This is a genomic window from Klebsiella sp. CN_Kp104, assembly GCF_040064515.1.
GTDB lineage: Bacteria > Pseudomonadota > Gammaproteobacteria > Enterobacterales > Enterobacteriaceae > Klebsiella > Klebsiella aerogenes.
This window is the reverse complement of record NZ_JBEAII010000039.1, coordinates 1-56709: the sequence shown is the minus strand read 5'-3', so window position 1 is coordinate 56709 and position 56709 is coordinate 1. Positions and strand designations below refer to the sequence as shown.

General features: G+C 56.3%; 54 protein-coding genes, 1 tRNA gene and 1 pseudogene. 21 read left to right on the top strand and 35 right to left on the bottom strand.

Annotated elements, in window-relative coordinates; translation table 11 throughout:
- Window positions 1-299: 299 nt before the first annotated feature.
- The 4 genes from ABLU80_RS20470 to ABLU80_RS20455 all read right to left on the bottom strand — a co-directional run bounded on the left by ABLU80_RS20470 (window position 300) and on the right by ABLU80_RS20455 (window position 2971).
- Window positions 300-512 (bottom strand): DUF1471 domain-containing protein, encoded by a 213-nt coding sequence (locus tag ABLU80_RS20470; RefSeq protein WP_348850417.1) that lies wholly within the window; start codon window positions 510-512, stop codon window positions 300-302.
- A 157-nt stretch (window positions 513-669) separates the two neighbouring features.
- Window positions 670-1086, bottom strand: a complete 417-nt coding sequence (locus ABLU80_RS20465; protein ID WP_213795674.1) for an SRPBCC family protein — start codon at window positions 1084-1086, stop codon at window positions 670-672.
- A gap of 32 nt (window positions 1087-1118) precedes the next feature.
- Window positions 1119-1916, bottom strand: coding sequence for an SDR family oxidoreductase (locus ABLU80_RS20460; RefSeq protein WP_015704492.1), 798 nt, complete (start codon window positions 1914-1916; stop codon window positions 1119-1121).
- A 44-nt stretch (window positions 1917-1960) separates the two neighbouring features.
- A complete protein-coding gene (locus ABLU80_RS20455; RefSeq protein WP_015704493.1) occupies window positions 1961-2971 on the bottom strand; it encodes an aldo/keto reductase in 1011 nt (336 codons plus the stop codon).
- Between the two features lie 149 nt (window positions 2972-3120).
- On the opposite strand from ABLU80_RS20455, the gene ABLU80_RS20450 reads away from it, so the two are divergent.
- A complete protein-coding gene (locus ABLU80_RS20450) occupies window positions 3121-4014 on the top strand; it encodes a LysR substrate-binding domain-containing protein (protein ID WP_015704494.1) in 894 nt (297 codons plus the stop codon).
- 108 nt (window positions 4015-4122) lie between these two features.
- Window positions 4123-4491 (top strand): hypothetical protein, encoded by a 369-nt coding sequence (locus tag ABLU80_RS20445; RefSeq protein WP_045361668.1) that lies wholly within the window; start codon window positions 4123-4125, stop codon window positions 4489-4491.
- A gap of 1 nt (window position 4492) precedes the next feature.
- Here the strand turns inward: ABLU80_RS20445 and csiR are convergent, their stop codons facing one another.
- The 12 genes from csiR to ampR form a co-directional block, all read right to left on the bottom strand.
- Window positions 4493-5185, bottom strand: coding sequence for a DNA-binding transcriptional regulator CsiR (csiR, locus tag ABLU80_RS20440; protein ID WP_348850415.1), 693 nt, complete (start codon window positions 5183-5185; stop codon window positions 4493-4495).
- Between the two features lie 45 nt (window positions 5186-5230).
- Window positions 5231-6631: a GABA permease gene (gabP, locus tag ABLU80_RS20435; protein ID WP_015704496.1), complete on the bottom strand. Its 1401-nt coding sequence runs from the start codon at window positions 6629-6631 to the stop codon at window positions 5231-5233.
- 113 nt (window positions 6632-6744) lie between these two features.
- Complete coding sequence (gabT, locus tag ABLU80_RS20430) at window positions 6745-8028, bottom strand: 4-aminobutyrate--2-oxoglutarate transaminase (RefSeq protein WP_015368062.1); 1284 nt, start codon at window positions 8026-8028, stop codon at window positions 6745-6747.
- A 14-nt stretch (window positions 8029-8042) separates the two neighbouring features.
- The gene (gene gabD, locus ABLU80_RS20425; protein WP_015368063.1) at window positions 8043-9491 is read right to left on the bottom strand and encodes an NADP-dependent succinate-semialdehyde dehydrogenase; all 1449 of its coding nucleotides are present in this window, start codon (window positions 9489-9491) and stop codon (window positions 8043-8045) included.
- 22 nt (window positions 9492-9513) lie between these two features.
- Complete coding sequence (gene lhgO, locus ABLU80_RS20420; RefSeq protein ID WP_348850413.1) at window positions 9514-10782, bottom strand: L-2-hydroxyglutarate oxidase; 1269 nt, start codon at window positions 10780-10782, stop codon at window positions 9514-9516.
- A gap of 27 nt (window positions 10783-10809) precedes the next feature.
- Window positions 10810-11787, bottom strand: coding sequence for a glutarate dioxygenase GlaH (gene glaH / locus ABLU80_RS20415; protein WP_032707504.1), 978 nt, complete (start codon window positions 11785-11787; stop codon window positions 10810-10812).
- Between the two features lie 261 nt (window positions 11788-12048).
- On the bottom strand, window positions 12049-12753 hold the full coding sequence (locus tag ABLU80_RS20410; protein WP_015704499.1) for an EAL domain-containing protein: 705 nt from the start codon (window positions 12751-12753) through the stop codon (window positions 12049-12051).
- A 9-nt stretch (window positions 12754-12762) separates the two neighbouring features.
- Complete coding sequence (locus ABLU80_RS20405; protein ID WP_015368067.1) at window positions 12763-13803, bottom strand: fimbrial protein; 1041 nt, start codon at window positions 13801-13803, stop codon at window positions 12763-12765.
- Window positions 13804-13822: 19 nt separating this feature from the next.
- Window positions 13823-16348 carry a fimbria/pilus outer membrane usher protein gene (locus ABLU80_RS20400; RefSeq protein WP_045366693.1) on the bottom strand — a complete coding sequence of 842 codons (2526 nt, stop codon included), beginning with the start codon at window positions 16346-16348 and terminating at the stop codon, window positions 13823-13825.
- A 90-nt stretch (window positions 16349-16438) separates the two neighbouring features.
- Window positions 16439-17122, bottom strand: coding sequence for a molecular chaperone (locus ABLU80_RS20395; protein WP_026612391.1), 684 nt, complete (start codon window positions 17120-17122; stop codon window positions 16439-16441).
- Between the two features lie 55 nt (window positions 17123-17177).
- Window positions 17178-17705, bottom strand: a complete 528-nt coding sequence (locus ABLU80_RS20390; protein ID WP_015368070.1) for a fimbrial protein — start codon at window positions 17703-17705, stop codon at window positions 17178-17180.
- A 445-nt stretch (window positions 17706-18150) separates the two neighbouring features.
- Window positions 18151-19041: a LysR family transcriptional regulator AmpR gene (gene ampR, locus ABLU80_RS20385; protein WP_348850412.1), complete on the bottom strand. Its 891-nt coding sequence runs from the start codon at window positions 19039-19041 to the stop codon at window positions 18151-18153.
- 142 nt (window positions 19042-19183) lie between these two features.
- On the opposite strand from ampR, the gene ampC reads away from it, so the two are divergent.
- The gene (gene ampC, locus ABLU80_RS20380; RefSeq protein WP_045366689.1) at window positions 19184-20329 is read left to right on the top strand and encodes a CMY2-MIR-ACT-EC family cephalosporin-hydrolyzing class C beta-lactamase; all 1146 of its coding nucleotides are present in this window, start codon (window positions 19184-19186) and stop codon (window positions 20327-20329) included.
- 159 nt (window positions 20330-20488) lie between these two features.
- On the opposite strand, the gene ABLU80_RS20375 is transcribed toward ampC, so the two are convergent.
- A complete protein-coding gene (locus ABLU80_RS20375; protein WP_021466343.1) occupies window positions 20489-20839 on the bottom strand; it encodes a DUF1493 family protein in 351 nt (116 codons plus the stop codon).
- Complete coding sequence (locus ABLU80_RS20370; protein WP_047080970.1) at window positions 20833-21279, bottom strand: STM2901 family protein; 447 nt, start codon at window positions 21277-21279, stop codon at window positions 20833-20835. Before ABLU80_RS20370 ends, ABLU80_RS20375 begins: the two co-directional genes overlap by 7 nt.
- A gap of 280 nt (window positions 21280-21559) precedes the next feature.
- Here ABLU80_RS20370 and ABLU80_RS20365 point away from each other — a divergent pair, with 280 nt between their 5' ends.
- A complete protein-coding gene (locus ABLU80_RS20365; protein ID WP_047042442.1) occupies window positions 21560-22198 on the top strand; it encodes a helix-turn-helix domain-containing protein in 639 nt (212 codons plus the stop codon).
- 108 nt (window positions 22199-22306) lie between these two features.
- Here the strand turns inward: ABLU80_RS20365 and ABLU80_RS20360 are convergent.
- The 4 genes and pseudogenes from ABLU80_RS20360 to proB all read right to left on the bottom strand — a co-directional run bounded on the left by ABLU80_RS20360 (window position 22307) and on the right by proB (window position 25702).
- A pseudogene (locus tag ABLU80_RS20360) lies at window positions 22307-22620 on the bottom strand (DUF1493 family protein).
- Between the two features lie 524 nt (window positions 22621-23144).
- A tRNA-Thr gene (locus tag ABLU80_RS20355) sits at window positions 23145-23220 on the bottom strand.
- A gap of 114 nt (window positions 23221-23334) precedes the next feature.
- Window positions 23335-24588 carry a glutamate-5-semialdehyde dehydrogenase gene (gene proA / locus ABLU80_RS20350; protein WP_230132985.1) on the bottom strand — a complete coding sequence of 418 codons (1254 nt, stop codon included), beginning with the start codon at window positions 24586-24588 and terminating at the stop codon, window positions 23335-23337.
- A gap of 10 nt (window positions 24589-24598) precedes the next feature.
- Window positions 24599-25702, bottom strand: coding sequence for a glutamate 5-kinase (gene proB, locus ABLU80_RS20345; RefSeq protein WP_015368077.1), 1104 nt, complete (start codon window positions 25700-25702; stop codon window positions 24599-24601).
- A gap of 289 nt (window positions 25703-25991) precedes the next feature.
- Between proB and phoE the strand changes: the two genes are divergently transcribed.
- Window positions 25992-27044: a phosphoporin PhoE gene (gene phoE, locus ABLU80_RS20340; protein WP_015368078.1), complete on the top strand. Its 1053-nt coding sequence runs from the start codon at window positions 25992-25994 to the stop codon at window positions 27042-27044.
- A gap of 64 nt (window positions 27045-27108) precedes the next feature.
- On the opposite strand, the gene ABLU80_RS20335 is transcribed toward phoE, so the two are convergent.
- Complete coding sequence (locus ABLU80_RS20335) at window positions 27109-27675, bottom strand: NlpC/P60 family protein (RefSeq protein WP_032712701.1); 567 nt, start codon at window positions 27673-27675, stop codon at window positions 27109-27111.
- Window positions 27676-27901: 226 nt separating this feature from the next.
- Window positions 27902-28699, bottom strand: a complete 798-nt coding sequence (locus tag ABLU80_RS20330) for a helix-turn-helix transcriptional regulator (protein WP_234275808.1) — start codon at window positions 28697-28699, stop codon at window positions 27902-27904.
- A gap of 101 nt (window positions 28700-28800) precedes the next feature.
- Between ABLU80_RS20330 and ABLU80_RS20325 the strand changes: the two genes are divergently transcribed.
- Together ABLU80_RS20325 and ABLU80_RS20320 are read left to right on the top strand one after the other, a co-directional pair.
- Window positions 28801-29598 (top strand): sulfite exporter TauE/SafE family protein, encoded by a 798-nt coding sequence (locus tag ABLU80_RS20325; protein WP_045361725.1) that lies wholly within the window; start codon window positions 28801-28803, stop codon window positions 29596-29598.
- Between the two features lie 81 nt (window positions 29599-29679).
- Window positions 29680-30345, top strand: a complete 666-nt coding sequence (locus ABLU80_RS20320; RefSeq protein WP_151085239.1) for an HAD family hydrolase — start codon at window positions 29680-29682, stop codon at window positions 30343-30345.
- A gap of 58 nt (window positions 30346-30403) precedes the next feature.
- Here ABLU80_RS20320 and phnE (ABLU80_RS20315) read toward each other — a convergent pair whose 3' ends face one another.
- The 4 genes from phnE (ABLU80_RS20315) to phnC all read right to left on the bottom strand — a co-directional run bounded on the left by phnE (ABLU80_RS20315) (window position 30404) and on the right by phnC (window position 34043).
- Window positions 30404-31288, bottom strand: a complete 885-nt coding sequence (gene phnE, locus ABLU80_RS20315; protein WP_015704515.1) for a phosphonate ABC transporter, permease protein PhnE — start codon at window positions 31286-31288, stop codon at window positions 30404-30406.
- Window positions 31285-32157 (bottom strand): phosphonate ABC transporter, permease protein PhnE, encoded by an 873-nt coding sequence (gene phnE / locus ABLU80_RS20310; RefSeq protein WP_032707512.1) that lies wholly within the window; start codon window positions 32155-32157, stop codon window positions 31285-31287. Before phnE (ABLU80_RS20310) ends, phnE (ABLU80_RS20315) begins: the two co-directional genes overlap by 4 nt.
- A gap of 69 nt (window positions 32158-32226) precedes the next feature.
- On the bottom strand, window positions 32227-33168 hold the full coding sequence (phnD, locus tag ABLU80_RS20305; protein WP_032712705.1) for a phosphonate ABC transporter substrate-binding protein: 942 nt from the start codon (window positions 33166-33168) through the stop codon (window positions 32227-32229).
- A 32-nt stretch (window positions 33169-33200) separates the two neighbouring features.
- On the bottom strand, window positions 33201-34043 hold the full coding sequence (gene phnC, locus ABLU80_RS20300) for a phosphonate ABC transporter ATP-binding protein (RefSeq protein WP_151085237.1): 843 nt from the start codon (window positions 34041-34043) through the stop codon (window positions 33201-33203).
- An 804-nt stretch (window positions 34044-34847) separates the two neighbouring features.
- Here phnC and ABLU80_RS20295 point away from each other — a divergent pair.
- From ABLU80_RS20295 to ABLU80_RS20270, 6 genes are read left to right on the top strand one after another with little or no spacing between them, the layout of a single operon-like run.
- On the top strand, window positions 34848-35390 hold the full coding sequence (locus ABLU80_RS20295; RefSeq protein ID WP_015704518.1) for a helix-turn-helix transcriptional regulator: 543 nt from the start codon (window positions 34848-34850) through the stop codon (window positions 35388-35390).
- Window positions 35391-35450: 60 nt separating this feature from the next.
- Complete coding sequence (locus ABLU80_RS20290; protein ID WP_151085235.1) at window positions 35451-36038, top strand: common pilus major fimbrillin subunit EcpA; 588 nt, start codon at window positions 35451-35453, stop codon at window positions 36036-36038.
- Window positions 36039-36095: 57 nt separating this feature from the next.
- The gene (locus tag ABLU80_RS20285) at window positions 36096-36764 is read left to right on the top strand and encodes a hypothetical protein (protein ID WP_015368090.1); all 669 of its coding nucleotides are present in this window, start codon (window positions 36096-36098) and stop codon (window positions 36762-36764) included.
- A gap of 25 nt (window positions 36765-36789) precedes the next feature.
- On the top strand, window positions 36790-39315 hold the full coding sequence (locus ABLU80_RS20280; protein WP_046884031.1) for a fimbrial biogenesis outer membrane usher protein: 2526 nt from the start codon (window positions 36790-36792) through the stop codon (window positions 39313-39315).
- Window positions 39316-39328: 13 nt separating this feature from the next.
- Window positions 39329-40948 carry a hypothetical protein gene (locus tag ABLU80_RS20275; protein WP_047052842.1) on the top strand — a complete coding sequence of 540 codons (1620 nt, stop codon included), beginning with the start codon at window positions 39329-39331 and terminating at the stop codon, window positions 40946-40948.
- Window positions 40917-41612 (top strand): fimbria/pilus periplasmic chaperone, encoded by a 696-nt coding sequence (locus tag ABLU80_RS20270; protein WP_015704522.1) that lies wholly within the window; start codon window positions 40917-40919, stop codon window positions 41610-41612. The genes ABLU80_RS20275 and ABLU80_RS20270 overlap by 32 nt, the downstream gene beginning before the upstream one ends.
- Before the next feature lie 17 nt (window positions 41613-41629).
- On the opposite strand, the gene ABLU80_RS20265 is transcribed toward ABLU80_RS20270, so the two are convergent.
- Together ABLU80_RS20265 and ABLU80_RS20260 are read right to left on the bottom strand one after the other, a co-directional pair.
- Window positions 41630-42811 (bottom strand): amidohydrolase, encoded by a 1182-nt coding sequence (locus tag ABLU80_RS20265; protein WP_348850410.1) that lies wholly within the window; start codon window positions 42809-42811, stop codon window positions 41630-41632.
- Window positions 42812-42822: 11 nt separating this feature from the next.
- Window positions 42823-44016, bottom strand: a complete 1194-nt coding sequence (locus tag ABLU80_RS20260) for an MFS transporter (protein ID WP_047042427.1) — start codon at window positions 44014-44016, stop codon at window positions 42823-42825.
- A 134-nt stretch (window positions 44017-44150) separates the two neighbouring features.
- Here ABLU80_RS20260 and ABLU80_RS20255 point away from each other — a divergent pair, with 134 nt between their 5' ends.
- Window positions 44151-45059, top strand: a complete 909-nt coding sequence (locus ABLU80_RS20255) for a LysR substrate-binding domain-containing protein (protein ID WP_015704524.1) — start codon at window positions 44151-44153, stop codon at window positions 45057-45059.
- On the opposite strand, the gene ABLU80_RS20250 is transcribed toward ABLU80_RS20255, so the two are convergent.
- Genes ABLU80_RS20250 through ABLU80_RS20235 form a run of 4 tightly spaced genes read right to left on the bottom strand, consistent with a single transcriptional unit; the run spans window position 45019 to window position 48098 of the window.
- On the bottom strand, window positions 45019-45723 hold the full coding sequence (locus ABLU80_RS20250) for an amino acid ABC transporter permease (RefSeq protein ID WP_348850409.1): 705 nt from the start codon (window positions 45721-45723) through the stop codon (window positions 45019-45021). The two genes, ABLU80_RS20255 and ABLU80_RS20250, sit on opposite strands and share 41 nt — an antisense overlap.
- On the bottom strand, window positions 45713-46465 hold the full coding sequence (locus ABLU80_RS20245; protein WP_335077117.1) for an amino acid ABC transporter permease: 753 nt from the start codon (window positions 46463-46465) through the stop codon (window positions 45713-45715). The genes ABLU80_RS20250 and ABLU80_RS20245 overlap by 11 nt, the downstream gene beginning before the upstream one ends.
- Window positions 46462-47280 (bottom strand): amino acid ABC transporter ATP-binding protein, encoded by an 819-nt coding sequence (locus ABLU80_RS20240; protein ID WP_157195041.1) that lies wholly within the window; start codon window positions 47278-47280, stop codon window positions 46462-46464. The genes ABLU80_RS20245 and ABLU80_RS20240 overlap by 4 nt, the downstream gene beginning before the upstream one ends.
- Before the next feature lie 5 nt (window positions 47281-47285).
- Window positions 47286-48098: an ABC transporter substrate-binding protein gene (locus tag ABLU80_RS20235; RefSeq protein ID WP_161799902.1), complete on the bottom strand. Its 813-nt coding sequence runs from the start codon at window positions 48096-48098 to the stop codon at window positions 47286-47288.
- A gap of 277 nt (window positions 48099-48375) precedes the next feature.
- Here ABLU80_RS20235 and ABLU80_RS20230 point away from each other — a divergent pair, with 277 nt between their 5' ends.
- The 7 genes from ABLU80_RS20230 to tauD all read left to right on the top strand — a co-directional run bounded on the left by ABLU80_RS20230 (window position 48376) and on the right by tauD (window position 54747).
- The gene (locus ABLU80_RS20230; RefSeq protein ID WP_015368101.1) at window positions 48376-48552 is read left to right on the top strand and encodes a hypothetical protein; all 177 of its coding nucleotides are present in this window, start codon (window positions 48376-48378) and stop codon (window positions 48550-48552) included.
- A 230-nt stretch (window positions 48553-48782) separates the two neighbouring features.
- On the top strand, window positions 48783-50192 hold the full coding sequence (gene mmuP, locus ABLU80_RS20225; protein WP_157195040.1) for an S-methylmethionine permease: 1410 nt from the start codon (window positions 48783-48785) through the stop codon (window positions 50190-50192).
- Window positions 50179-51111 (top strand): homocysteine S-methyltransferase, encoded by a 933-nt coding sequence (mmuM, locus tag ABLU80_RS20220; protein ID WP_157195039.1) that lies wholly within the window; start codon window positions 50179-50181, stop codon window positions 51109-51111. Before mmuP ends, mmuM begins: the two co-directional genes overlap by 14 nt.
- Window positions 51112-51332: 221 nt before the next feature.
- A complete protein-coding gene (tauA, locus tag ABLU80_RS20215; protein WP_348850408.1) occupies window positions 51333-52295 on the top strand; it encodes a taurine ABC transporter substrate-binding protein in 963 nt (320 codons plus the stop codon).
- Between the two features lie 12 nt (window positions 52296-52307).
- A complete protein-coding gene (gene tauB, locus ABLU80_RS20210; RefSeq protein WP_348850407.1) occupies window positions 52308-53075 on the top strand; it encodes a taurine ABC transporter ATP-binding subunit in 768 nt (255 codons plus the stop codon).
- Window positions 53072-53899, top strand: a complete 828-nt coding sequence (tauC, locus tag ABLU80_RS20205) for a taurine ABC transporter permease TauC (protein WP_020079520.1) — start codon at window positions 53072-53074, stop codon at window positions 53897-53899. The genes tauB and tauC overlap by 4 nt, the downstream gene beginning before the upstream one ends.
- Entirely contained in the window at window positions 53896-54747 is an 852-nt protein-coding gene (tauD, locus tag ABLU80_RS20200) for a taurine dioxygenase (protein ID WP_015704533.1), read from the top strand. Before tauC ends, tauD begins: the two co-directional genes overlap by 4 nt.
- A gap of 4 nt (window positions 54748-54751) precedes the next feature.
- Here tauD and ABLU80_RS20195 read toward each other — a convergent pair whose 3' ends face one another.
- The gene (locus tag ABLU80_RS20195; RefSeq protein WP_348850405.1) at window positions 54752-56452 is read right to left on the bottom strand and encodes a GNAT family N-acyltransferase; all 1701 of its coding nucleotides are present in this window, start codon (window positions 56450-56452) and stop codon (window positions 54752-54754) included.
- Between the last annotated feature and the right edge of the window lie 257 nt (window positions 56453-56709).

Below are 56709 nucleotides of genomic sequence, written 5' to 3'. Positions count from 1 at the left end.
ATCATTCACATTTGCAATAAATGGTTATCAATCATCATTGTAGACTATGAGTTGGGTAGTGTCGACCAATCTCAGTTTAAAAAGAAAACTGTTTTTTAATGTTCTTTATGCGAGTTATTTAAGCGGGAGAGAGGGGGATTAATACCGAAGTATTAATTGTTGTTGAGCGTAAACGTAGGGTGGAATTCAGGGTGAAGGACTAATTGCAGGTGAAACAACCGTAGTCTGGAGAGTGAGAATTCTTAGCCCCCGGCCAACTCAAGATGCTGAGTTGCCGGGGCTCTGAAGAGTGGCTGATTTTACTTGTACAGTTCAGCGCTCATCGTCACTTTATTCCCCATATGGGCGCTGGTGATTTTATAATCAGTCGCATTCAGCTCTTTCGCTTTTTTAGCAATCATCGCTTCAGCGGAGTCAAGCGTATTACCGGTCGCAGTCACGCTATGCGCGGAAGCGGTAAAGGCAAAAAGTGAAAGTGCAGCTGCGGAAAAAATAGTCGATACGGTTTTCATGTTCATAATCCTGTTAAGTTGTTTCGTTAACGTTGCCCGTTGCAACGTGATGGCGTAAAGGATATGTCCCGCCCGTTGTCTGAAAAAGAGGGCAACGGGCAATAGACTTTTCTTCTTTTGTTCATAAAAGGAATGGCCCGGCCATTCCTGGCAACAATCAGGCGCTAAAGTTATTTTTCAACGCCTGCAGGCCGTCGCGATAAATACCGCTGAACAGCGCTTCGGCATCCGCGTCGCTGACGTTAACCGGCGTGAAGCTGCCGGACCACTCAACGCGGGTGATATTGCTATCGGCAGTTGCCACTACCGCGATAGTGGAGAGGTAATCCACGACCGGGAACGGCGCCTGGATGATCGAGTAGCTATAGCTGCGCTGGCGGTTATCAAACGTTTCCAGACGTTCAATGACCGTGCCGCCATCGGATGTGGTCAGCGTACGCACGCGCCCCCCTTCGCTCACCACGCTTTTCGGGATGAACGGCAGCCAGTCGGGCAGCGAGTCAAAGCCGCCCATCAGTTGCCAAACCTGGTCGACAGATGCCGGGATTTCGATAGATACAGTGGTAGTAGCCATTTTATTTCTCTCTTTATTTCAGATAATTAGAATTACATTGCCAGGGTGTCGACGACGCCGCCATCGACGCGCAGCGCCGCGCCAGTGGTGGCCGACGAGAGCGGCGAGGCGAGATATACCGCCAGGTTCGCCACTTCGTCGACGTCCGCCGCCCGCTGGATAATCGAGCTTGGGCGTGCGGTCTTTACAAATTCATCAGCCTGCTCACGCGGGCTGCGGCCAGATTGCGTAGCGGCCTCCGCCAGCATCTCCTGCAAACCTTCAGTGAAGGTGGGGCCAGGTAGAATGGCGTTAACGGTGACGCCGGTACCGGCGAGCCGTTTCGCCAGTCCGTGGGAGACCGCGAGGTTGGCGCTTTTGGTCACGCCGTAATTGATCATGTCGGCAGGAATCGCGACGCCGGATTCCGAGGAGACGAAAATAATGCGTCCCCAGCCGTTATCGATCATCCCCTGCGCGTAGTGGCGCGACAGGCGCACGCCGGAAAGCACGTTGACGTTATAAAAGTGCAGCCACTCGCTATCCGGCACGCTAAAGAAATCTTTATCGTTAAAGATGCCGAGGTTGTTAACCACCACATCAGCATGCGGCTCGGCGGCGAGCAGGGCGCTGACGCCTTCTTCAGTGCTGAGGTCGGCGACCACTCCGCGCAGTTGCGCATCGGGGTATTCGGCATTAATCGCCGCTATGGCGGTATCAACACCGCGCCGTTGACGGCCGACGATGACCACGGTCGCGCCCGCCCTGGCAAGGCCTTTAGCGATGCCCAGTCCGATGCCGGAAGTGGAGCCGCTCACCACGGCGACTTTATGGGTTAGATCCAGTTTCATGTTGTCTCTCTTGTTTTAAGAGGGGCCCTGCGGCCCCGCTAAAATTAACGAATCGGCAGCGGCGCGTTATCAGCCACCAGATTCTGACTGCGCATCTCATCCCAGAAAGCGGCTGGGATGGTCGCTTTCAGCGCGGCCAGATCTTCCGCCATACGGCCCGGACGGCTGGAGCCTGGGATTACGGCGGCTACCGCCGGATGAGCCAGGGCAAACTGCAGCGCAGCGGCTTTCACATCCACCTGATGACGGGCGGCAATGGCCTTGATCTGCGCCACCTGCTGGTGGATCGCCGCAGAGGCTTTCTGGTATTCGAAGTGTTCACCGCCGGCGAGAACGCCCGAGCTGTAAGGGCCGCCGACGACAATATCGACATTCTGTTCCAGCGCTTCCGGCATCAGGCGCTGCAGGGCGCGTTTGTGGTCCAGCAGCGAGTAGCGGCCAGCCAGCAGGAACGCATCAGGCTTCGGCTCGTCGAGCGCTAAGGTCAATTCGCAAGGTTCGACGCGGTTCACGCCCAGCCCCCATGCCTTTATTACGCCTTCTTCACGCAGGCGGGTCAGCGCGCGGAAGGCGCCGGTACGGGCGATGTTGAACTGCTCCAGCCAGCTGTCGCCGTAGAAATCTTGCGCCGGATCGTGGATCCATACGATGTCGAGATGGTCGGTTTTCAGCCGTTTTAAACTGTCTTCAATAGAACGCAGGGTGGCGTCGGCCGAGTAGTCGTTGAGGATTTTGTTCTTCAGGCCGTATTCGAAAAGACCGCCTTTCTCACCAAAATCACGCGTCGCCGGGTCTTCCATTTCATCAAGCATGATGCGGCCGACTTTGCTGCTCAGAACGAACTGGTCGCGAGGGTATTGCGAGAGCGCTTCGCCCATCCGGATTTCAGAAAGACCGGATCCGTACAGCGGTGCGGTATCGAAGTAACGAACGCCCAGATCCCAGGCGGCGGCGACGGTGGCGTGCGCCTCGTCTTCCGGGATGTTACGGAACATGTTACCCAGCGGCGCGCCGCCTAAACCAATGTTGCCTGGCAGAATATGTTTGATGCTCATCTAAGATGTCCTCGATATTGGGTTCCCGTCTGGGAAGGGTTCTGTGCGGGCGATTTGTGCTGTCGCCCTGTGACGGAGATCACAATACCTTGCGGTGTTATGACTTGATAGGACATAATTCGTCTGACTTAAGTCCTTTGAGGTCTCACATGATTGATTTACGCCAGTTGAAGTACTTTGTGGTGGTAGCGGAAGAGGAGCATGTTGGCCGTGCCGCCGAACGCTTACATATTTCACAGTCGCCGCTCAGCCGCCAGATAGCCCAGCTGGAGGAGCGCCTAGGGCTGATGCTGTTTGAACGTAACCAGCAGCGTATTCGCCTGACGGCGGACGGGCAGACGTTTCTGGCCGAAACGCGCTCGTTGCTGACCCATGCCAACCGTCTCGAATCATTAGGTAAACGACTGGGGCGCGGCGAAGATGGCGGGTTGTGTATCGGTTATATCGAAAACGCCATGCACTCCGGCGTGCTTTCTACCGCGCTGCGCACCCTGCGAACGTCGCGCCCGGACGTGCATATTGCGCTGTATAGCCAGCCGCCCGCCACGCAGATTGAGGGCCTGCGCCAGCGCAGCCTGGACTTCTCGCTGGTGGACATGCCGCCTTCGGCGGGCGAACAGGATCTGGAGTATACCCAGGTGCTTGATGACCGGATGCTGCTGGCTTTGCCGCAGAATCATCCGCTGGCCGCGGCGGAAAACTTGCAGCCGGCGCAGCTGGCCGATCAGCAGTGGATCGCGGTTATCCATAACGACGATGCCCATTCGCGCGATGATTTCGTCGCCGCCTGCGTGCGCGCGGGCTTTAATCCGGATATTCGTCTGGAAGCCGGAGAGCCATTAACGGCCCTGGGGCTGGTGGCGGCGGGACTGGGCGTGGCGCTGATCCAGCACAGCCTGCGGCATAACGCCCCTGAGGGGGTCGTGCTGCGGGAAATTCCGTGGATGAGCTATTCGACCCAGCTGTGGGCGGTATGGCACAAAGCCAACCAGCGACCGCTGGTGATGCACTTCCGCGAGGTGCTACGCGGCGATAATAATTAGGAATATTCCTGGAATAGGGCGCGGCGGCAAGAAAATCCGCCGCGATCCCTGTCTGCGCAGGAAAATCATGTTACCGTCAAATATTGACCCTAAAATTATAAGACCTTCATGAAATTTCTATTATCTATCAGTTTATTAAGCTTCTTTCTTTCTCCGGCTTTCGCCGGCACAGCGGTAAAATTGTCCTGCTCTTTACGCAAAAATGTGACCATCTCGCGTTTCCATTACCAGCTATCGACCATGAAGTGGGGCGACCATTTCCAGGTGGCTTCCGGCATGCGTCAGGCGCAGACCAAAAATCATATTCCCTATCGGATAACCAGCTTTCGCAACGGCGACGATCTGGTCTTTTTCCCGGACAGTCAGGAGTATTTTTTCTTCTACTCGGGAATGGCGACGCCGGACCGTTGCGTGGTGGAGGAACACTACGAGTATCCGGTCACACAGCTGCCGTATTATAAAAAGCCCGCTGCCTGAATCAGGATTGCTGCGACAGCAGTTTGCCGGCCATCGCCTGCTGGATAATCGGGATAGGGGTAAGTAAGTGCTCGCGCATGAGCGCGCTGGCTCGCTCGGCATCGCGCGCCAGAATGGCTTCCAGCAGCGTCTGGTGCTGGACATGTTTATCTTCCAGCATTTCTACCGACAGCACGGTGGTGCGCAGCCAGATGAAGCGGTAGCGCGCCGCCAGATCGAACAGCCGTTCGCGCATCTGCAGTAAATACTGCGAACCACAGCCGGAGACAATGGCGGTATGAAACGCCTGATGGCGCTGATCCCATTCATCAAGTAAGCGCTCACTTGCTTCGCTGGACTCCAGCTTATTAAGCAGATGCGCGCGAGCCAGCAGTTCGGCTTCCCACTCATCGCCGCCGCGCTCAATGGCGAGCCGCACCAGCATGGCTTCCATGTTGGCGCGGGCATCGAAGATATCGAGGAGTTCCGCCTCGGACATCGAGGCGACGCGATAGCCTTTTTGATTGACCACCGTCACCAGCCGCTCGGCCACCAGCTGCGAGAGCGCTTCCCGCAGCGGACCGACGCCAAGCTCATAGCGCGACGTCAGCAGGCTCATACGCAGTTTTTCATCAGGCTGATAAACGCCGCGGATGATGTCGTTCTTCAACCAGCGGTATCCATCAATGGCCGTCGCTTGGGGAATGGCGGTCATAGTCTTGCTCCTGAATACATTTCCCGGCCTGCGCCGGGAACAGGGTTAACGCGTATTTTGTAGCGGCAGTTTTTGCCACAATAGCAGCTTTTTCCAGCGCGACATAATCGGCACCGTACAGATGATAGCGATCGCCAGCGCGCCGGTGGAAATGACCTCCAGCTGCTGCGCCGGACGGAACAGCATCACCACCAGTACGAAGGTGATAAAGGCGATAACCAGCCAGGTGAGCCACGGATAGAGCCACATCTTAAGGCGAATTTCACCGCCTTTCGCCAGCAGGATTTTGCGCATCCGCAACTGAGATACGGCAATGACCAGATAGACCAGCAGGGCGATGGCGCCGGAGCTATCGATGAGGAATTTAAAGACCTTCGCCGGGGCATAGTAGTTCACCACCACGGTTAAGAAGGCCGCGCCGGTGGAGAGCAGCACCGCCACATACGGCGTTTTACTGCGGTTGGTTTTGCCCATTATGGCTGGCGCATCGCCGCGGCGGCTCAGGGAATAGAGCATTCGCGAAGCGGTATACAGCGCCGAGTTCAGGCAGCTGGTCACCGACAGCAGGATCACGCCGTCCATAATCAGTTTGGCGTAGGGGATATGCAGTAACTCCAGTACCGAACGATATGAACCGACGTTCTTCAGCCCCGGCATGTTCCACGGAATCAACGAGACGACCACGAAAATGGAGCACAGATAGAAGATAGAGATGCGCCAGATTACGGAATTTGTGGCGCGAACGATATGTTTATCCGGGGTATCCGATTCGGCGGCGGCAATGGTGACGATCTCCGCGCCCATAAATGAGAACATGGTAATAAGCATCGCGCTGAGCACCGCGCCGAAGCCGTTAGGCATAAAGCCGCCGTGATCCCACAGGCGCGAAATTCCGCTCACTTCGGCATAGGGATAGAAGCCGGTGATGGCCACCGCGCCCAGCACGATAAAGGCCAGAATGGCGATAACTTTGCAGATAGCCAGCCAGAACTCGAATTCGCCGTAGTTTTTGACGCTCAGCAGATTACTGCCGGTGAGGGCAAGGGTGATGACCAGCGAGAATAGCCATACCGGTACGCCGGGGATCCACGAGTTGAGAATGATGGCGGCGATATTGGCTTCCAGGGGAATCACCAGGACCCAGAACCACCAGTACAACCAGCCGATGGTATAACCCGCCCAGCGGCCGATCGCTTTGTCGGCGTAGGTCGAAAAGGAGCCCGTATCAGGGGTGGCGACGGCCATTTCGGCCAGCATACGCATAATCATCACCACCAATAACCCGGCGAACAGGTAGGAGAGCAGCACCGCCGGGCCCGCTTCGGCAATGGCGACGCTGGAACCGACAAACAAACTTGCGCCGATAACGCCGGCAATAGATAGCATGGTGACGTGGCGTGATTTCAGCCCGCCCCCTAAATCATGTGATTGCGACAGTTGCCCCATCATTAACCCCTTTTATTGTTTTTTGGCACCGTTTGCCGGATGGCGATTGCGCCCAATCCGACCGACAGGCAACCGGACGGGGCGCGTGAGCGTCGCCATCCGGTGCAGGAGTGTTAGCCTTGTTTAGCTTCGTTAAAACAGTCGGCGATAATCTTCAGTCCCTGCGCGATCTGCGCATCTTCGATAGTCAGCGGCACCAGAATACGCAGCACGTTGTAGTACGGCCCGCAGGAGAGCAGGATCAGGCCTTTATCCCGCGCGCGGGCGACGATATCCGCCGTCAGTTTGGCGTTGGGTTTGCTGTGATCGCCCTCTTCAAAGAGTTCAATGGCGATCATCGCCCCCAGGCCGCGGACGTCGCCGATTTCGCGATGTGTTTCGGCGATATTGAGCAGGCCTTTACGCAGCTTGTCGCCGAGCTGATTGGCTTTTTCCAACAGGTTTTCCTGTTCGAAAACCTTGAGTACCGCCAGCGCGGCGGCGCAGGCAATCGGGTTGCCGGCATAGGTGCCGCCCAATCCGCCCGGCGCGATGGCGTCCATGACTTCCGCCCGTCCGGTGACGCCCGCCAGCGGAAAACCGCCGGCGATGGATTTGGCAAAGGTGGTGATATCCGGCGCCACGCCCATCTGCTCCATTGCGAACAGCGTGCCGGTACGGCCCGCGCCGCTCTGGACTTCATCGGCGATCAGCATGATGCCGTGCTCATCACACAGCGCGCGCAGGCGCTGCATAAAGGCCGGGGAGGCGGCGTAGAAACCGCCTTCGCCCTGGACGGGTTCAATGACGATAGCGGCGATATCTTCCGGCGCGGCGTCATTTTTGAAGATACGATGGATGCTGGCGATCGCGTCATCATCGCTGATGCCGTGCAGCGCGCACGGGTAGAGCGCGCGATAAACGTGGCCCGGCATTAACCCCATACCCGCGGAGTAAGGGTTCACTTTACCGGTTAACGACAGGGTGTAATGGGTACGGCCATGATAGGCGCCGGTAAAGGCGATGGTGCCGCTACGCCCGGTCGCCGCGCGGGCGATTTTGACCGCGTTTTCCACCGCTTCCGAACCGGTGGTCACCAGCAGGGTTTTCTTGGCGAAATCGCCGGGCACTTTCTGGTTCATCATTTCGCAAAGCTGCAGGTAGGGCTCGTAGGCCAGCACCTGGAAGCAGGTGTGGGTCAGCTTCTTCAGCTGGCCTTCCACCGCGGCGATCACCTCAGGATGCAGGTGGCCGGTATTTAACACCGCGATACCGCCGGCGAAATCGAGATATTCACGGCCTTCAACGTCCCATACCCGGCAGTTCTCCGCACGGTCGGCAAAGATAGGGTGAATCTGTCCGACGCCGCGCGGCACCGCGTCGCTACGGCGCTGCATTAACGCTTTATTGCTGGTCATGTCCTGCTCTCCTGTTAAAGGCCGATACACATATATTTGATTTCTAAATAATCTTCGATGCCGTACTTCGAACCTTCGCGGCCCAGACCGGAGGCTTTAATGCCGCCGAACGGCGCGACTTCGTTGGAGATAATGCCGGTATTGATGCCAACGATGCCGTACTCCAGCGCTTCGCCGACGCGGAAGACGCGGCTCAGGTCGCGGGCGTAGAAATAGGCGGCGAGGCCGAATTCGGTATCGTTGGCCTGGGCAATGACATCGGCTTCATCTTTAAAGCGGAACAGCGGCGCCAGCGGGCCGAAGGTCTCTTCTTTCGCCACTTTGGCGCTGCTCGGGACGTTGACCAGGATGGTGGGCTGGAAGAAGTTGCCGCCCAGCGCGTGCGGTTTGCCGCCGGTGACGATGCGCGCGCCTTTCGCAAGGGCGTCGGCAATATGTTCTTCGACCTTAGCTACCGCTTTATCATCGATCAGCGGGCCGGTGGTGACCCCGTCCTGCAGGCCGTCGCCGATGCGCAGCTTTTCCACCGCCTGCTGCAGTTTCTCGGCGAAACGGTCATAGACGCCGTCCTGTACATACAGACGGTTGGCGCAGACGCAGGTCTGCCCGGCGTTGCGGAATTTCGACGCCAGCGCCCCTTCGACGGCTTTATCGAGGTCGGCGTCGTCAAAGACGATAAACGGCGCGTTGCCGCCGAGTTCTAACGACACTTTTTTGATGTCTTTCGCACACTGCTCCATCAGCTGGCGGCCAATTTCGGTTGAGCCGGTGAAGGAGAGCTTGCGTACCAGCGGGTTGCTGGTCAGTTCGTTGCCGACAGCCCCGGCAGAGCCGGTGACCACGTTAAATACCCCGGCGGGAATACCGGCGCGATTCGCCAGTTCGGCCAGCGCCAGCGCGGAAAACGGCGTCTGGCTCGCGGGTTTCAGAACCATAGTGCAGCCGGCGGCCAGCGCCGGGCCGGCTTTACGGGTGATCATCGCCGCCGGGAAGTTCCACGGGGTGATGGCGGCGGTAACGCCGATGGGCTGCTTGATGACGATCAGGCGCTTGTCGGCCTGATGACCGGGAATGGTATCGCCGTAAATGCGCTTACCTTCTTCGGCGAACCACTCAATAAAGGAGGCGGCGTAGCTGATTTCGCCTTTGGCTTCCGCCAGCGGTTTCCCCTGTTCGAGGGTCATCAGACGGGCGAGATCGTCCTGGTTCTCCATCATCAGATCGAACCAGCGGCGCAGAAGCGTAGCGCGCTCTTTGGCGGTCAGGGCACGCCAGGCTGGCAGGGCGCGGTTGGCGGCTTCAATCGCTTCGCGGGTTTCGTCGGCGCCCATTTTCGGCACGCTACCCAGCTGCTGGCCGTTGGCGGGGTTGGTCACCGCAATCACGTCGCCGTTTTGCGCATCGCGCCACTGGCCATCAATTAGCGCCTGCTGGCGAAACAGAGTTGCATCTTTAAGTTGCATAATCGCTTCCTGTCTTAAGGGGTTAACGAGTAAAAGCGGCGTGTAGTGTCTCCACGCTACGTGCCGCACGCAGCGTGCGTCCGGGATTGCTCTGGCTTTCCAGCAGGGTCTGTACCTTGCTGACGATGTGCGCGCCGATCGGGATAGCCGACGTGGCCGCCGGCGATGGCGCGTTACAGGTGTGGATGGAACGCGCGGTAGTGACAAAAAGGAAATCGTCGATCAGCTTACCCTGCGGCGATACCGCCTGTGCCCGCACGCCGGCAGGCCACGGGCGCAAATCGCTTAATGTCAGGCTGGGGCAGTATTTCTGCACCAGCCGCAGATAGCCGCTTCTGCACAGCGAATTCTTCATTTCGCCAAGCCCGGAGCGCAGGTTGTTTTGCAGTACCCGGCGAATACCGGGCGAGGTCAGGATCTCAAGGGTATCGGTCAGCGAGATATCGCGTTTACGGTAGCCTTCGCGCTTCAGCGCCAGCACCGCGTTAGGGCCGACGGTGACGCTACCGTCGATCATGCGGGTCAGGTGGACGCCGAGGAACGGCATCGCCGGATCGGGAATCGGATAGATCAGATGATTAACGATCTGGTTGTGCTGCGGCGCCAGTTGGAAATATTCGCCGCGGAACGGGCAGATGATAAAGCCGGGATCGACGCCGATCATTTTCACCAGCCGGTCGGCCATCAGCCCGGAGCAGGTGATCAGCGTCGATGCTTCATATTCACCGCCCTGGCGGGTGTGGACGACCACGCCGCTGGCGTGCTCTTTCAGGGCGCTAACTTCGGCATCGTACACGATCGTTCCGCCTTTGGATTCGAAGATCTTCGCCATTGCCGCTGCTACTTCTCGATAGCTGACAATGCCGCTCGAAGGAACGAAGATCCCGCCCAGTCCGCTGATGTTCGGCTCGCGTTCGCGCAGCTCGCTCGCGCTAAGCCATTCGCGTTGCAGGCCGTTAGCGGCGGTGCGATCCCACAGCGCGCGCATCCGCTCCATTTCCAGCGGCGTGGTGGCAACCAGCATCTTGCCGCAGACGTCGTAGCGAATTGCATTCTGCTCGCAAAAGGCTTTGGTGGCGCGGTTGCCGGCGAGGCAAAACTGCGCCTTGAGGCTGCCGGGAGTATAGTAAACGCCGGCGTGGATCACTCCGCTGTTGTGACCGGTCTGATGGCAGGCCGGACCGGACTCTTTTTCCAGCAGGGCAATGCGGGCATCCGGGTAAATCTCAATTAACTGCATGGCGGTCGACATGCCGATAATGCCGCCGCCGATAATCACGAAATCATACATCCGCTCAATTCCTTCGCCTGAGAACCCTTATTGATGAGTCTGGTAATGATTCGTGGAATACGCAAAGTAGCCGCGCTGGCGCATCAGTTCGCGACGTAAATCCGGATGCGGCGTAAAGCGGTCGCGACCGTGCAGCCAGAAAAGATTGTTTATCAACAGGAATTTCCCCACCGGCACCGGTACGGAAAGAATGTTTTTACTGGTTTCCAGCGCATCGGAGAGGCGGCTCAGCCAGGTGCCTTCTTCGAAATCTTTCGGCTGCACAAACTGGTCGATATAGCGCATTACCGGGCGGCCCTGCTGGTCGACGTCGAAAACCGGATGATAGACATCTTTGCTGACGTTTTTGCTCGGCGGCGCGGCCCAGCGCATCGGACGGCGGGCCAGCGGATCGCGGAAGAATTCGTCGAGATGTTCCCAGTCATCCAGATGCAGCAGCAGTGAATTGCCGCCCTGCATGTTCTGTTCATCGATCTTCATCATCAGCACGTAGTCGGTAATTTCTTCGACATAGGTACCGTCATTGTGCAGTTCCATCACGCGGTGCGGCTGGCGCAGATAGCTGTCTGAGTTATCGACGTTTTTCACCACGAAGCGGGCGTAATACTGGCCGCTCATGGCATCAAAGTTGGAGCGTCCGATCAAATGCGCCACGGCGGTAGCCAGCTTGACCATCTCATCGGCCTGAGCGACGTTGTCAATGCCGATACCGTTGATCAGCAGCGCGCCCTCCGCGCGATTGAGCAGCGTCTTGATCAGCAGCGGCTGCAGCTGGTTGCCGCACAGATCGTCGAGGATCTTGCCGACCTGAAAGCGCAAGAAAGATTTGTATTCCAGCGCCTGCACCGGCCACTGCGCGACCTGTTGAAGAAATTGCGCGGTCGTTTCGGCGGTGAAGGTCAGCTCCAGCAGACGCGGCGATTGCGCAGAGGGAGCGAAGGAAAAACCGGTGTAGCTGTGGGCCAAATCATCAGCATGAGGTTTTACGGCGGTCAGTGCATTCATCAGAATCATTCCTCGGGTAGAGTCAGAGAGTCGGGGTGATGCTCATTTCGTAGCCATAAATTAAAAATATCTACATTTTTGAAAAATGCGTATGAAATAGCCATATTGTTTAATTTTTGTGATCACTAGCAACAATAAGTTAACAATATGAGAGGCGAGGACAGACGAGGTAGGAAAAGAAAAATGCCAGAAAATGAATAAGTTGAAGAGAGGACGGACAGCCCGGATAGCGGGGGAGTGGATATCCGGGGAAAAGCGGGGTTATTTCTCGACGCTGGCCACCAGGGCTTCAATGGTTTGTTCCCGCCAGAGAAGCCCCTGCAGGGCAAACCACGGCATGTTTTCCAGCCACTGAAGATGGGCTTCGGTTTCAATACCTTCGACGATCACCTGATACTGATTCGCCTGAAAATAGTGCAGCAGCGAGTCCATCAGTTGCTGGCCGTTTTTCTTTTCCAGCAGGCTCCATAACAGGTTCTTGTCGGTCTTGATAAAACGAAAGGGTTGCGCCGTCAGGGCGGCGAACCCGGCGTAACCGGCGCCGAAATCATCCAGCCAGAAGGAGTATTTGTCCGTCAGGGCATCGATGGTCGGGGTGCGTTTCACCAGCGTGTTGGAAAATTCATTAACCTCAAAATGCAGGCAGCCGATGGTTTTCACACACTCGGCGATAAAATCATCATGTAGCATATGCAACGTCGACTCGTCGACGTTGAGTGTGACCATGACGTCGTTCTGGCGGAACCACTGCTGATGCTGCCTGACCAGCTCAATTTGTTCGAGCAGGATGCGGGCGCGCAGTGATTCCGATGCCTCACTGAAAAACCGTTCTATATCTTGCGGACTAGCAGGCTCGTGATGAGCAAACCGGGTCAAACATTCAACCGCGATCATTTTGCCTTCGCGGTTGAACATCGGCTGAAATACATAGCGTAACCCGGTCGGTTCGGTGTTGGTCAGCGGCATTTTGCTTCACTATTTAAAGGTAACGTCGATATTGGCCGTCGCATTAAAGGTACCGATTTTGGGCTTAACGCTTAGCCATTTCAGGCTGGCCAGGAAGTTACTTTCTACCACGCTGCCGTTAATCATGCCCAACTGCGTCGGGGTATTCATGGAAAGCCAGGTCGTCGGCGCATCGGCGCGCGAGAGCAGGATGCCAAAACCGCTATCGTTGGATGGCAGAATGGTGTTGGTGTCCTGGGTCGGCTGCTGGGTACTGAAGCTGGCCATTAAGGTCTGACCCTGGCAATCCTGGCCGGCGCCGGTCAGGTCGGCGCGGACGCTGAACGGAACCTGTTTCTCAATGGCGCCGACGACGGCATTGCGCGCCGGGATGCTGCCGAAGTTGACCGTTGAACCATTGTTCGCCGAGACGGTGATTTTCGGGTTGCAGGCGATAAAGCGAATATTACCAAGCCCGGTGACCCACGCGCGGAAGTTACTATTCGGGCGGCTGTTGAGGCCGCCAACGCCGTCAACCTGGAAGATAGCGTAGCGGTTGGTGTCGTTAATCACGCCGTTTGACGGCGGCGGATTGCCGGTGGCTTTAATATAAACCGAGTAGGTCACCGTGACGGTCTGCGGGGTCGCCGGAGACTGGCATGCACCGCCGGGACGGTTGCGGCGGCAGAGCGTACCTGGCCCGATATCCGTTTTCTGACCTTTTACCGGTTTAATATCGGTGCTGAGATAGGTTACGCCGACTTCCAGCGAGTTGTGGATATTCTGCATCCGGGTTTCCGGATCCCAGTACAAATACGCATCTTCACCATTGGGCATGTGATCCGTATCGGTACAGGTAAAGGTGGAGGTAAACGTCGGTGAACGCCACAGCAGGGTACCCGGCTTCAGGTTAGCGGTCGAAACGTTAATCTGATCGGTGAGCGCGATGGTCTGCGATACTTCGGTACCGTTCTTCTTACAGCTCAGCGCGAAGCTGCTGGTGGAGAACAGCGCGCTTGAGAGTACCAGAAGCGTCAGCCCGGTGCGGGATAAGAGGTTAAACTTCGACATAACTAATTGTCCTTTCATGTTATTTACAGGTCAGGGAGACGACCTGATAACCACCGGGTTGATCGGCTTGAATAGCAGGTAGCTCTGGCACCGTCAGGCTGCAGGAGGCGTCGGCATCGTCGCCCCATTTCATCTGCAGGCGGTCGCCGCTCTGAACGCCGGAAACGTAGGCTTCGCCGCGGGTACCGACCACGCCGACATGTTCGCCGTTCTGGCCGAAGATATTGGCGCCAATCACCGGCACGCTGCCGTCCGCCAGTTTGGCGTGGATAAGCAGGCTCTGGCCGAGATGCGTTTCAAAGGTCACGCGGCCGATGGCGCGCTCGGTCGGCACGATATCTTTCGCCGCCAGCGGAATTTCCAGGCCGTTGCCGATATCCGAAGTACGCAGCGCGACGCGGTTGTGGCGATACGGCATCGCAGAAGTGAGCACCGCGTAGCCGAAGCGGTCAATCGCTACCCCTGGCTGGTTTTCCAGACGCACGCCCTGCGCCCCTTTCGCTTTCACCACCACGAAGGTGTTCTGCAGCGGCTGCGACAGGGTGACGCCGCCGGAGTGCGCGACCACGCCGCCGGAGACGTTCAGCGAAGTCTGCTGATAGTTGTTGTTGTAGCTGTAGCCCAGATCGACGTTACCCATGCTGCCCAGATAACCCAGGTTGACCAGGCTGGTATCGCCGCCGTGCTGGGTGTGGCCGCTCTGTACGAAGTAATTCATACGGTTGTCATCAAGCAGCGTGCCGCTCATCCCGGCGCTGTAGCCGCTACCGCTCTGCTTGCTGTTAGAGGCGTTAAAGTTAACCGTGCTTTCGTGGTCCGGGCCAAAGATGTTGATTGGCACCGAGACGTTCAGGTTAACGCTGTTGTCGCTATAGCCGTAGTTACTGCGGCTGTTCTGGTAAAACACGCCGACGCTGACGCGATTCCAGGTGGTGTTGAAACCGGTCTGGATGGTGCGGTCGTATGCGGAGGTGTTCCAGTAGTTCTGACGGATAAAGGTCGCGTACAGCGAAGCGCCGGCGATGTGCTGGTTGACCGTCATCTCGACGCGCTGGCGTTTGTTGTTGTACTGCTGCGAGTCGTAGTAACGACGGCGCTGGTTTTGCGTCGCCCAATCCGGCGCGCCGGTTTTATCGTCGCTCTGATCGTAATACTGGGTGTGGTAGAAACCGTTCTGCCAGTTGTTACGTTCAGCTACCGCGTCGGAGAAGTCATAGAAGCCCGACGTCGAATAACGGTAGCCGGCGATCTGCACGTCGGTACCGAGCGTGTTGAGCGATTTGGAATAGAGGAAGCGTACGCTGGCGCCGCGTTTGTTCTCGCCGGAAGCCAGATCGGTATCAGACCATGAGGCGTCAACGGAGGCCGCCCCGTATTCGCCCATGTTTTTACCCAGCCCGACCACGCCGGAGCGATAGTGCTCGGCCATGATAATCCCGCCGTATGGCGTATAGTCGGAGCCGGCGCCGTGGGCCACGGTGCCCTGGATAAATTGCGGCTGATAATTATTGGTGCCATCGTGGTATTTACCCGCGGTCACCTGATACTCCCAGATCCCGTCGCGCAGCATATTCGGCACGGAGGAGTAAGGCAGGGTGAAGCTATGGCGTGAGCCATCCGCCTCGATAACCGTCACGGCTAAGTCGCCGCTGAGGGTGCTTGGCGAAATATCGGTCAGCGCGAACGGTCCCGGCGGCACCACGGTGCTGTAGACGGTATAGCCGTTCTGGCGCACTTCGACGCGGGCGTTGGTATTGGCGACGCCGCGTACGACCGGCGCGTAGCCGCGACGGCTGTCCGGCAGCATTTCCGGGACGCTGGAAATCTGCGCGCCGCGGAACTGGAAGCTATCGAACACGTTATTATTGGTGTTGCTCTGGCCAATCTGAATACGGCTGCGCCACGAGGCGATATCGGTTTCCGCCCAGGTGGAAATCGGGTTCCACTGCTCTTTTTGCCCGGTCTGTTTTGACAGGGAAGAGTTGTTGCGAAAACGCCACGCGCCGACGTTAAGGCCGTTATTGAGGGTCAGGAAGTAGTAGTCGCTGTCCTGTTTGCCGCTGCCGCTGGAGAAACGGGAGTGGCTGCCGCTGAAAGCGTAGTTAACGAAACCGGCGTTGATGCCGTCGTCATAGACCAGCGGCGAAATCTCGCCCTGTGGTCGCGCTTCGAGTTCGGTTTGCGGTACGGAAATGTTCAGCTCCTGCAGCGCGGCGTTCCAGCTCACGCTACTGCCTGGAATATTTTTTACCAGATCGTAGCAGGCGCTGCTGCCGGCGGTGTCCGGTACCAGAACGCCGTATGAACGGTAGCTATCGGCATCTAAACAGAAATAACCCGGGGTGTTAGGCGTATCTTTTTTAAATTCGATTTCCCGGTGATCGACGCGATTTTTATTCAGGTAAATATCGAAGGCATATTTACCCGGTAAAATATCGTCGCCGGTAGAGAGGTTTTGCACCAGCGAGGCGTTATTCGCCCCGCGGATGAAAGAGGTATTGAATTGCTCTTCGGCATTGACAAATGGTGTCGCCAGTAATGACATTGTCGAGGCGTAAACAGCAAAGCGAACGTGCTGCGCCAGACATCCAGGGATCGTCCTTATTTTATTATGGCTAGCCATTGTATTGCTCTCTTACTGAATGCGGATATCTTTAATTTCCGTATGTCCGCCAAAATCATTGATAAAAGTGAATGACATCTGATCCGCTGCCGCCGCGCCGGCTGGCAATTTGATGTTCAGAGAGTCCATGGGTTTAACCATGTCAGCATTCACTTTCCAGGTCTTCGCGCCGCTCTTCAGCGTCAGTACGCCGAAAGTCACGTGCAGCGGACCTTTGTTAGTCACAACCAGATCGTTACCTTGCTTACGCCAGGTCAGGGCCTGCGCTTCCTTTTGCAAGGTGGTTTTCAGCGTGGTAGGGCGGTAGAACAGCTTCACGCGGGTACGGATCGCAATCTGCAGTACGTTTTCTTGTTTCGCCGAAGGCGGAATTTCCTGCACGTTAATCCAGTACACGGTTTCGCGGTCGGTCGGTAATCCGCTGCCGGAATAAACAAAGCGCAAAATAGCGTCTTTATTGCCCGCCAGTTTTAAAATCGGCGGAATAGCCTGCATCGGTAAATTGGTTGGCGTTGCGGTGGCGTCACCGGTATCAAGCCAGGTCTGAACCATCCATGTTTCATCGGTATCATTGTGAATGGATAACGCCGCAGATTTTTCCCCGCCGTTATAAATAACCCGAGTCTGATCGACCTGAATACCCGCAAAAGTATCCAGCGAGACAAATAACAATAAAGCGGTTAATAACTTTTTCATTTCACGTTCCAAATAATGGTACCGGCCATCCATGGCCAAAAACATTTATCCGTAATTATTTGTACTCGATGGTAAAGGTGGCGTTTGCGTTAGCAGAGCCAGCTTCCACGGTTTTCAGGAAAGATTTGTAGCGAGCTTTCAGATTGAATACCGCAGTGCCGCTGTTGTCGTCAGACGCTGCAACGTTAACCCACGGGGAGTTGTCGTCTGCGCTCTGGTTGATTGGGACGATTTTTTCGTCGTTGGTCAGGATTTCGATACCTACGCCTTTCGCGTTATCAACGGACAGCAGGTTCGGGTTACCAGCAACGGTCGCACCGTCGAAGCGCAGGGAGTAATCACCGGCTTCACATTTTTCCAGGTTGATGGTGAACGCTTTAGAAGCGGTAACATCGCCAACAGCGTTGAACGCGGTAGTCGGGTATTTACCGATGAAAACGTCTTTGTTCTGGTCGGTAGAAGTCACAGTACAGGTTGACTGGATGATTTCACCGGTGAAGTTGACCTTGCCGTTAACTGCGTAAGCACTGGTGGCGGACGCGGACAGGATCAGTGCTACAACAGGCAGTAATTTCTTATTCATTTTAACTCCATGTACTTAAGGGGATAACCATAGTGGTAATCAAACACGGCAAGCGAATACCGTGCAGATGGGTATCCAGATAACCTATGTTGGCGTGTTGATCGCGATGAAATATACAGCAACAGTTTTCGCGTTTTGATTTCTTCGGTGACTTAATTACAGAAAATTAATAGACATAAACGATGCACTTGATCGGACTTATCTGATATTGGCAACCATAATAATTTTATGGTCAGCGGGGGGCTGGAGAGGATGTTATGGGGACGGGTAATTAATTAAGATGTTGTTTTTTAAAGTTTTTATTGTTTTTGTTTATCAGGGGGAAAACGTTTCTGCGCAGGCCAGGGCAAATTAAAAACGCTGCATAATCCAGCGCTATGCATAATGTGTAAGCGTTATTTCCAAATGTTTCCTATTTCCTTCGGGAGCGTCTTCTGATGGCGCATTACTCCGCCGAATTAACCCCTTTTAAGGCCTCCGCCAGCCAGCGGGAAAAATGCAACATTGCCGGCGTTTCCGGACGCGATTGCAAACGTGTCAGCCAGTAGTTGCCGAGATCGATATGAATCTTAAACGGCTGCACAATGCGTTTTTCTTCCAGCAGATGGCTGAACATTTTTACCGGGGCAATAGCCACGCCTAAGCCTGCCTGCGCCGCTTCCAGCATGGTCACGGATGAGTCGAAGACAATAACCCGATGGGTTGGCGAAGGCGGCAATTCTCCCGCTGCCTGCATCCACGCCGACCATTCGTCTCGGCGATAAGAACGCAGTAGCGTGAACTGCAAAATATCCTTCGGATGATGTATCCGGGCGGCTAACGACGGGGCGCACAGCGCGGAGAGCGGGGCGGTGCACAGATACTGCGCGGCGGTATCGTGCCAGGCGCCGCCGCCAAAGCGAATCACATAATCCAGCCCCTCGGCGGCGGGGTCGACGCGATTATTATGGGTGGATATCTGCAAATCGATATGCGGACACTCGCGCCAGAAGGCTGGCAGCAGCGGGAACAGCACACCCGTGGCGAAAGTGCCGACTACGCCGATCTTGAGCTTCTCCTGCGCCTGGTGACCGGTGAAACGGTCTAGCATCCCGGCAATCCTTTCAAACGACTCATTGAGTACCGGTAACAGGCCTTCTCCTTCGGTGGTGAGCTTGAGGCCGCGCGACACGCGAACGAACAGCTGACAGTTAAGATGTTCCTCCAGCGTCTTCACATGCTGGCTGATGGCGGAGTGGGTGACGTTGAGCTCAATCGCCGCGCGGGTAAAACTGAGATGCCGGGCGGCCGCTTCAAAGGCCCGTAGTGAATTGAGAGGAAGATAGCTGCGTGTCATAACATTATCCGTTAGAAAAATTAAAGCCTGCTGCTAAATTTAACAGTTTGTCAGCGCAGAGCAAAACACCGACACTGAGCGCGTCTGAAGGGCCCGGACGAGAGTGGATATTGAGCGAGAACCGATAATGGAAAAATACTTCATGATGAAAAAATCCCTTACAGGCGTACTGCTGCTGGGCGCCTCATTTTCGACTTTTGCCGCGCCGCAAACGGCGGAGCAGCTTCGTGAACTGGTCAATCAGACCATCACGCCGTTAATGAAAGAACAGGCGATACCGGGCATGGCGGTGGCGGTGATCTATCACGGCAAACCCTATTATTTCACCTGGGGCCAGGCCGATGTTGCCGGGCAGCGTCCGGTGACGCGACAGACGTTGTTTGAGCTGGGCTCTGTTAGTAAGACTTTCACCGGCGTGCTGGGCGGCGATGCGGTGGCGCGCGGTGAAATTAAGCTCAGCGATCCGGCGCAGAAGTACTGGCCGCAGCTCACCGGCCAGCAGTGGCAGGGGATCTCGCTGCTGCATCTCGCCACCTATACCGCAGGCGGTCTGCCGCTGCAGGTGCCGGACGAGGTGACGGATGAAGCGGCATTACTGCGTTACTATCAGAACTGGCAACCGCAGTGGGCGCCGGGTAGTAAACGGCTGTACGCCAATGCCAGCATTGGCCTGTTCGGCGCGCTGGCGGTGAAACCTTCCGGCATGAGCTTTGAACAGGCGATGAGCCAGCGGGTATTGCAGCCGTTAAAACTGAGCCACACCTGGATTAACGTACCGCCCGCCCAGAGCAAGGACTATGCCTGGGGTTATCGTGACGGTAAAGCGGTACATGTTTCGCCGGGGCAGCTGGACGCTGAGGCTTATGGCGTGAAGTCGAGCATTGAGGATATGGCGCACTGGGTGCTGGCGAATATGAACAGCGAAGCGGTGCAGGATAAAAATCTGCGGCAGGGGATCCAGCTGGCGCAGTCGCGCTATTGGCGGGCTGGGGAGATGTATCAGGGGCTCGGCTGGGAGATGCTGAACTGGCCGGTGCCGGCCGAGGTGCTGATTAACGGCAGTGATAATAAGGTAGCGCTTGCCGCGACGCCGGTAACGGCGGTCAATCCGCCCGCGCCGCCGGTGAAAGCCTCCTGGGTACATAAAACCGGCTCCACCGGCGGATTTGGCAGCTACGTGGCTTTTATTCCGCAACAGGATCTCGGCATCGTGATGCTGGCGAATAAAAGCTACCCCAACCCGGAGCGGGTGAAGGCGGCGTATCATATTCTTGAGGCGCTGCAGTAAGGATGTTTGCGCTGCGCTTAGCGGGGCCAAGGTGGCGCTAACTGAGGAAAACCCCGGTGGCGCTTACGCTTACCGGGGCTACGGGTTGGCACTAACCGGTAGCCCGGATAAGGCGCAGCGCGCCGCTATCCGGGACAGGGCCACTTTATTTTCAAACAACTAACGATACAGCCATCTCCCAGCCTGTGCTGACGCAATGAGCATCGCGAGTGTTAACGGCTCCGGTTTGTGCGGAGAAATGCGTTTGGATTTCGGTAATAGGAAATTAGGGAGGAAACCCTGTTCGGGAGGCCAATAATTAAAAAAATCAAATGTATCTTGCTTCACATTAAACTGGCGGAAATAGGATTTCATGATGTCATCGCCACTTTCTCTGGCCCAGGGATAATCGCCCGTATTGAGTGATAAATCCGCATTCACCTGCTGCTTTTTGCCGGTAAGTGTCGGCTTGTTCCATTGTGTTTCATACCATGCCAGAACGGCTGCCGCGATATTGTCTTGATCTACCATAATTTATCGTCACCTCTGGCAATGGAGTTGTATTTAGTGGTTGCTTTTATTGATACATAAATTACATCCCCTGTCAGGTAAATAATCCCGAGGATGGGTATCCAGCGTCCTGCGAATGCTCCCAGATTGGTGACATAGCTCCATCTAAGATTACGGATGGATTGGTTGGTTAACGTCGGGAGCCTGACTTTTAAGTCATTGTGGAAAACCTTCCGTAACTCATGGCTCAAAATGCTCGTCCCTTTAGTCGCTCCGCCAGGTTTTGTCCGGGTATTTTTTATAGGTTGACCAAGCATGATTAACGCAATGGTCATGATGTTATCTACTCCAAAATGAATGGCTGCAGTATCGAGAAAAACCCAAAAAAGAAGTTCATGGGACGAGAGGTTTGACTTGCCATTGTAATAATATGTTCCATTAACTTGTTCTGTTGTGTCCATTTTTATATCCCAGTAATGCTATTTTTACGCAATGTAGCTGCCTGGTTTATTGGAAACAATAACTGTTGATATAAACGTTTTCTGAAAAATAGCTCTTATTAAATGTTCTGTTAAATCATTTAATCAATTAATAAAAATTTCTTTTCTCATCTATTTTTATTTGTTCAGCTAATATTCCCTGGTGAAGTTAGTGCATGATGATTTAAAGCGAACTGTTACTTGCGAATGGACGCAATCTGCTGAAAACTATCAGCGAGATGGCGAACCACAGGGAACGGCAATGGCTGGACGTATCGACTACCAGATTGAAAAATTTCAGTTCATCGAGTGCAACGAATCTCCGCGTATTACCCGCCAGTGGGCGGAAGTTATTGCTGAATGTCAGCAGGAAAAGGCGAACAGTGAAACGCGTTTGCGTACTGCGTTGCTGAATGTCGACTACGCCACCAGCTTCGAACTGCCGTTTCGTTTATTACTTATCCGCGCCCCGCAGCTGGTGGATCGCTTACGCCATGCACTGGCGCTGAATCAAAAGAACGTGGTGATTAATGGTAAAAAGCGCGGCTGCGTTTACAGCCTGAAAGCCGATCTCAGCGCCGTTCCGGATGAGTTTCGTTATCGCTTTGTGAGCCGGATTATTCGCAGCGGGCCGGATGCGGTTTCCGCTGCGCCCTATCAACAGCTGGCAAAAGAGATAAAGGCGCCGCGCGAGCGGTTACGTCTGGCGCTGGAAAGTGGCTTGCAAGTCAATGCGCTGGATGGGCTGTTCTGGTTTGGCATCCAGCGTATCGCCGCGGATATTTCGGCGCTGCGTTCTGCGGGGATGGCGATTACGACTGCGGAAGTGGAGGTGGCGGATAGTCTGACCAGAACGACGAGAATGATAGCGGCGTATCAGGTGGCGACCTGCTCCCGTTGATTAATACACACCGATGTTAGTAATGTCTTCATAAGCTCCATGAGGATATCCCCATGAAAAAACTAATAAAGGCTCTTGCCTTTATGCCAAAACCTTTAACACGGACGATCAGTCATAGAGCCAGCGCCCGGCTTTAGCACTTTCAATAAACATTTGTACCGTCAATGGTTCTGGTTTGTGGTGGTCTGTTTTGAGGTATTCAGGAAGAATGGCGTTTGGAAGAAACCAAATACCCGTATTGGGAAAATAGCGACGAAAGTTAAAACTCTCGATATCAACATTCAATGATTCAGAGTAATCATTTAGAAATGAGTTCATATCCTCTGGAAGCACTACATGATCACCATCACTTAGTGATGTATCATGTCCATCTTCCAAAAGTGCTTTTCGATCAGTCCGTGAACAGTAGCATCGATATCCATACCTATTTCCCCGTAATTAATCGATAACGGTGAACAACATTATTAGTAATAACGCCAATATCGTAAACAGTGATCACAACACCAATCCACTCAACGTCTAGTCTAATGTAGCCGCCAATACTGGCAGTGTATGCCGCAATCCTTGCGGAGTATCGACTTAATGGTAAGTGTCTTTTTACGTTTTTCAAAAGAGCCTGTGAACACTTTACGGAAAACGAGAGATAGAGGACTTGTGTCTTTGGTTGCGCGGCGGTAATTAATCTTACCTCTTACAGGGACTAAAGGCAGACTAAGAATCATTGAGCGCCGCACGAAGCGCGGAACTTTGCTAAGGGTCTTGGTATGAGGATTAGAGACGCTGGACGTCTTCTGGCTTCAAAGGAAAATCTGTACAGGGTTGAGCACGGTAACTACCTGCCCATAGGTTGTACGATACCAAAGCCAGTACAACACAGGCGTTTGGGTGTGATTTTAGAAGATACGATCTCTTGGGGATTTTAACCTAAATCATTGACTTTCTTAGATGGTGCCGATAATAGGAGTCGAACCTACGACCTTCGCATTACGAATGCGCTGCTCTACCAACTGAGCTATATCGGCCCTGAAAGGACGCGTTCACCTGCGTGAAGCACGGGGTAGAAGGTTAAAACTAAGTGGGTGATGCGTCAATGCCCTTTCGAATCAAACGGCTACTTTTGCATCACCCGCTTAGCGTTAAGCACGAATGGTATCGTCGCCGAAACCAATCCACTTATAGGTAGTCAGCGCTTCCAGGCCCATCGGCCCGCGGGCGTGCAGCTTCTGGGTGCTGACCGCCACCTCCGCGCCGAGGCCGAACTGGCCGCCGTCGGTGAAGCGGGTAGAAGCGTTAACGTATACCGCCGACGAATCCACTTCATTAATAAAGCGATTCGCATGGCGCAGGGTACGCGTCAGAATAGCATCGGAATGCTGGGTACCGTGTTCACGAATATGGGCAATCGCCTCATCGAGATCGGCGACAACTTTCACGTTCAGATCCAGCGACAAATACTCGTCGTCGTACTGCCCCGCTTTCACCGGCTCCACCTTCGCCGGACCATTCTGCAGAAGGGGCAGGGCGGCCGGGTCGGCGTGCAGCGTCACGCCGCTCTCCGCCATCTGTTTGCTCAGCGCAGGCAGGAAGGTATCGGCGATATTACGGTGTACCAGCAGCGTCTCGGCGGTATTGCAGGTGCTCGGGCGTTGGGTCTTGGCGTTAACGATGATCTTCAACGCCGGTGCGATCTCGGCCGAATCGTCGACGAAAATATGACACACGCCGATACCGCCGGTGATCACCGGGATCGTGGATTGCTCGCGGCACAGCTTATGCAGGCCTGCGCCGCCGCGCGGGATCAGCATATCGATGTATTTATCCATCTTCAGCATTTCGCCGACCAGCGCGCGATCCGGGCTCTCGATTGCCTGCACCGCGGCAGCCGGCAGGCCGCACTCCTGCAGCGCCTGTTGAATCACTTTCACCGTCGCGGCGTTGGTACGCCAGGTCTCTTTACCGCCGCGCAGAATAGCCGCGTTGCCGGTCTTCAGGCACAGAGAGGCGACATCGACGGTCACGTTCGGCCGCGCTTCATAAATCACGCCGATCACTCCCAGCGGTACGCGGCGACGTTCGATACGCAAGCCGCTATCCAGCAGACCGCCGTCAATCACCTGGCCGACCGGATCCGCCAGGCTACACACCTGACGCACGTCATCGGCGATGCCGCGCAGGCGCGCCGGCGTCAGCGCCAGGCGATCGAGCATCGCGTCGCTCAGGCCGTTGGCGCGGGCGTCGCTGAGGTCTTCGGCGTTGGCGCGCAGGATGTCTTCGGTCTGCGCTTCCAGATAATCAGCAATCTTGTTCAGAACCTGATTTTTCTCGCGGCTGGAAAGCAGCGCGAGTTGGTAAGAGGCCGCTTTGGCCGCAATGCCCATTTGTTCCAGCATTTTCAGCTCCTTAACGGGTAATCATATCGTCGCGATGGACGGCCACCGGGCCGTATTCATAGCCGAGGATGGCATCGATTTGCTGCGAGTGCTGCCCGGCGATCAGGCGCAGGGCGTCGCTGTTATAGCGGCTTACGCCGTGAGCGATATCGCGGCCTTCGCTACTGCGGATTCGGATAACTTCGCCGCGGGAGAAATTCCCGCTGACGGTTTTGATGCCTTTTGGCAACAATGAGCTTCCTCTTTCCAGAATAGCCTGGGTCGCCCCGGCATCGACGGTGATTTCACCGGCCGGCGGCGCGCCGAAGATCCAGCGTTTGCGGTTCTCCAGCGGTGATTCCTGAGCGTGGAAACAGGTGCCCACCGGCAGGCCTTCCATCGCGTGGCCGATAACGTCCGGGCGGTTGCCGGCGGCGATAATGGTATCGATGCCCGCGCGACAGGCGACGTCCGCGGCCTGCAGTTTGGTGCCCATGCCGCCTGTGCCGAGGCCGGAAACGCTATCGCCTGCGATGGCGCGCAGCGCGTCATCGATGCCGTAGACATCTTTAATAAGCTCGGCCTGCGGATTGCTGCGCGGGTCGGCGGTAAAGAGTCCCGGCTGATCGGTCAACAGCAGCAGTTTATCGGCGCCGGCGAGAATGGCCGCCAGGGCGGAAAGATTATCGTTGTCGCCGACTTTGATTTCAGCGGTGGCGACGGCGTCATTCTCATTAATGACCGGCACAATATTGTTATCCAGCAGCGCGCGCAGGGTATCGCGGGCGTTGAGGAACCGCTCACGATCTTCCATATCGGCACGGGTCAGCAGCATCTGGCCGACATGAATGCCGTAAATAGAAAAAAGCTGTTCCCACAGTTGGATAAGACGGCTTTGGCCGACTGCCGCCAACAGCTGTTTTGAGGCAATGGTGGCGGGCAGTTCAGGGTAGCCGAGGTGTTCACGTCCGGCGGCGATGGCCCCGGAAGTCACAATCACAATGCGGTGCCCCATGGCATGCAGCTGCGCGCACTGGCGCACTAACTCAACGATATGGGCGCGGTTCAGGCGTCGGGATCCGCCCGTTAAAACACTGGTGCCCAGTTTTACCACCAGCGTCTGGCTATCACTCATGATTTTCTGCCGTTCAAAAGGAATATCGAGATCGAGCTGATGTTGTAACAGGAGTCAGGCCGCTTGCCAACTGCTGGCGTATTGGTCAAGCCATTTTATTGCGCGGATCGGGCATTCTGCGCAGGCAAGGTGACATATTTATGACGGAAATATTTAAACATTCTTTTTTATAAAAAGTTCCATTTCGTCATAAATATTTAACACTACAGCGTTAAAAAACCTCCAGTTTTTGACGGGGCCTTCGCCCGGAATTGATAAGCGCGTGTAAATAAATCACCAGGACCACATAATGAAAAAGCGTTCACTGGCATTAATGATGATGGGTTTTGTTGCTTCTTCGGCTTCACAGGCAGCGGAAGTATACAATAAAGACGGCAATAAACTGGACGTGTACGGCAAAGTGAAGGCCATGCACTACTTCAGCGATTATGACAGCAAGGATGGCGACCAGACATACGTTCGCTTCGGTATCAAAGGCGAAACGCAGATCAACGATCAATTGACCGGTTATGGCCGCTGGGAATCCGAATTCTCCGGCAATAAAACCGAAAGCGATTCCTCGCAGAAAACCCGTCTGGCGTTTGCCGGCGTGAAGTTAAAAGAGTTTGGATCATTTGACTATGGTCGTAATCTCGGCGCGCTGTACGACGTTGAAGCCTGGACCGATATGTTCCCGGAGTTCGGCGGCGACTCCTCCGCGCAGACCGATAACTTCATGACCAAACGCGCCAGCGGCCTGGCGACCTACCGCAACACTGATTTCTTCGGCCTGGTGGATGGTCTGAATATGACCCTGCAATATCAGGGCAAAAACGAAGGCCGTGAAGCGAAAAAACAGAATGGCGACGGCTTCGGCACCTCTTTAAGCTATGATTTCGGCGGCAGTGATTTCGCCGTCAGCGCGGCTTACACCAGTTCTGACCGTACCAACGATCAGAACCTGCTGGCGCGCGGCCAGGGCTCCAAAGCGGAAGCCTGGGCTACCGGCCTGAAGTACGACGCCAACAATATCTACCTGGCGACAATGTACTCTGAGACCCGCAAAATGACCCCGATCAGCGGTGGTTTTGCTAATAAAGCGCAGAACTTTGAAGCGGTCGCCCAGTATCAGTTCGATTTCGGTCTGCGTCCGTCTCTGGGCTATGTACTGTCGAAAGGCAAAGATATTGAAGGTGTCGGCAGCGAAGATCTGGTCAATTATATTGACGTCGGCCTGACCTACTACTTCAACAAAAACATGAACGCCTTTGTGGATTACAAAATTAACCAGCTGAAGAGCGATAATAAGCTCGGTATTAACGATGACGACATCGTCGCGCTGGGGATGACCTATCAGTTCTGATAAAACTGAGCGTAATAAAAATAAAAACCGCGGCCCTGAGCGCCGCGGTTTTTATTTGTCAGGATTAGCGGTTTTTCGCCAGATGCAGATCGTCGTTATTCATGGTGATCTGCGCGTTATATTCCTTCGGCAAGCGCCGCGCCTGATAAAAGACGCGGTTCCAGTACGGATTATCCAGCGACGAACGCATGACGCCCTGGCTGGCGGAGGCGTGCAGGAAATTGTGGTCGGTATCGTAGAAACCGACGTGCATACCGCCGTGAATGCGGAAGAAGACTAAATCGCCAGGCCGCAGCTGCTGCTTGCTAACCCGCACGCCCATATGCAGAAGATCGCCGGTGGTCACGCGGTCCATTGGCAGATTAAAGCGGTCCTTCAGCGTACGCCAGACAAAGCCGGAACAGTCGACGCCGCTCTGGTCGGTGCCGCCCCATTCATAAGGGGTGCCGTCCCAGGTGTGCATCTGATCGTGCAGGGCTGCCAGCACCGGTATCAGATCGTCGGAGCCGCTGTCGATCGGCTCATAATGATGCTGCGCCACCGCCTTGGGCGGTTTTTTTGGGGAAGATGAACATCCTGCCAAAATCAATAAAGGAACAAGTAATAAAGCGTGGCTGAGTTTGGGCTTCATGTCGTTATTTTCATGTTAGGGATCGACCGTCGCCATTTATAGCGTATTCAGGGAAACGTCAGAATGATGAAACGCAAAATTTACGAAAACTTACGTACCGCAGGCATAAATTCGCCGGTACCGTAATAAGCACATTTTCCAGATAGTAAACGCGGTGATTTTATTTATTAATAAATGTTTACTATCTAAATCAAAATATAACAGGCCAGAATCAGGATGTTCTTATTTATCTGGCGCGAGAGACAGGCGTGCCTCCATTAAGATGGCGGATAAAAGAGGCTGGCGCATAGCCCATCGCTTTGCGGAACATGGCGGTAAATGCCGCCGGATGCTCATAGCCAAGGCTTAACGCCACGTCGGTAATGCTTCGTCCTTCTCGCAGGGCGGTGAGAGCGTACATCAGGCAGGCTTTATGACGCCAGTCGCGAAACGCCATCCCGGTCTCCTGCAAAAAGCGGCGGTTGAAGGTACGCAGGCTTTGACTCATCTTTTGGGCCCACAGCTCCGGCGTGCTGTGAATCTCCGGTTGGCGGAGAAACGTGCTGCATAGTTCAGCCAGCCGCGGATGTTGCGGTAGCGGCGTAAACATCGGCAGCGGCGGGGCGGCCTGCAGTTCAAACAGTAATAGGGCGATAAGCGCCGCATCATGTCCGCTCTCTTCATACAACAGCGGCAACTGGCAGGCGGCCAATAGCAGTTGATGTAGCAGCGGCGAAACCTGCAATACTTCGCAGCGTACCCCGGCGCGCGGCGCGTCCTGCGGTTCGATATACAGACTATGGGTGCTCACGCCCGGCATCCAGACGCGATGCGGTTTGTTAGCGGGTATCCATACGCCGCTGAACGGCGGCACCAGCCACTGACCGTCATCGGTTTCGACTTTCATCAAGCCATTCACGGCATAGAGAAACTGCGCTCGCCGGTGATGATGGCGCGGTAAAAGGGTGTCAGGCGGATAATCGCTACCCAGGCCTAATACCCGGCGCGGCAGATGATCGACATCATTAATCGCGATATTGCGCATGCGTACTCTCCTGGCTGAAAATCGTAATATATTGGCTTTTAATCGTAAGTCAGCCATTCCGCTATTCTATATCGTTACCTCCCTGAATGGAGGAACGGTAGATGATATTTGGGCTTTTTGTTTGCGGACTGTTGTCCGGGGTAACCACCTGGCTGTTTGGCTTCGGCGGCGGCTTTGTTACCGTGCCGCTGCTTTACCTCTTGCTGAGCCATCAGGGCGCAGTAGGCGGTCAGGCGATGCAAATAGCGGTAGCGACGTCGGCGCTGGTGATGCTGTGCACGTCGCTGTTGGCAAGCGGCCGCCACCTGCGCGCCGGAACGGTTCACTGGCGCTCCCTGCTGCCGATACTTGGCGGCATCGCCATCGGCGGTATTGCCGGCGCGGCGCTGGCGCTGAGGGTCAACGGCGAGTGGATCCGCTGGCTGTTCATTTTGTACCTGGCGGTGACCATCGTGGATTGCTACGTTCGCCCCGGCTTTATGGCGCCGTCGACGGCTTGCGCACCGTCGAGTGCAGGGCGCGAGACTATCCTTGGCGGCGGGATTGGCCTGATTGCCGCCTTCCTTGGCGTTGGCGGCAGCGTGATGACCGTGCCGCTGATGCGCCGGCGTGGCGCGACGATGGCGCAGGCCGCGGCAATGGCCAACCTGCTGACGCTGCCGCTGGCGGCGACCGCCAGCCTGACGTGGCTGCTGATGGCGCCGATGGCGGCGCTGCCCTCCGGTTTCATCGGTAATATCTGGTGGCTGGCGGCCGGGCTGCTGGTGGCCGGGAGCTGGTTGGGATTGCGGGGCGCATCGCGCTGGTTGGCAAAACTCCCCGATCGCTGGCACGTGCGGATCTACCCGCTACTATTGCTACTGGTGTTGCTGGCGATGGGCTTTGGCGGGGTGGGCTGAAAGCGCTGGCGGATCATGCTCCTGTCATCTTCTTTATACATGCTCTCGCAGGCTTATATTACTGATTATGGAAAATGACTAATGTCTAATGCTGTGACGATTTTCGATCTGGATAACACCCTGATTAAAGGGGACAGTAGTACGCTGTGGAGCCAGTTTATGGTGCGCGAAGGCTGGGTGAGCGATCCGGAATATCTGGCGCGCGAGGCGCAGCTGATGGCGGATTACGACCGCGGGGAAATGAATATCGCCGATTATGTCGCGCTGATTCAGGCGCCGCTGATCGGCATCCCGCAGGCGCAGGTGGATACGCTGGTGGCGCGATTCGTGCGCGAAAAGGTGTTGCCGTGGGTCTACCCGCAGGCATGGGACGTTATTCGTACCTTACAGGCGCGAGGGGAAAAAATGTTGGTGATCTCCGCCTCGGTGACGCTGCTGGTGCAGGCGATAGCCGCCGAGCTGGGGATTGAACAGGCGTTGGGTATTGATGTTGAAATGGCGGATGGCGGCTACAGCGGTGTGATTGCCGGTACCCCGAGCTATCAGCAGGGTAAAGTGACGCGCCTTGCGCAGTGGCGCGAGGCGCATCCTGACTATACTGGCGAAGTCACTTTTTATACCGATTCGATAAACGACCTGCCCCTGTGCCTGCATGCGGATCGCGTGCGGTTGGTCAACCCGTGTCCGCAGCTGCAGGCAGCCAACGCCCGGTACGGCTGGCCAGTGCTGGCGTGGCGGATCGAATAACGAGACGTTTTCCCTGATTGGTAGCCCCGGTAAGCGTAGCGCCACCGGGGAGAGGGGGTTATTGCGGACTTTGATACAACGGCACTACGCTGCCGCCGATGTAACGGCGGCGCAGCCAGGCGGAGAGGGTGTCCATCACCATGACCACCGCGACCAGCAACAGGGTAATAAACATCACCACATCCCAGTTCCACAAACGCATATTTTCCGCGTAAATGAGGCCAATCCCCCCCGCGCCGACAAAACCTAACACCGCGGCGGAACGGGTGTTGGATTCAATCTGATATAAACTTAGCGCCAGGAAAGTCGGGAACGACTGGGTGAAAATGCCGAAGCGGTGTTTCTGCAGACCATTAGCGCCGACGGCGGTGAGGCCGCGGCCCGGCGAACGGTCTACCGCCTCGTGGCCTTCAGCATACAGGCGGCCCAGCAGGCCGGTATCCTGCATAATAATCGCCAGTACCCCCGCCAGCGGCCCGAGCCCTACGGCGCGCACGAAAATCAGACCCCAGATAGCCATATCGATACCGCGCAGCATGTCAAACAAGCGGCGCATCAACACGGCGATAATGCCGGGAATCACGCCGCGCATAATATTGCGCGCCGCCAGGAATGACAGCAACAGCGCGATGACCGTCGCGGTAATCGTCCCGGCGAAGACGATGGCAAGCGTAATGGCGATTTGCGTGAAGTAATAGGCAAACGGCCAGTTCCAGAAGTCGTGCCAGACAAACATCCGCAGCAGATAGCGCCCCATCTGCTGTAGACCGGTCGCCAGTTGTTCGCTACTGATACCAAACTGCATAAAGAACCAGACGTAATAAAGTACGCTCGCCAGCGCCAGCAGGCCGACATAGCGCAGGTATCGCCCCTGGGTCTTATACAGCGCCTGATGCTGGCGGCGGCTGGCGGCGATATCCGGTTGATGTTGCCATTGGCTCATTTTTTCCCCTCCACAACCCACTGGCGCAGGCGGCCGGAAAGCATATCCAGCAGCGACACCACAATAATGATCAGCAGCAGCGTCATGCTGACCTGATCGTAACGATCGAGCTTAATGTTGGTCATCAGCTCCTGGCCGATCCCGCCGGCCCCTACCAGGCCAAGAATGGTGGATGAGCGGAAGTTGATCTCAAGGCGCATGAAGCCGTAGGAGAGAAAAATTGGTTTCACCTGCGGCCACAGGGCAAAGCGCACCTTCTGCAGCGCCGATGCCCCGCAGGCCGCCAGCCCGCGCACCGGTTTATCCTGCGCGCTTTCCACCGCTTCGTAGAACAGTTTGGTCAGGCTGCCGACCGTATGCAGCATCAGCGCCAGAAAGCCGGGGATCGCGCCGATACCGAACGCCATGACGAAAATGACCGCCCAGGCCAGCTCAGGCATGGTGCGTAAAAAGGCCACCAGCACGCGAACGGCGAAGCGTAGCGGCGCGGGTGACCAGGCATTATTGGCGGCGAGGAAAGCCAGTATTGTCGCTACCGCGACCGCCACCAGCGTGGAGGCCAGCGCCAGCTGCAGCGTCTCCCAAATCAGCGGTAGCTGAATTGGCAGGCGATAGCCCCAGTACGCCAGCGAGCCTTTGGTATGTGAATCGGCTAACAGAACGCCCGGATGCAGCGTCGGCAGCGTCTCGAACATATAGTCGAGAAAGTTTGGCAACGAGCGCCAGATAGTGGGCAGATTAAACTCGGCGGCGTGCCCGGCGGCAAAGTAGAGCGCCAGCAGCACCAACGACCAGCCGAAGGTATCGCGCTTTTGCCGTGTCCTGACCTGCTGGTAATAACGTTCAAATTCGGTATGGGTATTATTCATGCGGCGAAAAGGTCTTTAACGTAGCGCCGCCGTCCGCATTGCGTCGCGGACGGCGGCATCGGTGCGGGATTAACGCGCGCTAACCAGCTCGCGTTTCATATCGATGATCTGCTGGAAATCGGCCACGCTGCCCGGGCCGATGTGCTGAGTACCGCCCATCGCTTTCACGAAACAGGCGTGATCGTCGGTATCCAGTTTTTTAAGCGCGGTGACGACTTTGGCTTTGAAGTCCGCTGGCAGCGCATTGCTAACGAGGATCGGGCCGTTCGGGATCAGCGGCGATTGCCAGATAATCCGGATTTGCTTCATCAGATCCGGATGATCCATGCGAATCAGGCGATTGAAAGCGCCCACGCTGTAGCCGCTGTTGTAGTCGCCGACCATCGAGGTCCAGGTGACCGCGCCGGCAAACTGGCCGTTCAGCACGCCGAGAATGTCCTGTTCGTGGCCGCCGGAGAAGGTCACGCTGGAGAAGAAGTTATTGTATTTGTTATCCGCGTCGCCGCCGAATTTCTGTTTAAAGGCGTGGTTTGGAATTAAATAACCGGAAGTGGAATCCGGGTCGGCGAAGCCAAAAGCTTTGCCTTTTAAATCGTCCAGCGTTTTATACGGGCTGTCAGCTTTGACGATGACCACCGAGTGGTAGCCGCGGGATTGATCTTTATCGTCAACGGCGATACCGACAATATCGACGGCTTTCGGGTTATTGATATAGACCGAGGCATAAGAAGAAGGCGACATACTTAATACGACATCGACTTTCCCGCCCAGCAGTCCCTGAATGACGCCAGAATAATCGGATGAGTTACGTAATTTGGTATCGACCTTCAGCTCTTTATCAAGGAACTGTTTCACGCACTGGTTATCGCCAATTTGCTGCGTGGCGTTTTGACCGCCGAGGATCCCCAGATTTAATTCCTTCGGCTGTTCAGCGGCGCTCGCTTGCCACGTCAGTAACAGAGCTGCGATTGCTGCGGATAAACGAACTGCGCCATTTAGATGTTTGTTCATTATTTTGCCTGTGTGTTTTTAACTAAAGGAAATTAATGCAATTGGCTAATTTCATCGCCGTACAACCGATGCAGGACATCCTGAGTCAGCTGTGCCGGATGATCGTCGAATATGATGCGGCCTTTGGCGACGCCAATGACCCGGGTGCAGTACTCTTTGACCAGTTCGACCGAATGCAGGTTGACCATCACGCTAATCCCCTGGCAGCTGATTTCCCGCAGTACATTCATGATGCGCTGGGTGTTTTTGGGATCGAGCGAGGCGACGGGTTCATCCGCCAGCAGGATCCCGGGGTTTTGCATCAGCGCACGGCAAATCGCTACGCGCTGCATCTGGCCGCCGGAGAGGTTTTCCGCCCGCTGTAGGGCGTGCGGCAACATGTTCATCCACTCGAGAAGGGAAATCGCGCGCGCCCGGTCGGCGTCGGGGAAAACCTTAAACAGCGACTTCAGGGTTGAGGTTTGACTCAGGCGGCCGAGCAGTACGTTAGTCAGCACATCAAGGCGCGGCACAAGGCAGAAGTCCTGGAAAATCATGCCGCATTCGCTGCGCCAGGCATTGAGCGCGCGTCCTTTCAGGCGTGAAACATCATGGGGCATACCCACTTCCGGAAAGCTGAGTATTTCACCGCCGGTGGCGCTATGAGTGCCGTTCAGGACATGCAGCAGTGTGGATTTCCCGGCTCCCGAGCGGCCAATCACGCCCACCAGCTCGCCGGCATGGAGGTCAAAGCTGATGTTATCGAGCACGGTTTGCTGCGCATTATAAGATTTACTCAGGTTGCGCACGCTTAAGACTTTCCGCTGCCGGGTTGGGGCGATGGGCGTAATTAGCGAAAATTCGGTTTCCGCCACCGCGGCAAGAGAGCTGTTCATAAGAGTGTCCTGGTTCGTCATAAACTGGCCACTATTAATCGCGTTTTGTGTGAACTTTCGATGACGGTAAGGCGAAAAAATAATGAAAGCGTGATGAAACGCTTACCTGCAAGGTAAAAGAAACATGCCAGCGGCAATCATAGCGTGATGGTCTACACTAATGAAAATGAGAGCAAATAAGAAAGAAATATGAGAACTAATCTCATTCTCTTAGATATCATTCTTTCATGGGACTAATAGTCCTCTGCAAGCGGTTTTTATGTTTATGTTTAGGCATTTTGTGCGGTGCTTAAAACCATTCACGCAGCTTATGATTGGGCGGATCGTCTTGTAAATAGCTGTTTTGCGGTATTATCTTCTTATTTTTATGTGTTATTAAGATTTTTCGCAACGTCATTTATCTCATCCATTAAGAATATTCCTAATGAATTAGGGTTATGATCCTGGATGATATAATAATCGATTCGGATTGTAGGAATTTTCGATCAATAACCACATGAAATTAAATGTTTTTTGTTTTTGAGCAAAAAATAGGATTTCTGCAAAAAGCAAAAAATTGACATAAATGAGAATTAGCTTCACATCCTGCTTGTTGACACTTAATCAGAAAAAACCTAAATTTGAATCCAACAAAAAAATATAAATCGATAAATGATTTCGACATTATTAATGATTAAATAATGCCGCTGGTGTTTTATTATAACCAATTTAAACAGGGGTAATTTGCAGGTTTAATCTCTGCAGGCCTGGCTATCGGCGATGGGGTGAAAGGTAGTATTCCAGGATGAAGAGGATAAACAGTATATGGACGATCAATGCTCCCTTGATAAGTGTATTTGGCCAGCACATGATACTTATTTTTTAAAAGGCTTGTCGGAACTCATCTTAGATATCGAAGAACTTATTTATTTGTCACTGGATAAAATATGTAAGGACTTTTTGTTTATCAATCTGAGTACCAATGCATTAAATTACTTTATTCGCTATGACAACGACTGGTTAGCCAAGGCCAAAGGCAAACAAATTATTCTGATTGCCGCGAGAAAGTCAGAAGCGTTAGCCAATTATTGGTATTACAACGGTGATATTCGCGGCGTGGTGTATGTCGACCTCGCGCGCGATATAAGAAAAGATCTGGCCTATGTAATTAATGGTCGGTTTCTGCGTAAAGATATTAAGAAAGAAAAAATTACTGACCGGGAAATGACGGTGATCAGAATGACGGCCCAAGGAATGCATCCGAAATCTATCGCCAGAATTGAAAATTGCAGTGTGAAAACTATTTATACCCATCGGCGAAATGCTGAGGCCAAGCTGTATTCAAAAATTTATAAATTAGTTATGTAACGTTTATTTAGTGGTACACCGGGACGACTTGTCCTTAATTAAACTCAGGATGAAAAAGCTATGAAAAAAAAGGTTATTGCTATTGCTCTGGTAACGGCGTTTGCTGGAATGGGTGTTGCTCAGGCTGCTGATGTCACTGCTCAGGCCGTTGCTACCTGGTCTGCAACCGCGAAAAAAGACACTTCCAGCAAACTGGTTGTTACCCCGCTTGGCAGCCTGGCTTTCCAGTATGCCGAAGGGATTAAAGGCTTTAACTCACAAAAAGGTCTGTTTGATGTTGCTGTTGAAGGCGATACCACGGCGACTGCCTTCAAACTGACTTCACGTCTTATTACTAACACTCTGACTCAGCTGGATACCTCCGGCTCAACGCTGAGCGTGGGCGTGGATTATAACGGCGCCGCGGTAGAAAAGAGTGCTGACACCATCATGATCGACACCGCTAACGGCGTACTGGGCGGTAACCTCAGCGCGCTGTCTAACGGCTACAACACCGCAGGCCGCACCACCGCGCAGGACGGCTTTAACTTCTCCATCATCAGCGGTACCACCGACGGCACCACCGCGGTAACCGATTACAGCACGCTGCCGGAAGGGGTCTGGAGCGGTGACGTGAGCGTGCAGTTCGACGCAACCTGGACCAGCTGATTTTCTCGTAGCACCGGGCAGGGGGAATACCCCTGCCTCTTCATGGACTGAACGCTTATGAAAAAACATCTTCTGGCCATTGGCCTGCTGCTGGGATTGGCGAATCCCGCGCTGGCGCTGGATGTCGGCGATATCTCTTCCTTTATGAACAGCGGCAGCAGCACGCTGAGTAAAGAGATTAAAAATACCACCGACAGCGGCCGCTTAATCAACATTCATCTGGAACGTCTCTCTTCACCGCTGGATGGCGGCAAAGTGATCCCGATGGATAAACAGGATGAAGTCCTGTTGACCCCCGCCAGCTTGTTATTGCCCGCAAAGGCCAGTGAAGTGGTGCGCTTTTTCTACAAAGGCCCGGCGGATGATAAAGAGCGCTACTACCGCATTGTCTGGTTCGATCAGGCCTTAAGCGATGCCCAGCGCAATGGCTCCCAGCGCAGCGCGGTGGCCACCGCTTCAGCCCGCATCGGCACCATTCTGGTGGTGGCGCCGCGTCAGGCTAATTTTCGCTACCAGTTTGCCGGCGACACGCTGACCAATACCGGTAACGCCACCCTGCGCATCATCGCCTACGGCCCGTGTCTGAAAATCGCCGATGGCAAAGAGTGCAAAGAAAATTACTACCTGATGCCGGGGAAATCGCGTCGCTTCACGCGCGTCAATATTGCTGACAAAAAAGGACGGGTCGCGCTCTGGCAGGGCGAGCAGTTTGTTCCCGTGAAATAGACATGTGTGCTGATGGATTAAGACTATGCCTTTACGACGGATCACCCCTGGACTGAACGCGCTGCTTGCCTCCGGCATGGTTCTTTTGCTGGCGCCTTATAGCGACAGCATGGCCGCCGAGCGCGTGCAGCAAATCGGCGGCGTGATTATCCCGCAGGCTTTCAGCCAGGCTTTGCAGGACGGCATGAGCATTCCTCTGTTTATTCATCTTGAAGGCAGCCGCGATAATCAGAACGATCAGCGTATCGGCGCCGCGTATATCTGGCTTGATGGCGATGTGCTGCGGGTTCGGCAAATCACCCTCGAAGAGGGCGATGACAACGCTCGCGTCAGCGACGAGACACGTCAACAGCTCAGACGTTTATCCAATGAGGCTTTCAACGACGCGCTGAAGATCCCCTTAACCGATGCCGCGCAGCTACACCTTAGTCTGCGCCAGTTGCTGTTGCAACTGGTGGTGAAACGTGAGGCGCTGGGAACCGTGCTGCGGTCGCGCAGCGAGGATATTGGCCAGTCGAGCGTTAAAACTTTCAGTAATAACCTTACCTACAACCTCGGGGTCTACAACAACCAGATGCGTAGCGGTGGCAGTAATACCTCCAGCTATCTGTCACTCAATAGCGTTAGCGCGCTGCGCGAGCATCACGTGGTGCTCGACGGCTCGCTGTACGGCATCGGCACCAGCCACCAGGACAACGAACTGTATAAAGCGATGTACGAGCGCGACTTCGCCGGGCACCGTTTTGCCGGCGGAATGCTGGATACCTGGAACTTACAATCGCTGGGGCCGATGACCGCGATTTCGGCCGGTAAAATCTACGGCGCGTCGTGGGGCAACCAGGCCAGCTCGACGGTATTTGATAACAGCCAGTCGGCGACGCCGGTGGTGGCATTCTTACCGGCGGCAGGCGAGGTCCACCTGATGCGTGACGGGCGCCTGTTAAGCGTGCAGAACTTCGTTATGGGGAATCATGAAGTTGATACCCGAGGCCTGCCGTACGGTATTTACGACGTTGACGTCGAAGTTATCGTCAACGGACGAGTGGTCAGCAAACGCACCCAACGCGTCAACAAGCTGTTTACTCGCGGACGCGGCGCGGGCGCGCCGCTGGCCTGGCAAATCTGGGGCGGCAGTTTCCATATGGACCGCTGGTCGGAAAGCGGTAAAAAGACGCAGCCGGCGAAAGAGAGCTGGCTGGCGGGGGCATCGGCTTCCGGATCGTTGAGCACGCTCAGTTGGGCGGCCACCGGCTACGGTTATGATAACAATGCCGTCGGCGAAACGCGCATCACGCTGCCGCTGACCGAGGCGGTGAATATCAACCTGCAAAACATGCTGGCCAGCGACAGCTCCTGGAGCAGCATCGGCAGCGTCAGCGCCACCTTACCCGGCGGCTTTAGCTCGCTGTGGATTAACCAGGAAAAGACCGTTATCGGCGATAAGCTGCGCCGCAGCGATGCCGACAACCGGGCGATCGGCGGCACGCTGAACCTGAACGCCCTGTGGTCAAAACTAGGCACTTTTAGCATCAGCTACAACGATGACCGCCGCTACAACAGTCATTACTACACGGCGGATTATTACCAGACGATTTATAGCGGCTCTTTTGGCTCGCTAGGCCTGCGCGCGGGCTTACAGCGCTATAACAACGGCGATAGCAACGCCAACACCGGGAAATATATCGCCCTCGATTTATCTCTGCCGCTGGGCAACTGGTTCAGCGCCGGGATGACCCATCAGAACGGCTATACCATGGCCAACATTTCGGCGCGTAAGCAGTTTAATGAAGGGGCGATTCGAACCGTCGGCGCCAATATTTCGCGGGCGATTTCCGGCGATACCGGCGACGACAAAACCTTAAGCGGCGGCGCTTATACGCAGTTCGAAACGCGCTACACCAACGGCACGCTGAACGTCAACAGCGGCGCCGACGGCTACGTGAATACCAACCTGACCGCCAGCGGCAGCGTCGGCTGGCAGGGGAAAAATATCGCCGCCAGCGGGAGAACCGATGGCAATGCCGGGGTGATCTTCAATACCGGTCTGGAAGACGACGGCAAGCTCAGCGCTAAGGTTAACGGGCGCATCGTGCAGCTCAGCGGTAAACGCAACTACCTGCCGCTTTCGCCGTACAGCCGCTATGAAGTCGAACTGCAGAACAGTAAAAACTCGCTCGACAGCTACGACATTGTCAGCGGTCGTAAGAGTCACCTGACGCTTTATCCCGGTAACGTGGCGGTGATCGAGCCGGAAGTGAAGCAAATGGTCACCGTCTCCGGGCGCATCCGCGCCGAAGACGGCACGCTGCTGGCGAACGCGCGCATTAATAACCATATCGGGCGCACCCGCACCGATGAGAACGGTGAATTTGTCATGGATGTCGATAAAAAATATCCCACCATTGATTTTAGCTACGGCGGAAATAAAACCTGTGAAGTGGCGCTGGAGCTCAGCCAGGCGCGCGGCGCGGTGTGGGTAGGGGACGTAGTATGCAGCGGTCTCTCTTCATGGGCGGCGGTGCAGCAGACAGGAGAAGGTAATGAAAGCTAAGTGGCTAGCTCTGATGGTAGCGATGCTCGCGGAACTGTCGATATCGCAAACTTATGCCGCGATCTCGAAAACCACCTGGAGCGATGCGCCAGCGCGCGAATTCGTCTTCGTTGAAAACAACTCTGATGATAACTTCTTCGTCACCCCTGGCGGCGCGTTGGATCCGCGTATGACCGGTGCAAACCGCTGGACGGGTTTAAAATACAACGGATCAGGCACGATTTATCAGCAGAGCCTGGGTTATATCGATAACGGCTATAACACCGGGCTCAATGCAAACTGGAAGTTCGACATGTGGCTGGAAAATTCCCCGGTATCCCATCCGCTGCTGGGGCTACGCTGTATTAACTGGTATGGCGGCTGCGATATGGCGACCAGCCTGATTCAGCCGCAGACTACCGACGCTAGCGGTTTTTATGGCGCGACGGTAACCAGCGGCGGCGCTAAGTGGATGCACGGCATGATGTCTGATGCTTTCTATCAGTATCTACAACAGATGCCGGTTGGCGGTAGCTTTACGATGACCATTAATGCCTGTCAGACATCCGTGGCTTACGATGCAAGCCTCGGCCAGCGCTGTAAAGATCAGGCATCAGGTAACTGGTACGTCCGTAACGTTACTCACACCAAAGCGGCGAATCTCAGGCTCATCAACACCCACTCTCTGGCAGAAGTATTTATTAACAGCGATGGCGTACCGACGTTGGGCGAAGGAAATGCCGATTGCCAGACGCAGACTATTGGTAGCCGTGCGGGTTTAAGCTGCAAAATGGTCAACTATAATTTGCAAACCAATGGCTTGAGCAATACCTCGATACATATCTTCCCGGCAATCGCTAACTCATCGCTGGCGTCGGCCGTCGGGGCGTACGATATGCAGTTCAGTCTCAACGGCAGCTCGTGGAAACCGGTGAGCAATACGGCTTATTACTACACGTTCAACGAAATGAAGAGTTCGGATGCGATCTACGTCTTTTTCTCGAGCAACTTCTTTAAGCAGATGGTGGCGTTGGGTATAAGCGACATTAACACTAAAGATTTGTTTAACTTCCGTTTTCAGAATACGACTTCACCAGAGTCAGGTTGGTATGAGTTTTCTACTTCGAATACGTTAATTATCAAACCGCGTGATTTCAGCATCAGCATTATCTCCGATGAGTACACTTCGGCGCCGTCACGTGAGGGTTACGTCGGCAGCGGCGAACCGGCGCTGGATTTCGGCTACATCGTCACCACCAGCGGCAAAACCGCCGCCGATGAGGTGTTGATTAAAGTTACCGGCCCGTCACAGGCGATTAGCGGGCGCTCGTATTGCCTGTTCAGCTCGGCGGACGGTACCGCGCAGGTGCCATTCCCGGCGTCGCTCTCTTTCATTACCCAAAGCGGGGCGACGAAAAGTTACGACGCCGGCTGCGACAATAGCTGGCACGACATGACCGATGCGCTATGGCTGACCACGCCGTGGACTGATATTTCCGGCGATGTGGGGCAGATGGATAAAACAACGGTGCGCTTTTCGATTGCCATGGACGATCCTATCTCGCTGCGCACCATCACCGACAACGGCTGGTTTGGCGAGGTCAGCGCTTCAGGAGAGATTCATGTCCAGGCGACGTGGCGTAACATTAATTAAGCTGACGCTGGCGAGCCTGTGGCTGCTGGCCGCGCCGCTGGCGCAGGCGATTTCTGTCGGTAATCTGACCTTTTCGCTGGCCTCTGACGCTGAGTTTGCGGCGAAAAGGGTGATTAACAACAATAAAAGCGCGCGGCTATATCGGGTGTCGGTGGTGGGTATCGACCGGCCCGGCGGCCATGAGGTTCGTGCCCGCCCGGCGGACGGCGAACTGCTGTTCGCCCCGCGCCAGCTGACGCTGCAGGCGGGTGAAAGCGAATATTTTAAGTTCTATTATCACGGGCCGAAGGATAACCGCGAACGCTACTATCGGGTCTCGTTTCGTGAAATTCCCACCCGCAACCTGGTGATGCGCGCCCCGGCGGGCGGGCAGATCAGCATGGAGCCGGTGGTGGTGATGGATACCATTCTGGTGGTACGCCCGCGGCAGGTTCAGTTTAAATGGGCGTTCGATAAAGCGGCGGGGAGCGTCAGTAATACCGGCAATACCTGGTTTAAGCTGCTGATAAAACCGGGATGCGACACCACGGAAGAGGAGGGTGACGCCTGGTATCTGCGCCCCGGCGATGTCGTTCGCCAGCCGTCGCTGCGTAAGCCCGGCAACCACTACATTATCTATAACGAGAAATTTATTAAAATCAGCAATGATTGCCCGGTGAAATAGCCGGGCAATCGCCTGAATTATTCCTCGTTCAGCAACTCACTCACCAGCGCGATATGGGTCTTAATGCCGACCGCCAGCGCATCTTCGTCGATGCGAAAATGCGGGTTGTGCACGTTCCACGTCGCCCCTTTTTGCGCATTGCCGCAGCCGATAAACAGGAAGGTTCCGGGGATTTTCTCCTGATAGGAGGAGAAATCCTCGCTGCCGAATAGCGCCTTATCCTGCAGCTGTAGCGTGCCTGCCGGGAAGTGGCGGGCTATGGCTTCGCGGGCGATATGATTGGTGGCGTCGTGGTTGTTTCCCACCGCATAGCCCTGCTGCCATTTGATTTCGTAGCTGGCGCCGTGGGCGGCGGTGATGCCGTCGATAATCCGCGCCATCAGCGGCGGTACCGCCTCGCGCACCTGCTGGCTATGGGTACGCAGCGTCCCGGCCAGGCGCGCGCTGTCGGGGATCACGTTATAGCTATCGCCGGCCTGAAAAGTGGCGATAGTCAGCACTGGCGCGCTGGCCGGGTCGATATGGCGGGCGACGATCTGCTGCAGCGCGCCGACCACTTCCGCGCCGATGGTCACCGGATCGATACAGTGCTGCGGCATCGAGCCGTGGCCGCCTTTGCCGCGAATGGTGATATCAAAGTTATCGCTGGAAGCGACGTACACTCCCTCTTTCAGGGTAATCACGCCAACCGGGCTGGTGGGGAAAACATGCAGGCCGAAAATATGTTCGACATCGTCAACCACGCCTAGCTCAACCAGCTCACGCGCCCCGCCCGGCGGCACCTCTTCCGCGGGCTGGAAGATGAATTTAATGCTGCCGTGCAGCTGTTCGCGAAGCTGGCACAAGACTTTCGCCGCCCCCATCAGCATCGCGGTATGCGCGTCGTGACCGCAGGCGTGCATTACACCGGGCTTCGTTGAGCAGAATGCTTCTCCGCTCTCTTCCTGGAGCGGTAGGGCATCGATATCGGCCCGCAGCGCCCACATCGGGCCCGGATGCGCGCCGCGCAGTACGGCAATCACGCTATTTTCCAGCGGGCGGCTTATCTCGAGGCCGGAAAATAGCGCCAGCTCGCGGGCGATGTAATCGGCGGTCGGCTTCTCGTTAAACGACAGATCCGGATGGGCGTGGATATGGCGACGCCAGCGCAGCGCTTCCTCGGCCGCGGCGGAAATGAATTGTTCAGTGGCGTGATGCATCAGTGACTCCTTCAATCAATAACGGGCTGACTGACGACGGTTTTACGTTTCATGAGCGGCAGCACCGCCAGCGCGGAGCAAACCATCGCCAGTGAAAGAAACAGGAAAGCGCTGGCGTAACCGTGGGTTTTCTCCACCAGATAGCCAATGACGATCGGCGAGACAAAGCCGCCGAGAGTACCGCCGGTATTAATCAGACCGATAGCCGAGCCCATCATATTTTCCGGCAGGCGCTTCATCGGCAGGGTAAAGGCGGTGACGAAGGTCGACATCAGGAAAATTTCGCCGATAAACAGCAGCAGGCTGGCGGTCAGCGGCGTCCGGGCATGGAAGATAGCGAAGATCGCCACGGCGCTGATTAGCGCGCTAATCGCGATGACCAGCGGTTCGCGATTGAGAAAATATTTACCCACCAGCCAGCCGGTACCCAGCGATGAGATCCAGATCCCCAGACCGCCCGCGGCCACCACGTAGCCGGATGCAGACAGCGACATCCCCATACTCTGAACAAAAAATTTCGGTAGCCAGGCCATCAGGCCATAGCTGGGAATATTGACGCAAAAGATAGCCAGAAAGAGCAGGATTACCGTGGGGTTACGCCACAGGGCGGCGCCCGCGGCGCTCTGTTTCGCGACCACCGCCGTCGGTTGCCGGCGCGGCACGCGCAGGGCGATCAGCAGGGCGATGGCGCAGGCCACGATCCCCAGTACGGTGAACGACAGATGCCAGCCGAGCTGCGCCAGTGCGTTAACGGCGATAATCGGCCCAATGGTCATCGCCAGTCCCGCTGACGACAGCAATATCGATTGGGCGAAGGTACGTTGTTCCAGAGTGAAGTTGCTTACCACCGCCTTGGCGCAGGAGCAGGGATAGCCTGAATGGCCGACGCCTGACAGAAAGCGGAACAGCAGCAGCAGGCCGAAGCTCGCTCCCAGCAGGCCAAAGCACAGCGCGAATATCCCCAGCGCCGCCAGCGACAGCACGAGCATCGTTTTGTAGCCAATACGATCGTTAAGCCAGCCCGCCGGCACCTGAAACAGCGAATAGGCGAGAAAAAAGATGCCGGTAATGTAGCCCAGTTGTTCGGCGTTGAGCCCGAACTCCTTTTCGATAGGCAGCAGCGCGAAGCCGGTGACGGTTTTGTCGATATAAACGACCACGTAGCCGATAAACAGTAAGAAGATCATCTGAGACTGACTTTTCATTTTTTTCCGCCCGGTGTCTCATGGTTGCATGTGTTGTCGTGGGGGAATCCCCTACTGCATCCTCAGGCTTTACCCGCGCGGCGGGAAGATATAATTTTTCTATAGGTGATGCTTTTTTCTGATAGGGGTGAGCGGTGAAATATCTTCCCAAATTAAACCAGCTGCAGGCGCTACGGCAGGTGGCGCGCAGCGGCAGCATCCGTTCGGCGGCGCGTGAACTGGGGCAATCGCAGCCGGCGCTGAGCCGGACATTACGTGAGCTGGAGCAAATCCTCGGTACGCAACTTTTTCTGCGCAGTAAAGAAGGCGTCGCCCTGACCGAAGCGGGAATCGCTTTCTTACAGCGCGCGGAGTGGGTGCTGGAGGAGCTGCGGCGCGCGGCGGATGAGGTGGAACAGATTAACCATGTCACCCACGGTCGGCTGACGGTCGGCTTTTCGTCGTTGATTGCCCTGACGGTATTTCCTCAAGTGGCCGAAGGGTTTAAGCAGGCGCTGCCGCAGGTGCAGATGACGGTGAAAGAGGGGCAGCTTTCGTCGCTGCTGCCGGGCGTCCGCAGCGGAGAGATAGACCTGGCGATCGGATCGGTCGACCCGATGCATCCGCCGGAAGGGGTGATGCTGGAACCGCTGTTTACCGCGCCGTTCTGCGTCATCGCGCGCAAGGGGCATCCGCTGGCGCAAGAGAGCGATCTGCTGGCGCTGCGTAAAGCCCGCTGGCTGTTGCCGGAGTCGCCGATGGGCTACTACCAGCAGTTACAAAACGAGCTGATCCACTTTTATCGCCAGGTGTCGATTACCCCGCTGCGCACCGACTCGGTCATTGTCGGTTTGCAGATGGTACTGGAATCCGATTATTTGACCATCGTCGCGCGCGCCATGAACCAGCCGCTGCAGCTTGGCGAAAAGCTGGTCACGCTGCCGGTATCCACGCTCCCGGCGGCGCAGTATTGCGCGGTGTGGTCGCAAAAATCGGCGCTCACCGCCAATGCCCGGCTGTTTCTCAATCGGCTGCGAAGCGCCTGTCAGCGCTACGCCTGGTAAAACGGCGGCTCGCCAGCTGGCTGAGGGCGCAGCACAGTAAATAGTAAACCGCGCCGGTAAAGACGAATATCGCCAGCGGGTAGATTTGCACCCGGTTATTGACCTGCCCGGCGACGGTAGTGAGTTCAGGCACGTTGACGATAAACGCCAGCGAGGTGTCCTTCAGCATGCCGATAAAAATGCCGACCAGCGACGGCTGGACGTTGCGCAGCGCCTGCGGTAGCAGGATTAAGCGTAACGTCTGGCCAGGAGTGAAGCCCTGCGTCAGCGCCGCTTCATGCTGGCCGCCGGGCAGGGCGCGCAGCCCCGCCAGCACCGAGTGCATCACCGAGGCGGCGGTGAACCACGCCAGCGCCAGGGTGACCGTTACTGCGCCCGGCAGATCGCCGCCGGTCAGCATCGGTAGCAGATACCACAGCCAGAAAATAACGAAGATCAGCGGGATACCGCGAATAATTTCCGCCCACAGGAATAGCAGACGACGGACCGCTCCGCCGTAGCGCCAGGCGGCGCAGGCTAGCAGAATACCGCCCGGTAGCGCCAGCGCGGTCGCGCCGATGGCCATCAGTAAGGTGAGCGCCACGCCGCCGGGTTGGCCTTCCGCCAGCCGTCCCCACAGCAGATAATCAAGGTTGTCGGCGATCACCGCGAGGTTAGCGTTCATGTTGTGCGCTCCGTGGCTGACGATATCCTGGACCGAAGCGCGTCAGCGCCAGTCCCATAACGATCCCTAGCGCAAGATATAGTGCGGTGCCGACAGCAAAGGCCTCCAGCGCATGGGCGTTATAGCTCTCGATTTGCCGTACCTGGTAGGTGAGCTCGGCGAAGCCAATACCGCTGGCCAGCGAAGAGAGTTTCATCAGATTCAGGTACTGGCCGACAATCGGCTGCCAGGCGTTAGCCAGCCCCTGCGGCAGCAGAATAAAACGTAATTCCCCCCACGGGCTAAATCCCTGCGACAGCGCCGCTTCGCGCTGGCCGTGGCTCACGGCGCGCAACCCGGCGGCAATCTCTTCCACCAGAAATGCCGAGGTAAATACGCCGAGCCCCCACATTGAGCAGAGAAATTCCGGCGTCAGCCACCAGACGTCGCCCGGTAGAATCGACCAGCTATGGGAGTCGTTGATAAAATCGCGCGCCGCCAGCGGCAGCAGGTTCCAGGCGGCGAAGTACCAGAACAGCAGTTGAACCAATAGCGGCGTATTGCGAAACAGCGATACCCACGCCGCCACCAGCCAGCGGCCGGGGCCTCCGCCGCCGAGACGCAGCGCCAGCAGTAGCACCGCCAGCGCGGTGGCCAGCAGTATCCCGGCCACGCTGACCCAGATGGTAGTGAGAAAACCGGAGATAATCCACTGCAGCGGCTGCCCGCTGAGCACGCCATGCCAGTCGAGAATCGCCATCACTCAACGCTCTCCTGATGTAGCGGGTCGAGCACCTTCTGCAGAAAACGGCGGGTACGGGCATGCTGCGGGCGGGCGAAAAATTCCGCCGGCGGCGCGGTTTCGAGGATTTCGCCACCGTCGATAAACACCACCCGATCGGCGATTTCGCGGGCAAACTGCATCTCGTGAGTGACCACCACCATGGTGATACCGCTGTGGGCCAGGGCTTTCATCACCTGCAGCACTTCGCCGATCATCTCCGGATCCAGCGCCGAGGTTGGTTCATCAAACAGGATGATTTGCGGCGAGGAGGCAAGGGCGCGGGCGATGGCGACGCGCTGCTGTTGGCCGCCGGAGAGCTGAGCGGGCATCTGCCGCGCTTTATCCGTGAGGCCGACCTGGGTGAGTAATTCCAGCGCCCGCTTTTGGGCGGCATCGTGTTGCCAGCCGTGCACGCGCTCCAGCGCGAGGGTAATATTCTCCTGCGCCGTCAGGTGAGCGTAGAGATTGAACTGCTGAAAAACGAAGCCGACCCGGCTGCGCAATTGGCGCAGCGCGTTGCCGGTCAGGCGGCGGGTCGGTTTGCCATCGATGAGGATCTCGCCGCCGCTTAACGATTCAAGCTGGTTGATCAGGCGGATCAGCGTTGATTTACCCGATCCTGATGGCCCGAGGATCGCCACCACTTCGCCGGGATTGACCGTTAAATTAACGCCGTTTAGTACCTGATGATCGCCGTAGCGTTTAACCACGTCGCGAAAGGTAATACTGGCCTGCTGCAGATGCGAGAAATCCGCGGCCGAAGCCGCGGAGCGTGAAAATAAGGCGGAAAACATCTGGGTTATTTCGCTTCTATGGTAAAGGCGCGCGGTTGCGGAGAGGCGGTGCCAGGGCCAAACCAGGTGTCGTAGATTTTCGCCGCCTGGCCGGATTTTTCCAGCTTAACCAGCTCGTCGTTTACCGCTTTCAGCAGCGCCGGTTCGCCTTTTTTCACGCCGACGCCAATCTCTTCTTTGCTCAGCAAATCCGGCAGAATTTTAAAGTTGGCTTTATCCGGCGCGCCCGCCAGCAGCCCGGCGAGAATGGTGCTGTCCTGGGTAATCGCCTGCACGTTGCCGTTTCGCAGGGCGGTCAGCGCCAATGGAATATCGTCATAGGAGAGCACCCGCGACTGCGGGAAGCGCTGGTGCAGCGCCTGTTCGCCGGTGGTGCCTTTTACCGCGCCGATGCGCGCTTTGCTGTAGTCATCCAGTTTATCCGGCGACTTAGCCGGAACCAGGAACTGCTGGCCGGTCACAAAGTAGGGCGTTGAGAAATCAATGACCTGCGCACGCTCCGGGGTAATGGTGATATCGGCGACGATCAGGTCGGCCTTACCGGACTGCAGCAGAGGAATACGGTTAGCCGGGTTAGTGGCCACCAGCTCAAGCTTGACGCCAAGAGATTTCGCCAGCGCCTGCGCGAAATCGACGTCGTAACCCACCAGTTGATGGGTTTTGGCATCCACGGAACCAAACGGCGGGTTAGCGTCGAAGGTGGCGACCTTCACCACCCCGGCGGCTTTGATATCGGCTAACTGGTCGGCCTGAACCTGGGCGGTCAGCAGCAGCGCGCCCAGCGCAAAAGCGATTTTGGTATAAGTTTTATGCATCATCATTCCCCTGAATCCCTGTTTTGTTTTGTGTTTATCACGCTCCCACAAAAGCGCCTCGTCCGGCAAAGAAGAAAAAATTCTTATCTATAACCAAAATCTCTTAATAAAAATGGGGATATTGCCGTTAATCAAATCGCTTTTACAGGAAGGGGTTAGTCACCGAAGCGCAGCGGCTAATATGCATCTTCCAGGATTACAAATTCGGAATTGATATTTCCCGCCCGTCGGCGATTGTGGTTGAAATAACAACAACGCAAACCCGACCGATGGAGGAGAAATGAAAGTAGCGCTGTGGCAACGGATTACCGGCTGGCTGGCTTTTTTATCTAACGGAGAAGCCGGGCAGCAAGATGGTCAACGGATGATGGAGGCGATCTTGCCGGTCGCCAGCCTGTATGGCGTGGATCTCGGCAACGTGGAAACCCGGTGGTTTCGCCATGACAAAACATACTGAGCGGCGCTGGACGCGCGAAGCCTACTGGAACGAGGTGTGCTCTGTGTAGCCGAAGGCTGCTTGCGGTTGCGGTAAAAAGGAGAGGCTCCGCAGCCCAAGCAGCTTTAAACCCAGGCTCCTACTCCTGTTCGCCCTGTTTTTTTCCCATCCCCGTTTTGCAATTTCCCCGCCGTCACGGTATAAATGACCTTCATTTGGATGTTTAGACGTCCATACATAAAGAAGGCAATATGCAAACAACATCACAACAACAAGGTGGGCAACTTAAGCGCACCATGAAAACGCGCCACCTGATTATGCTCTCGCTGGGCGGCGTCATTGGCACAGGGTTATTCTTCAATACCGGCTATATTATCTCGACCACCGGCGCGGCGGGCACGCTGCTGGCGTATCTGATCGGCGCGCTGGTGGTCTGGCTGGTGATGCAGTGTCTTGGCGAACTGTCGGTGGCGATGCCGGAAACCGGCGCCTTTCACGTGTATGCCGCGCGTTATCTCGGCCCGGCGACCGGCTATACCGTGGCGTGGCTCTACTGGCTGACCTGGACCGTGGCGCTCGGCTCGAGCTTTACCGCCGCCGGATTCTGTATGCAGTACTGGTTCCCGCAGGTGCCGGTGTGGGTCTGGTGCGTGATTTTCTGCGCGGTGATTTTCGCCCTGAATGTTATCTCTACCCGCTTCTTTGCCGAAGGCGAATTTTGGTTCTCGCTGGTCAAAGTGATCACCATCATTGCTTTTATTATTCTCGGCGGCGCGGCCATCTTCGGCTTTATTCCGCTGACCGACGGTTCACCGGTGCCAGGGCTGCATAACATCACCGCCGAAGGCTGGTTCCCCCATGGCGGCTTGCCGATCCTGATGACCATGGTGGCGGTGAACTTCGCTTTCTCGGGCACCGAACTTATCGGTATTGCCGCCGGTGAGACGCAAAACCCGCATCAGGTGATTCCGGTCGCGATCCGCACCACTATTGCCCGGCTGATTATTTTCTTTATCGGCACCGTTTTCGTGCTCGCCGCGTTAATCCCGATGCAGCAGGCGGGGGTGGAAAAAAGCCCGTTCGTACTGGTGTTTGAAAAGGTCGGCATTCCTTATGCGGCGGATATTTTTAACTTCGTGATCCTGACCGCGATTTTGTCGGCGGCCAACTCCGGCCTGTATGCCTCCGGACGGATGCTGTGGTCGCTATCAAATGAGAAGACGTTGCCAGCCTGCTTTGCCAAAGTGAATAAACGCGGCGTGCCGCTAACCGCGCTGACGGTGAGCATGCTGGGCGGCGTGCTGGCGCTGTTTTCCAGCGTAGTCGCGCCGGATACGGTGTTTGTTGCGCTGTCGGCGATTTCCGGTTTTGCGGTGGTCGCGGTATGGCTGAGCATCTGCGCGTCGCATTTTGTCTTCCGCCGCCGCCATCTGCAACAGGGCAAAGCCTTAAGCGAGCTGCACTATCGCGCGCCGTGGTATCCGCTGGTGCCGGTGCTGGGGTTTGTCCTCTGCCTGGTGGCCTGCGTGGGGCTGGCCTTTGACCCAAGCCAGAGTATTGCGCTGTGGTGCGGGATCCCGTTCGTCGCGCTGTGTTATGGTGCTTACTATCTGACTCGTACACGGAAATTAACTCAGGAGCCGCAACATGCCGCAGAATAATCCGCTAACCGCAATCCTTGAAACGCAACCGTTCGTGCTGCTGGATGGCGCGATGGCGACGGAGCTGGAAGCGCTCGGCTGCAATCTGGCCGATAGTTTATGGTCGGCGAAGGTACTGCTGGAGAATCCGCAGCTGATCCGCGATGTGCATCTCGACTATTTCCGCGCTGGCGCACAGGTGGCGATCACCGCCAGCTATCAGGCAACGCCGGCAGGCTTTGCCGCCCGCGGGCTGGATGAGGCGCAGTCGAAGGCGCTGATAGGTAAAAGCGTCGAGCTGGCGCGTAAAGCCCGCGAGGCGTATCTGGCGGAAAACCCGCAGGCGGGAACGTTGCTGGTGGCCGGGTCGGTCGGGCCGTATGGCGCGTATCTGGCGGATGGCTCTGAGTATCGCGGCGATTATCAGCGCAGCGCGGAGGCGTTTCAGGCGTTCCACCGCCCGCGCGTCGAAGCGCTGCTGGATGCCGGGGCGGACCTGCTGGCCTGTGAAACGCTACCGTCGTTTGCCGAAATCACGGCCCTGGCGGCGCTGCTGCGTGACTACCCGCGCGCCCGCGCCTGGTTCTCGTTGACCCTGCGCGACGCCGAACATCTCAGTGACGGCACGCCGCTGCGCGAGGTTGTTGCGGTATTGGCCGATAATCCCCAGGTGCTGGCGCTGGGGATTAACTGTATCGCGCTGGAAAATACCACCGCCGCGCTGCAGCATCTGCACAGCCTGACGTCGCTGCCGCTGGTGGTCTATCCTAACTCCGGCGAGCACTATGATGCGCTGACCAAGACCTGGCATCATCACGGTGAAGCCTGCGCGACGCTTGCGGCCTATTTGCCGCAGTGGCTGGCGGCTGGCGCCAGGCTGATTGGCGGCTGTTGTCGCACCACGCCGCAGGATATCGCCGCGCTGGCGGCGGGCCGCTAACACCTGTATTTCTTGCCCCCCGGATGGCGGCGCTCCGCGCCTGATCCGGGCTACCAGTACCGCGAGCCGGGGGAATCCATTTCTTTAATCCCTGTTTTTAACTATCTAATCCCGCTTTTCTTCTAAAAACGATTCGCTATTAGGCAGAATTTTTAATTACTTCATCTCCACGCTGATGCCGGAAATACTGCACCCATAACAACTAAGGGGAAGCAGACACTATGGCATTCACATCGCGAATTACTCTTCTGGCGGCGCTGGCTTTCGCTGCCTTCCAGGCGCAGGCGGTTAACGTCACCGTCGCCTATCAAACCTCCGCTGAACCGGCGAAAGTCGCCCAGGCGGATAACACCTTCGCCAAAGCCAGCGGCGCCACCGTTGACTGGCGTAAATTCGACAGCGGCTCCAGCATCGTACGCGCGCTGGCCTCAGGCGATGTGCAAATCGGCAACCTCGGCTCCAGCCCGCTGGCGGTGGCCGCCACTCAGCAAGTACCGATTGAAGTGTTCCTGCTGGCCTCAAAGCTTGGGAATTCCGAAGCGCTGGTGGTGAAGAAAGATATCACTAAGCCGGAAGATCTGATTGGCAAACGCATTGCGGTACCGTTTATTTCGACCACCCACTACAGCCTGCTTTCCGCGCTGAAACATTGGGGAATCAAACCGGGCCAGGTACAGATTATCAACCTGCAGCCGCCGGCGATTATTGCCGCCTGGCAGCGCGGCGATATCGATGGCGCTTACGTGTGGGCGCCAGCCGTTAACGAACTGGAAAAAGAGGGCAAGGTGCTGACCGACTCCGCGCAGGTGGGGCAATGGGGCGCGCCGACGCTGGATGTCTGGGTCGTACGTAAAGACTTTGCCGAGCAGCATCCGGAAATCGTGAAAGCTTTCGCTAAAAGCGCCATCGACGCGCAGCAGCCCTATATCGCCAACCCGGAGGCGTGGCTGAAGCAGCCGGAAAATCTCAGCAAGCTGTCGCGACTGAGCGGCGTGCCGGAGGCGGATGTGCCGGTGTTAGTCAAAGGCAATACCTATCTTACCGCCGCCCAGCAGGCGCAGGAGCTTAACGGCCCGGTGAACCAGGCGATTATCGATACCGCGAAATTCCTCGAAGAGCAGGGCAAAGTGCCGGCCGCAGGAACCGATTATAGCCAGTTCGTTACCGACCGTTTCGTGAAATAAAAGGAGGCTCTGATGCTGCAAATCTCGCATCTTTCCGCTGATTATGGCGGTAAACCAGTGCTGGCGGATATCAACCTGACGCTGGACAGCGGCGAACTGCTGGTGGTGCTGGGCCCCTCCGGCTGCGGCAAAACCACGCTGCTGAACCTGATTGCCGGATTCGTGCCCTATCAGCACGGCAGCATCACCCTTGAAGGCCGCCGCATCGACGGGCCGGGCGCCGATCGCGGCGTGGTGTTTCAAAATGAAGGCCTGCTGCCGTGGCGCAACGTGCTGGATAACGTCGCGCTGGGACTACAGCTGGCGGGGGTGGAAAAGACCCAACGCCGGGAAATCGCCGCGCAGATGTTAAAAAAAGTCGGCCTGCAGGGGGCGGAAAAACGCTTTATCTGGCAGCTTTCCGGCGGCCAGCGCCAGCGTGTCGGTATTGCGCGCGCGCTGGCGGCGGATCCGCAGCTTCTGCTGCTGGATGAGCCCTTCGGCGCGCTGGATGCCTTTACTCGCGAGCAGATGCAAACCCTGCTGCTGCGCCTGTGGCATGAAACCGGTAAGCAGGTGCTGTTAATTACCCACGATATCGAAGAAGCGGTATTTATGGCCAGCGAGCTGGTGCTGCTGTCGCCGGGGCCGGGGCGGGTGCAGGAACGCCTGCCGCTGGAGTTTGGCCGCCGTTTTGTCGCCGGTGAATCCTGCCGCAGCATTAAATCGGATCCGCAATTTATCGCCCAGCGCGAATATGTGCTTAGCAGGGTGTTCGAACAACGGGAGGCTTTCTCATGAGCGTGGTCCTCAATGATAAACCGCGCCAGCGCGCGCTGAAATGGCGCTGGCCGCTTTCACGGCAGCTGACCCTTAGCGTAGCGACGCTGGCAGTATTGCTGGCTATCTGGTGGGCGGTGACCGCGTTGCAGCTGATTAGCCCGTTGTTTTTACCCTCGCCGTGGCAGGTATTACAGAAGCTACTGACCATTGCCGGGCCGCAAGGCTTTATGGACGCGACCCTGTGGCAGCATCTGGCGGCGAGCCTGACGCGTATCGCCATCGCGCTGGTGCTGGCGGCGATCGTCGGCGTGCCGGTGGGGATCGCCATGGGATTGAGCCCAACGGTACGCGGGATCCTCGACCCGCTGATCGAACTGTATCGTCCGGTACCGCCGCTGGCGTGGCTGCCGCTGGTGATCATCTGGTTCGGCATTGGCGAAACGCCGAAAATCTTACTGATCTATCTGGCTATTTTCGCCCCGGTAGTGATGTCGACGCTGGCGGGGGTTAAAAGCGCGCAGCAGGTCCGCGTTCGCGCCGCACAGTCTTTAGGGGCCAGTCGCGCTCAGGTGCTGTGGCTGGTGATCCTGCCGGGCGCGCTACCGGAAATTCTCACCGGCCTGCGCATTGGCCTTGGCGTCGGTTGGTCGACGCTGGTGGCGGCGGAGTTGATTGCCGCCACTCGCGGCTTAGGTTTTATGGTGCAATCCGCCGGTGAATTCCTGGCGACCGATGTGGTGTTAGCCGGGATCGCGGTGATTGCGATAATCGCATTTGTTCTGGAACTGGGACTGCGCGCGTTGCAGCGCCGCCTGACGCCCTGGCATGGAGAAGTACAATGAGTGAACGTCTGAGCATTACCCCGTTGGGGCCGTATATTGGCGCGCAGGTGGCCGGAGCCGATTTGACCCGTCCGTTAAGCGACAATCAGTTTGAGCAGCTATACCACGCGGTGCTGCGCCATCAGGTGGTGTTCCTGCGCGAGCAAAATATCACCCCGCAACAGCAGCGCGATCTGGCGTTACGTTTTGGCGATTTGCATATTCATCCGGTCTATCCGCATGCGCCGGGCGTTGACGAAATTATCGTGCTGGATACCCATAACGATAATCCGCCGGACAACGATAACTGGCATACCGACGTGACCTTTATCGACACGCCGCCGGCAGGGGCGATTCTGGCGGCGAAGGAGTTACCTTCTACCGGCGGCGATACCTTGTGGACCAGCGGTATTGCCGCCTGGGAGGCGCTCTCTGAACCGTTTCGCCAACTGTTGAGCGGGTTACGCGCGGAGCACGATTTCCGCAAATCGTTCCAGGAGTACAAGTACAACAAGACGGAAGCGGAGCATCAGCGCTGGCGTGAGGCGGTGGCGAAGAACCCGCCGCTGTTGCACCCGGTGGTACGTACCCATCCGGTAACCGGTAAGCAGGCGCTGTTCGTCAATGAAGGGTTTACCACCCGTATTGTGGATGTCAGCGAGAAAGAGAGCGAGGCGTTGCTGAATTTCCTGTTTGCTCACGTCACAAAACCGGAATTCCAGGTGCGCTGGCGCTGGCAGCCGAACGATGTGGCGATTTGGGATAACCGGGTGACGCAGCATTACGCCAACGCCGACTATCTGCCGCAGCGGCGCATCATGCACCGCGCGACAATTCTTGGTGATAAGCCGTTCTACCGGGCGGGATAAACGGCTAGAGATGCGCGCCGATGTAGCGCTGGTAGCGGTTGGCTTTCAGGTAGGTTAAATCCACCAGCACCAGCCCATCGACGCAGTGATTAAAGTCCGGGTCGCTGCCGAAATCGATAAACTGCACGCCGCCCGGCTCGCACACTTCCGAGTACTGTTTATACAGCGGCGGGATGCCGCAGCCGAGGTTGCCGAGCAGGGACTTCAGCCGCGTCAGGTCTTCGGTGTAATCCTCGCCGCCAAACTGCGCCAGCACCTCGGGTAGCGAAGCTGGGTAGGGGCGACGGGATTTGGCCAGCGGATGCGTCGCCGGAAACCATAAGCGGTAGAAGGCGACCAGCAAATCGCGGGCATCGGGCGGCAAGCCGCCGGAAATCGAGACCGGGCCAAAAAGATAGCGATAGTGCGGATTACGCGCCAGCCAGGCGCCGATGCCTGACCAGAGATAATCCAGCCCGCGGCGTCCCCAGTAGCGCGGCTGAATGAAACTGCGCCCCAGTTCAATCCCGTGCTGCAGAATATCGTCCATCCGCGCGTCGTAGTGGAACAGGCTGTAGCTGTAGATGCCCTCCAGTCCCCGTTTCTCCAGTTGTATGGCGGTAGGCATAAAACGATAGGCGCCGACGATCTCCAGATCCTCTTCATCCCATAAAATCAGGTGCAGATAGTCATCATCGTAGCTATCGATATCGCGGCGGTTGCCGCTGCCTTCGCCGACCGCCCGGAAAGCGATCTCCCGCAGACGGCCCAGTTCGCGTAGCAGCGGCGCCTCTTCCTGGCCGTTGCGCTGCCACAGATAAATCAGCTTACCGTCGGCGGTTTTGCCCAGACATTCGGTTTTTGCCAGCTCGCGTTTGAGCAGCGCGCGGTCTTCGGGGCGGGCGATCGCGCTTTCGCTTTTAAACAGGCCGGGGTGTCCTTTACCGAGGCGCTCGACGTGGCGGTAGCAGCGGTCCGCCAGTTCGCGGGCGGAAAGCTGCGGCTGATGCCACGATGACCACGCGATTTGCTGGCCAATGCGTAACGGCAAGCTGCTATCGCGGCGGCGAAACATCTGCTGCATTAATAGCAGCAGCGGCAGATTCTTGGAGAGCAGGGCGCTGGCGTAGAACAGCGGGCTGTTGTGGGCGCGGATCCACGCCGGCAGCAGAGGCGCGCGGTATTTCGCCGCCAGCTTGATGAAGCCGGGATGCCATTTTTTATCACGGATGCCGCGGCGGGTCAGACGCGAGACTTCCCCCGCCGGGAAGAAGATCAGCACGCCGCCCTGCTGAAGCTGTTGGTCCATCTGCTGCAGCGCCGCTTTGGCGGTACGGCCGTTGATATTATCCACCGGAATAAACAGCGAGCTCAGCGGTTCAAGATGGGTCAGCATGCGGTTAGTGACGACTTTGACATCGCGACGCACGCGGGAGACCGCATAGAGCAGAGCGAGACCATCGAGCGTGCCGGTCGGATGGTTGGCGATAATCACCAGCGGGCCATGTTCGGGGATTTGTTCGAGGTCATGCGCCGGAATAGCGCAACGGATGTTGAGATGTTCGAGGACCTGTTCGACCGTATCCAGTCCTTTCAGGTGACGATGGCGGGCGGCAAATTGCTGGAACTCTTCTTCATGCAGAAGCTTTTTCAACACCTTTTTCTGCCAGGGGGCGGGCCTCGCCTGAGGCCACAGGTCATCGAGAACGTTGTCGAGACTAAACATAGTGACTCCTCCTCTGTCCTGCCCAGACAGTAGAAGGCGCAGATGTCGTTCAGATTACAATTCGGTGAAGATTCGGTCTCAGCAGGCGAGGTTTCCCGGATAGCGGCGCGATGCGCCTTATCCGGGCTACGATTTGGCATTTGGTTGGTAGCCCCGGTAAGCGTCAGCGCCACCGGGGAGGGGCCCCGGATAGCGGCTTACGCCTTATCCGGGCTACGGTTTGGCATTTGGTTGGTAGCCCCGGTAAGCGTCAGCGC

Bases quoted from the DNA above. Each gene is read 5' to 3' on its own strand.
- ABLU80_RS20240 (WP_157195041.1), bottom strand. From the start codon at position 47,280: ATGTTTTCCGCCTTATTTTCACGCTCCGCGGCTTCGGCCGCGGATTTC.
- phnC (WP_151085237.1), bottom strand. From the start codon at position 34,043: ATGAACAGCTCTCTTGCCGCGGTGGCGGAAACCGAATTTTCGCTAATT.
- glaH (WP_032707504.1), bottom strand. From the start codon at position 11,787: ATGAATGCACTGACCGCCGTAAAACCTCATGCTGATGATTTGGCCCAC.
- ABLU80_RS20450 (WP_015704494.1), top strand. From the start codon at position 3,121: ATGATTGATTTACGCCAGTTGAAGTACTTTGTGGTGGTAGCGGAAGAG.
- gabD (WP_015368063.1), bottom strand. From the start codon at position 9,491: ATGCAACTTAAAGATGCAACTCTGTTTCGCCAGCAGGCGCTAATTGAT.
- tauD (WP_015704533.1), top strand. From the start codon at position 53,896: ATGAGTGAACGTCTGAGCATTACCCCGTTGGGGCCGTATATTGGCGCG.
- phnE (WP_015704515.1), bottom strand. From the start codon at position 31,288: ATGAGCCAATGGCAACATCAACCGGATATCGCCGCCAGCCGCCGCCAG.
- tauC (WP_020079520.1), top strand. From the start codon at position 53,072: ATGAGCGTGGTCCTCAATGATAAACCGCGCCAGCGCGCGCTGAAATGG.
- ABLU80_RS20370 (WP_047080970.1), bottom strand. From the start codon at position 21,279: ATGGACACAACAGAACAAGTTAATGGAACATATTATTACAATGGCAAG.
- ABLU80_RS20295 (WP_015704518.1), top strand. From the start codon at position 34,848: ATGGACGATCAATGCTCCCTTGATAAGTGTATTTGGCCAGCACATGAT.
- ABLU80_RS20195 (WP_348850405.1), bottom strand. From the start codon at position 56,452: ATGTTTAGTCTCGACAACGTTCTCGATGACCTGTGGCCTCAGGCGAGG.
- phnE (WP_032707512.1), bottom strand. From the start codon at position 32,157: ATGAATAATACCCATACCGAATTTGAACGTTATTACCAGCAGGTCAGG.
- ABLU80_RS20400 (WP_045366693.1), bottom strand. From the start codon at position 16,348: ATGTCATTACTGGCGACACCATTTGTCAATGCCGAAGAGCAATTCAAT.
- ABLU80_RS20470 (WP_348850417.1), bottom strand. From the start codon at position 512: ATGAAAACCGTATCGACTATTTTTTCCGCAGCTGCACTTTCACTTTTT.
- ABLU80_RS20280 (WP_046884031.1), top strand. From the start codon at position 36,790: ATGCCTTTACGACGGATCACCCCTGGACTGAACGCGCTGCTTGCCTCC.
- ABLU80_RS20285 (WP_015368090.1), top strand. From the start codon at position 36,096: ATGAAAAAACATCTTCTGGCCATTGGCCTGCTGCTGGGATTGGCGAAT.
- proB (WP_015368077.1), bottom strand. From the start codon at position 25,702: ATGAGTGATAGCCAGACGCTGGTGGTAAAACTGGGCACCAGTGTTTTA.
- ABLU80_RS20270 (WP_015704522.1), top strand. From the start codon at position 40,917: ATGTCCAGGCGACGTGGCGTAACATTAATTAAGCTGACGCTGGCGAGC.
- tauB (WP_348850407.1), top strand. From the start codon at position 52,308: ATGCTGCAAATCTCGCATCTTTCCGCTGATTATGGCGGTAAACCAGTG.
- ABLU80_RS20235 (WP_161799902.1), bottom strand. From the start codon at position 48,098: ATGATGCATAAAACTTATACCAAAATCGCTTTTGCGCTGGGCGCGCTG.
- ABLU80_RS20395 (WP_026612391.1), bottom strand. From the start codon at position 17,122: ATGAAAAAGTTATTAACCGCTTTATTGTTATTTGTCTCGCTGGATACT.
- ABLU80_RS20265 (WP_348850410.1), bottom strand. From the start codon at position 42,811: ATGCATCACGCCACTGAACAATTCATTTCCGCCGCGGCCGAGGAAGCG.
- ABLU80_RS20455 (WP_015704493.1), bottom strand. From the start codon at position 2,971: ATGAGCATCAAACATATTCTGCCAGGCAACATTGGTTTAGGCGGCGCG.
- lhgO (WP_348850413.1), bottom strand. From the start codon at position 10,782: ATGTATGATTTCGTGATTATCGGCGGCGGCATTATCGGCATGTCGACC.
- ABLU80_RS20445 (WP_045361668.1), top strand. From the start codon at position 4,123: ATGAAATTTCTATTATCTATCAGTTTATTAAGCTTCTTTCTTTCTCCG.
- ABLU80_RS20320 (WP_151085239.1), top strand. From the start codon at position 29,680: ATGTCTAATGCTGTGACGATTTTCGATCTGGATAACACCCTGATTAAA.
- ABLU80_RS20260 (WP_047042427.1), bottom strand. From the start codon at position 44,016: ATGAAAAGTCAGTCTCAGATGATCTTCTTACTGTTTATCGGCTACGTG.
- ABLU80_RS20250 (WP_348850409.1), bottom strand. From the start codon at position 45,723: ATGAACGCTAACCTCGCGGTGATCGCCGACAACCTTGATTATCTGCTG.
- ABLU80_RS20290 (WP_151085235.1), top strand. From the start codon at position 35,451: ATGAAAAAAAAGGTTATTGCTATTGCTCTGGTAACGGCGTTTGCTGGA.
- ABLU80_RS20325 (WP_045361725.1), top strand. From the start codon at position 28,801: ATGATATTTGGGCTTTTTGTTTGCGGACTGTTGTCCGGGGTAACCACC.
- ABLU80_RS20375 (WP_021466343.1), bottom strand. From the start codon at position 20,839: ATGGTAGATCAAGACAATATCGCGGCAGCCGTTCTGGCATGGTATGAA.
- ampR (WP_348850412.1), bottom strand. From the start codon at position 19,041: ATGACACGCAGCTATCTTCCTCTCAATTCACTACGGGCCTTTGAAGCG.
- phnD (WP_032712705.1), bottom strand. From the start codon at position 33,168: ATGAACAAACATCTAAATGGCGCAGTTCGTTTATCCGCAGCAATCGCA.
- ampC (WP_045366689.1), top strand. From the start codon at position 19,184: ATGATGAAAAAATCCCTTACAGGCGTACTGCTGCTGGGCGCCTCATTT.
- mmuP (WP_157195040.1), top strand. From the start codon at position 48,783: ATGCAAACAACATCACAACAACAAGGTGGGCAACTTAAGCGCACCATG.
- ABLU80_RS20365 (WP_047042442.1), top strand. From the start codon at position 21,560: ATGGCTGGACGTATCGACTACCAGATTGAAAAATTTCAGTTCATCGAG.
- ABLU80_RS20275 (WP_047052842.1), top strand. From the start codon at position 39,329: ATGGTAGCGATGCTCGCGGAACTGTCGATATCGCAAACTTATGCCGCG.
- ABLU80_RS20230 (WP_015368101.1), top strand. From the start codon at position 48,376: ATGAAAGTAGCGCTGTGGCAACGGATTACCGGCTGGCTGGCTTTTTTA.
- ABLU80_RS20465 (WP_213795674.1), bottom strand. From the start codon at position 1,086: ATGGCTACTACCACTGTATCTATCGAAATCCCGGCATCTGTCGACCAG.
- ABLU80_RS20335 (WP_032712701.1), bottom strand. From the start codon at position 27,675: ATGAAGCCCAAACTCAGCCACGCTTTATTACTTGTTCCTTTATTGATT.
- phoE (WP_015368078.1), top strand. From the start codon at position 25,992: ATGAAAAAGCGTTCACTGGCATTAATGATGATGGGTTTTGTTGCTTCT.
- ABLU80_RS20405 (WP_015368067.1), bottom strand. From the start codon at position 13,803: ATGTCGAAGTTTAACCTCTTATCCCGCACCGGGCTGACGCTTCTGGTA.
- proA (WP_230132985.1), bottom strand. From the start codon at position 24,588: ATGCTGGAACAAATGGGCATTGCGGCCAAAGCGGCCTCTTACCAACTC.
- mmuM (WP_157195039.1), top strand. From the start codon at position 50,179: ATGCCGCAGAATAATCCGCTAACCGCAATCCTTGAAACGCAACCGTTC.
- ABLU80_RS20410 (WP_015704499.1), bottom strand. From the start codon at position 12,753: ATGCCGCTGACCAACACCGAACCGACCGGGTTACGCTATGTATTTCAG.
- ABLU80_RS20460 (WP_015704492.1), bottom strand. From the start codon at position 1,916: ATGAAACTGGATCTAACCCATAAAGTCGCCGTGGTGAGCGGCTCCACT.
- ABLU80_RS20330 (WP_234275808.1), bottom strand. From the start codon at position 28,699: ATGCGCAATATCGCGATTAATGATGTCGATCATCTGCCGCGCCGGGTA.
- csiR (WP_348850415.1), bottom strand. From the start codon at position 5,185: ATGACCGCCATTCCCCAAGCGACGGCCATTGATGGATACCGCTGGTTG.
- gabT (WP_015368062.1), bottom strand. From the start codon at position 8,028: ATGACCAGCAATAAAGCGTTAATGCAGCGCCGTAGCGACGCGGTGCCG.
- tauA (WP_348850408.1), top strand. From the start codon at position 51,333: ATGGCATTCACATCGCGAATTACTCTTCTGGCGGCGCTGGCTTTCGCT.
- ABLU80_RS20390 (WP_015368070.1), bottom strand. From the start codon at position 17,705: ATGAATAAGAAATTACTGCCTGTTGTAGCACTGATCCTGTCCGCGTCC.
- gabP (WP_015704496.1), bottom strand. From the start codon at position 6,631: ATGGGGCAACTGTCGCAATCACATGATTTAGGGGGCGGGCTGAAATCA.